At 64.9% G+C, this 56,269-nt stretch carries 55 protein-coding genes and 1 tRNA gene (2 of these 56 only partly in view); 31 read left to right on the top strand and 25 right to left on the bottom strand.

Annotated features, from left to right (window positions below; all coding sequences use genetic code 11):
• From B5D62_RS07825 to B5D62_RS07815, 3 genes are all read left to right on the top strand, one after another.
• On the top strand, positions 1-990 hold the 3' portion of the coding sequence (locus tag B5D62_RS07825) for an alkaline phosphatase family protein (protein WP_085933190.1). 276 nt of this gene lie to the left of the window's left edge; 990 of the gene's 1,266 nt are visible here — the last part of the coding sequence; its start codon lies beyond the left edge, outside the window; the stop codon is at positions 988-990.
• Positions 991-1,046: 56 nt separating this feature from the next.
• Positions 1,047-1,123 (top strand) — tRNA-Met (locus tag B5D62_RS07820).
• Between the two features lie 85 nt (positions 1,124-1,208).
• A complete protein-coding gene (locus tag B5D62_RS07815) occupies positions 1,209-2,216 on the top strand; it encodes an NAD(P)/FAD-dependent oxidoreductase (RefSeq protein WP_231714738.1) in 1,008 nt (335 codons plus the stop codon).
• Here the strand turns inward: B5D62_RS07815 and B5D62_RS07810 are convergent, their stop codons facing one another.
• The 6 genes from B5D62_RS07810 to B5D62_RS07785 all read right to left on the bottom strand — a co-directional run bounded on the left by B5D62_RS07810 (position 2,217) and on the right by B5D62_RS07785 (position 9,325).
• Positions 2,217-3,281: an ABC transporter ATP-binding protein gene (locus B5D62_RS07810; RefSeq protein ID WP_085933189.1), complete on the bottom strand. Its 1,065-nt coding sequence runs from the start codon at positions 3,279-3,281 to the stop codon at positions 2,217-2,219.
• Positions 3,278-4,279 carry an ABC transporter ATP-binding protein gene (locus B5D62_RS07805; protein ID WP_085933188.1) on the bottom strand — a complete coding sequence of 334 codons (1,002 nt, stop codon included), beginning with the start codon at positions 4,277-4,279 and terminating at the stop codon, positions 3,278-3,280. The genes B5D62_RS07810 and B5D62_RS07805 overlap by 4 nt, the downstream gene beginning before the upstream one ends.
• A gap of 67 nt (positions 4,280-4,346) precedes the next feature.
• Entirely contained in the window at positions 4,347-5,810 is a 1,464-nt protein-coding gene (locus B5D62_RS07800) for an amidohydrolase family protein (protein WP_085933187.1), read from the bottom strand.
• A 73-nt stretch (positions 5,811-5,883) separates the two neighbouring features.
• Positions 5,884-7,464 (bottom strand): ABC transporter substrate-binding protein, encoded by a 1,581-nt coding sequence (locus B5D62_RS07795; RefSeq protein ID WP_231714737.1) that lies wholly within the window; start codon positions 7,462-7,464, stop codon positions 5,884-5,886.
• 9 nt (positions 7,465-7,473) lie between these two features.
• Positions 7,474-8,379 (bottom strand): ABC transporter permease, encoded by a 906-nt coding sequence (locus B5D62_RS07790; protein WP_085933185.1) that lies wholly within the window; start codon positions 8,377-8,379, stop codon positions 7,474-7,476.
• Between the two features lie 7 nt (positions 8,380-8,386).
• The gene (locus B5D62_RS07785) at positions 8,387-9,325 is read right to left on the bottom strand and encodes an ABC transporter permease (protein ID WP_085933184.1); all 939 of its coding nucleotides are present in this window, start codon (positions 9,323-9,325) and stop codon (positions 8,387-8,389) included.
• Positions 9,326-9,437: 112 nt separating this feature from the next.
• Here B5D62_RS07785 and B5D62_RS07780 point away from each other — a divergent pair, with 112 nt between their 5' ends.
• The 4 genes from B5D62_RS07780 (at position 9,438) to B5D62_RS07765 (ending at position 13,541) form a co-directional block, all read left to right on the top strand.
• Positions 9,438-10,397: a dihydrodipicolinate synthase family protein gene (locus B5D62_RS07780; protein WP_085933183.1), complete on the top strand. Its 960-nt coding sequence runs from the start codon at positions 9,438-9,440 to the stop codon at positions 10,395-10,397.
• Between the two features lie 18 nt (positions 10,398-10,415).
• Positions 10,416-11,885 (top strand): dihydropyrimidinase, encoded by a 1,470-nt coding sequence (hydA, locus tag B5D62_RS07775; protein WP_085933182.1) that lies wholly within the window; start codon positions 10,416-10,418, stop codon positions 11,883-11,885.
• A gap of 69 nt (positions 11,886-11,954) precedes the next feature.
• Positions 11,955-12,905, top strand: a complete 951-nt coding sequence (locus B5D62_RS07770; protein WP_085933181.1) for an N-carbamoyl-D-amino-acid hydrolase — start codon at positions 11,955-11,957, stop codon at positions 12,903-12,905.
• 9 nt (positions 12,906-12,914) lie between these two features.
• Positions 12,915-13,541: a flavin reductase family protein gene (locus tag B5D62_RS07765; protein ID WP_085933180.1), complete on the top strand. Its 627-nt coding sequence runs from the start codon at positions 12,915-12,917 to the stop codon at positions 13,539-13,541.
• Here B5D62_RS07765 and B5D62_RS07760 read toward each other — a convergent pair whose 3' ends face one another.
• Entirely contained in the window at positions 13,542-14,213 is a 672-nt protein-coding gene (locus B5D62_RS07760; protein ID WP_085933573.1) for an aspartate/glutamate racemase family protein, read from the bottom strand.
• 84 nt (positions 14,214-14,297) lie between these two features.
• Between B5D62_RS07760 and B5D62_RS07755 the strand changes: the two genes are divergently transcribed.
• The 7 genes from B5D62_RS07755 to B5D62_RS07725 all read left to right on the top strand — a co-directional run bounded on the left by B5D62_RS07755 (position 14,298) and on the right by B5D62_RS07725 (position 20,228).
• The gene (locus tag B5D62_RS07755) at positions 14,298-15,158 is read left to right on the top strand and encodes a transporter substrate-binding domain-containing protein (RefSeq protein WP_085933179.1); all 861 of its coding nucleotides are present in this window, start codon (positions 14,298-14,300) and stop codon (positions 15,156-15,158) included.
• A 96-nt stretch (positions 15,159-15,254) separates the two neighbouring features.
• Positions 15,255-15,995 carry an amino acid ABC transporter ATP-binding protein gene (locus B5D62_RS07750; RefSeq protein WP_085933178.1) on the top strand — a complete coding sequence of 247 codons (741 nt, stop codon included), beginning with the start codon at positions 15,255-15,257 and terminating at the stop codon, positions 15,993-15,995.
• A gap of 152 nt (positions 15,996-16,147) precedes the next feature.
• Positions 16,148-16,828, top strand: a complete 681-nt coding sequence (locus B5D62_RS07745) for an amino acid ABC transporter permease (protein ID WP_218190973.1) — start codon at positions 16,148-16,150, stop codon at positions 16,826-16,828.
• A complete protein-coding gene (locus B5D62_RS07740; RefSeq protein WP_085933177.1) occupies positions 16,816-17,490 on the top strand; it encodes an amino acid ABC transporter permease in 675 nt (224 codons plus the stop codon). The genes B5D62_RS07745 and B5D62_RS07740 overlap by 13 nt, the downstream gene beginning before the upstream one ends.
• Before the next feature lie 168 nt (positions 17,491-17,658).
• On the top strand, positions 17,659-18,078 hold the full coding sequence (locus B5D62_RS07735) for a response regulator (protein WP_170920820.1): 420 nt from the start codon (positions 17,659-17,661) through the stop codon (positions 18,076-18,078).
• Positions 18,079-18,271: 193 nt separating this feature from the next.
• The gene (locus B5D62_RS07730; RefSeq protein WP_085933175.1) at positions 18,272-18,484 is read left to right on the top strand and encodes a cold-shock protein; all 213 of its coding nucleotides are present in this window, start codon (positions 18,272-18,274) and stop codon (positions 18,482-18,484) included.
• A 193-nt stretch (positions 18,485-18,677) separates the two neighbouring features.
• Positions 18,678-20,228 carry an AMP-binding protein gene (locus B5D62_RS07725; RefSeq protein WP_085933174.1) on the top strand — a complete coding sequence of 517 codons (1,551 nt, stop codon included), beginning with the start codon at positions 18,678-18,680 and terminating at the stop codon, positions 20,226-20,228.
• A 25-nt stretch (positions 20,229-20,253) separates the two neighbouring features.
• Here the strand turns inward: B5D62_RS07725 and B5D62_RS07720 are convergent, their stop codons facing one another.
• Together B5D62_RS07720 and B5D62_RS07715 are read right to left on the bottom strand one after the other, a co-directional pair.
• Positions 20,254-21,861, bottom strand: coding sequence for a phosphoenolpyruvate carboxykinase (locus tag B5D62_RS07720; protein ID WP_085933571.1), 1,608 nt, complete (start codon positions 21,859-21,861; stop codon positions 20,254-20,256).
• Between the two features lie 482 nt (positions 21,862-22,343).
• On the bottom strand, positions 22,344-23,144 hold the full coding sequence (locus B5D62_RS07715; RefSeq protein WP_085933173.1) for a bestrophin-like domain: 801 nt from the start codon (positions 23,142-23,144) through the stop codon (positions 22,344-22,346).
• A gap of 304 nt (positions 23,145-23,448) precedes the next feature.
• Here B5D62_RS07715 and B5D62_RS07710 point away from each other — a divergent pair, with 304 nt between their 5' ends.
• Together B5D62_RS07710 and B5D62_RS07705 are read left to right on the top strand one after the other, a co-directional pair.
• Positions 23,449-24,048 carry a hypothetical protein gene (locus B5D62_RS07710; protein ID WP_085933172.1) on the top strand — a complete coding sequence of 200 codons (600 nt, stop codon included), beginning with the start codon at positions 23,449-23,451 and terminating at the stop codon, positions 24,046-24,048.
• A 121-nt stretch (positions 24,049-24,169) separates the two neighbouring features.
• Complete coding sequence (locus tag B5D62_RS07705) at positions 24,170-24,769, top strand: hypothetical protein (protein WP_085933171.1); 600 nt, start codon at positions 24,170-24,172, stop codon at positions 24,767-24,769.
• A 37-nt stretch (positions 24,770-24,806) separates the two neighbouring features.
• Here the strand turns inward: B5D62_RS07705 and B5D62_RS07700 are convergent, their stop codons facing one another.
• The 3 genes from B5D62_RS07700 to B5D62_RS07690 form a co-directional block, all read right to left on the bottom strand.
• Positions 24,807-25,133, bottom strand: a complete 327-nt coding sequence (locus tag B5D62_RS07700; protein WP_085933170.1) for an antibiotic biosynthesis monooxygenase family protein — start codon at positions 25,131-25,133, stop codon at positions 24,807-24,809.
• Between the two features lie 75 nt (positions 25,134-25,208).
• Entirely contained in the window at positions 25,209-26,792 is a 1,584-nt protein-coding gene (locus tag B5D62_RS07695) for a DHA2 family efflux MFS transporter permease subunit (protein ID WP_085933169.1), read from the bottom strand.
• 13 nt (positions 26,793-26,805) lie between these two features.
• A complete protein-coding gene (locus tag B5D62_RS07690) occupies positions 26,806-28,062 on the bottom strand; it encodes an HlyD family secretion protein (RefSeq protein ID WP_085933168.1) in 1,257 nt (418 codons plus the stop codon).
• A 242-nt stretch (positions 28,063-28,304) separates the two neighbouring features.
• Between B5D62_RS07690 and B5D62_RS07685 the strand changes: the two genes are divergently transcribed.
• From B5D62_RS07685 to B5D62_RS07665, 5 genes are all read left to right on the top strand, one after another.
• The gene (locus B5D62_RS07685) at positions 28,305-29,120 is read left to right on the top strand and encodes a TIGR03084 family metal-binding protein (RefSeq protein ID WP_170920819.1); all 816 of its coding nucleotides are present in this window, start codon (positions 28,305-28,307) and stop codon (positions 29,118-29,120) included.
• Positions 29,121-29,244: 124 nt separating this feature from the next.
• Positions 29,245-30,342, top strand: coding sequence for an LLM class flavin-dependent oxidoreductase (locus B5D62_RS07680; protein ID WP_085933166.1), 1,098 nt, complete (start codon positions 29,245-29,247; stop codon positions 30,340-30,342).
• A 113-nt stretch (positions 30,343-30,455) separates the two neighbouring features.
• A complete protein-coding gene (locus B5D62_RS07675) occupies positions 30,456-31,742 on the top strand; it encodes an alpha/beta fold hydrolase (protein WP_218190972.1) in 1,287 nt (428 codons plus the stop codon).
• A 393-nt stretch (positions 31,743-32,135) separates the two neighbouring features.
• A complete protein-coding gene (locus B5D62_RS07670; RefSeq protein WP_336470152.1) occupies positions 32,136-32,840 on the top strand; it encodes a dienelactone hydrolase family protein in 705 nt (234 codons plus the stop codon).
• Positions 32,837-33,400 carry an HPF/RaiA family ribosome-associated protein gene (locus tag B5D62_RS07665; RefSeq protein WP_085933165.1) on the top strand — a complete coding sequence of 188 codons (564 nt, stop codon included), beginning with the start codon at positions 32,837-32,839 and terminating at the stop codon, positions 33,398-33,400. The genes B5D62_RS07670 and B5D62_RS07665 overlap by 4 nt, the downstream gene beginning before the upstream one ends.
• A 24-nt stretch (positions 33,401-33,424) precedes the next feature.
• On the opposite strand, the gene B5D62_RS07660 is transcribed toward B5D62_RS07665, so the two are convergent.
• The 5 genes from B5D62_RS07660 to B5D62_RS07640 are packed head-to-tail and all read right to left on the bottom strand — an operon-like array spanning position 33,425 to position 38,851.
• Entirely contained in the window at positions 33,425-34,693 is a 1,269-nt protein-coding gene (locus B5D62_RS07660) for a DUF445 domain-containing protein (protein WP_085933164.1), read from the bottom strand.
• Positions 34,690-35,514, bottom strand: coding sequence for an EcsC family protein (locus B5D62_RS07655; protein ID WP_139373755.1), 825 nt, complete (start codon positions 35,512-35,514; stop codon positions 34,690-34,692). The genes B5D62_RS07660 and B5D62_RS07655 overlap by 4 nt, the downstream gene beginning before the upstream one ends.
• A gap of 14 nt (positions 35,515-35,528) precedes the next feature.
• The gene (locus B5D62_RS07650) at positions 35,529-37,718 is read right to left on the bottom strand and encodes a heavy metal translocating P-type ATPase (protein WP_085933163.1); all 2,190 of its coding nucleotides are present in this window, start codon (positions 37,716-37,718) and stop codon (positions 35,529-35,531) included.
• A gap of 23 nt (positions 37,719-37,741) precedes the next feature.
• Positions 37,742-38,374: an HMA2 domain-containing protein gene (locus tag B5D62_RS07645; protein WP_085933162.1), complete on the bottom strand. Its 633-nt coding sequence runs from the start codon at positions 38,372-38,374 to the stop codon at positions 37,742-37,744.
• Between the two features lie 15 nt (positions 38,375-38,389).
• The gene (locus B5D62_RS07640; RefSeq protein ID WP_139373754.1) at positions 38,390-38,851 is read right to left on the bottom strand and encodes a DUF5132 domain-containing protein; all 462 of its coding nucleotides are present in this window, start codon (positions 38,849-38,851) and stop codon (positions 38,390-38,392) included.
• Positions 38,852-39,129: 278 nt separating this feature from the next.
• On the opposite strand from B5D62_RS07640, the gene B5D62_RS07635 reads away from it, so the two are divergent.
• Positions 39,130-39,603 (top strand): hypothetical protein, encoded by a 474-nt coding sequence (locus tag B5D62_RS07635; RefSeq protein WP_085933160.1) that lies wholly within the window; start codon positions 39,130-39,132, stop codon positions 39,601-39,603.
• 329 nt (positions 39,604-39,932) lie between these two features.
• On the top strand, positions 39,933-41,582 hold the full coding sequence (locus tag B5D62_RS07630; protein ID WP_218190971.1) for a phospholipase D-like domain-containing protein: 1,650 nt from the start codon (positions 39,933-39,935) through the stop codon (positions 41,580-41,582).
• Positions 41,583-41,609: 27 nt separating this feature from the next.
• Here B5D62_RS07630 and B5D62_RS07625 read toward each other — a convergent pair whose 3' ends face one another.
• Positions 41,610-42,176, bottom strand: a complete 567-nt coding sequence (locus B5D62_RS07625) for an NnrU family protein (RefSeq protein WP_170920818.1) — start codon at positions 42,174-42,176, stop codon at positions 41,610-41,612.
• A gap of 283 nt (positions 42,177-42,459) precedes the next feature.
• Here B5D62_RS07625 and B5D62_RS33295 point away from each other — a divergent pair, with 283 nt between their 5' ends.
• Positions 42,460-42,849 (top strand): MORN repeat-containing protein, encoded by a 390-nt coding sequence (locus B5D62_RS33295; RefSeq protein WP_170920817.1) that lies wholly within the window; start codon positions 42,460-42,462, stop codon positions 42,847-42,849.
• A gap of 33 nt (positions 42,850-42,882) precedes the next feature.
• Here the strand turns inward: B5D62_RS33295 and bamE are convergent, their stop codons facing one another.
• Positions 42,883-43,170, bottom strand: coding sequence for an outer membrane protein assembly factor BamE domain-containing protein (bamE, locus tag B5D62_RS07615; RefSeq protein ID WP_085933156.1), 288 nt, complete (start codon positions 43,168-43,170; stop codon positions 42,883-42,885).
• A 111-nt stretch (positions 43,171-43,281) separates the two neighbouring features.
• On the opposite strand from bamE, the gene B5D62_RS07610 reads away from it, so the two are divergent.
• From B5D62_RS07610 to B5D62_RS07600, 3 genes are all read left to right on the top strand, one after another.
• The gene (locus B5D62_RS07610; RefSeq protein ID WP_085933155.1) at positions 43,282-44,493 is read left to right on the top strand and encodes a pyridoxal phosphate-dependent aminotransferase; all 1,212 of its coding nucleotides are present in this window, start codon (positions 43,282-43,284) and stop codon (positions 44,491-44,493) included.
• Positions 44,494-44,605: 112 nt separating this feature from the next.
• Positions 44,606-45,379: an ABC transporter ATP-binding protein gene (locus B5D62_RS07605; protein WP_085933154.1), complete on the top strand. Its 774-nt coding sequence runs from the start codon at positions 44,606-44,608 to the stop codon at positions 45,377-45,379.
• Positions 45,376-46,173, top strand: a complete 798-nt coding sequence (locus tag B5D62_RS07600) for an ABC transporter permease (RefSeq protein WP_085933153.1) — start codon at positions 45,376-45,378, stop codon at positions 46,171-46,173. Before B5D62_RS07605 ends, B5D62_RS07600 begins: the two co-directional genes overlap by 4 nt.
• Positions 46,174-46,181: 8 nt before the next feature.
• On the opposite strand, the gene mepA is transcribed toward B5D62_RS07600, so the two are convergent.
• A complete protein-coding gene (gene mepA / locus B5D62_RS07595) occupies positions 46,182-47,039 on the bottom strand; it encodes a penicillin-insensitive murein endopeptidase (RefSeq protein ID WP_085933152.1) in 858 nt (285 codons plus the stop codon).
• Between mepA and B5D62_RS07590 the strand changes: the two genes are divergently transcribed.
• Positions 47,038-47,853 (top strand): enoyl-CoA hydratase/isomerase family protein, encoded by an 816-nt coding sequence (locus B5D62_RS07590; RefSeq protein WP_085933151.1) that lies wholly within the window; start codon positions 47,038-47,040, stop codon positions 47,851-47,853. The two genes, mepA and B5D62_RS07590, sit on opposite strands and share 2 nt — an antisense overlap.
• A gap of 4 nt (positions 47,854-47,857) precedes the next feature.
• Positions 47,858-48,694, top strand: a complete 837-nt coding sequence (locus B5D62_RS07585) for a TauD/TfdA dioxygenase family protein (RefSeq protein WP_085933150.1) — start codon at positions 47,858-47,860, stop codon at positions 48,692-48,694.
• A 26-nt stretch (positions 48,695-48,720) separates the two neighbouring features.
• On the opposite strand, the gene B5D62_RS07580 is transcribed toward B5D62_RS07585, so the two are convergent.
• From B5D62_RS07580 to B5D62_RS07570, 3 genes are read right to left on the bottom strand one after another with little or no spacing between them, the layout of a single operon-like run.
• Positions 48,721-51,183 (bottom strand): penicillin acylase family protein, encoded by a 2,463-nt coding sequence (locus tag B5D62_RS07580; protein WP_170920816.1) that lies wholly within the window; start codon positions 51,181-51,183, stop codon positions 48,721-48,723.
• Positions 51,184-51,185: 2 nt separating this feature from the next.
• Positions 51,186-52,343: a CaiB/BaiF CoA transferase family protein gene (locus B5D62_RS07575; protein ID WP_085933148.1), complete on the bottom strand. Its 1,158-nt coding sequence runs from the start codon at positions 52,341-52,343 to the stop codon at positions 51,186-51,188.
• Between the two features lie 9 nt (positions 52,344-52,352).
• A complete protein-coding gene (locus B5D62_RS07570) occupies positions 52,353-53,243 on the bottom strand; it encodes a DMT family transporter (protein ID WP_085933147.1) in 891 nt (296 codons plus the stop codon).
• Positions 53,244-53,419: 176 nt separating this feature from the next.
• Between B5D62_RS07570 and B5D62_RS07565 the strand changes: the two genes are divergently transcribed.
• A complete protein-coding gene (locus B5D62_RS07565; protein ID WP_085933146.1) occupies positions 53,420-54,280 on the top strand; it encodes a YheT family hydrolase in 861 nt (286 codons plus the stop codon).
• Positions 54,277-55,242: a YheT family hydrolase gene (locus B5D62_RS07560; RefSeq protein WP_139373752.1), complete on the top strand. Its 966-nt coding sequence runs from the start codon at positions 54,277-54,279 to the stop codon at positions 55,240-55,242. Before B5D62_RS07565 ends, B5D62_RS07560 begins: the two co-directional genes overlap by 4 nt.
• Here the strand turns inward: B5D62_RS07560 and B5D62_RS07555 are convergent.
• Positions 55,239-55,727 carry an NUDIX hydrolase gene (locus tag B5D62_RS07555; RefSeq protein WP_139373751.1) on the bottom strand — a complete coding sequence of 163 codons (489 nt, stop codon included), beginning with the start codon at positions 55,725-55,727 and terminating at the stop codon, positions 55,239-55,241. The two genes, B5D62_RS07560 and B5D62_RS07555, sit on opposite strands and share 4 nt — an antisense overlap.
• Before the next feature lie 8 nt (positions 55,728-55,735).
• Positions 55,736-56,269, bottom strand: the 3' portion of a protein-coding gene (hemB, locus tag B5D62_RS07550) for a porphobilinogen synthase (RefSeq protein ID WP_085933144.1). Its footprint extends 477 nt past the window's final position; 534 of the gene's 1,011 nt are visible here — the last part of the coding sequence; its start codon lies off the right edge, out of view; it ends in the stop codon at positions 55,736-55,738.

Genomic DNA, 56,269 nt, shown 5'->3' with positions numbered 1-56,269 from the left:
CGCCAGACCCTGCGGCGAGTCACGGGACAGACGTTACGAATGCCAACGCTGGCTGAACGGCTTGCCCCCGTCGGTGGCCAGATCGCCTACTCGAACGTATCGCCGGGGGCAGCCTATTTTCTCGATCCCGACCATTTCGGGATTGTGCGCCACCGCGCCGGATCGTTCGGACCCGGTGGCGTGCCGTTGAATGGGGAAGGCCATCTCGACGTCAGCCACGACCTCGACGGCGACATGGTGACCGCGCAACGGTTTTGCCGGGAGTTGGTGCCCGCGGACGGCGTCAAGCTGGGCATTCTGTGGCTGGCGAACCCCGACCTGACCCTCCACCACGACGCCCTGGGTTCGCCGCAGCATCTGCATGCATTGAAGGTGACGGACGAACTGGTGACCATGGTCGTCGAGGCGATAAGGGCGCACGAGGATCGTTTCGACACACTTCTGCTCATCGGCTCCGATCACGGCCACGAGACCATTGGCCGATCCATCCATGTCGGGAACTGGCTTAGCGCCAACGGCCTCGAAGTCGAGGTGCGGCAGGGCCGCGTCGGGGTCGCCTCCCAGGGGACCTCCGCGCTCCTTTACGCGACGGCGGACGCCCGTCCGGCATTGCAGAGTCTTTTGCCGAGGCTGGAGCGCGAACCCTGGGCTGGCGCGATCCTGACGGGAGAGGCGCTGGCACAGACAGGCTTGTTCGCCGACACCCTCGTTGCCGCCGTCGACACGGCGCGGCACGAAGAGGTCAATCCCTATGGCGTGACCGGTACACGGTGGCTGATCGAAGACGGCGAGGGGACGCCCGAGATCGGGTGCGGCCATCACGGTGGCCTGGGGCCTGGAGAGACCCGCCCGTTCCTGACTGTAGTCCATCCCGACTTCGGGGCCGGCTTGGTCGAACGTCCCACCAGCCTGGTGGATATCGCGCCGACGATCCTGCATTTTCTCGGGCTGCCGGCCGACGGGATGGACGGCAGACCTATCGTGCCGTGAAGGCATTCGGCTTCCTTGACAGGCTGCCGCGTCGCCGCTTAATACCGCCCACCCATGGCTGGGTAGCTCAGCTGGTTAGAGCACGGCACTCATAATGCCGGGGTCGGCGGTTCAAGTCCGCCCCCAGCTACCATTTTTCAGGCCTCGGTCGGACTCCCGGCCGGGGCCTTTCCATTGTGGGGCGGATCGGCCAGCTTATGGGCATGAACAACGGGCATATGCATCAGACCGACGTCGTGATCGTGGGCGCAGGGCCGGTCGGCCTGTTTGCGGTGTTCGAGTGCGGCATGGTTCGGCTCCGCTGCCATGTGGTCGATGTGCTGGAAGACGTCGGCGGCCAATGCACCGCGCTCTATCCCGAAAAGCCGATCTACGACATTCCGGGCTTTCCGCGCGTCGAGGCGGCCGAGCTCATCGTCCGGCTGAAGGCCCAGGCAGCGCCATTCCAGCCGGTCTATCATCTTGGCCAACAGGTTCAGTCGCTCGAGCCGGCCACCGGTGGCTTCTGGCAGCTCACCACATCCAAAGGAACGGTGATCCAGGCTCGCGCCGTGATCGTCGCGGCCGGCGTTGGCGCCTTCGGGCCGAACCGACCGCCGCTCGACGGCATCGAAGCGTTCGAAGGCAAAAGCGTCTTCTACTACGTCACGCAGCGTGAGAGCTTCCGCGGCAAGCGAGTCGTCATCGCCGGTGGCGGCGACACGGCGGTGGATTGGGCCTTGTCGCTCGCCGAGGTCGCGGCCCGGGTCTCGGTGGTGCATCGCCGCGATCGGTTCCGCGCCGCGCCGGAGAGCGAGTCTCGGCTCAAGGCGCTGGTTGCAGCCGGCAAGATCGACCTCGTGGTTCCCTATCAGCTCCAGAGCCTCGATGGCGTCGACGGGCGGCTCATGGCGGTGAATGTCGCAACCCTGGACGGCGTGGAGAAGAAGATCCCGGCCGATATCCTGCTGCCGTTCTTCGGCCTGTCGATGTCCTTGGGGCCGATCGCCGAGTGGGGCCTGGCGCTGGAGCGCAATCAGATCTCGATCGACCCCGCCACGGCGGCGACCAACCGGCCGGGACTGTTCGCGGTCGGCGATGTCGTGACCTATCCCGGCAAACTGAAGTTGATCCTCACCGGCTTCGCCGAGGCCGCCGTTGCTGCGCGCTCTGCCTATGGCCTGATCCATCCCGAGCAGCCGCTGCACTTCGAATACTCGACGACTTCGGGCGTGCCCGCCGCCTGATCACGCCGTTGCTGGCCGGAATTTGCGCAAGGCCGCTAGCCGGGCGGCGTAAGGCGGTTCGTTCTCCGGTACCAGCGTCGGCGGGACAATGGTCTCGGCAAAATGGCAGGCGACCTTTTCTCCCTCCTGGCCGATTGGCCGTAGTGCTGGCTCTTCGACCTTGCACCGATCCTTGGCGTAGGCGCAGCGCGTGTGGAAGCGGCAGCCTGACGGCGGATTGAGCGGGCTCGGGATGTCGCCGGTGAGGCGGATGCGCGCCCGCTGGGCACTCGGGTCGGGCACCGGCACGGCCGAGAGCAGGGCCTGGGTATAGGGATGACGCGGCATGGCGAACAGCTGCCGCTTCGGCGACAGCTCGACGATCTTGCCGAGATACATCACGGCGACGCGATCGCTGATATGGCGCACCACGGCGAGATCGTGGGCAATGAAGATGTAGGAGAGGCCGCGCTTCTCCTTGAGGTCCTGCAGCAGGTTGATCACCTGCGCCTGGATCGACACGTCCAGCGCCGAGACGGGCTCGTCGCAGACGATGAGCTTGGGCTCGGAGGCAAGCGCGCGGGCGATGCCGATCCGCTGACGCTGGCCACCCGAAAATTCGTGCGGATAGCGCAGCGCATGCCACGGCGAGAGCCCGACCTCGGCCAGCAGGCTATCGATGCGCTGGCGCAGCTTCGGCCCGGAGGCCAAGCCGTGCAGCCGCAGCGGCTCGGCCAGGGTCTCGCCGACGGTGAGGCGGGGGTTCAGCGAAGCGTAGGGGTCCTGGAAGATGATCTGAATGTCGCGCCGGAGGTCTCGCAAGGCGCGACGGTCGAGCGAACGCACGTCCTTGCCGGCAAAGCGGATGCTGCCGGCACTGGCCTCCATCAGGCGCAGGATCATGCGGCCCGTCGTGGACTTGCCACACCCGGATTCCCCGACGAGCGCCAAAGTCTCGCCCTCGGCGACCTCGAAGGAAAGACCGTCGACGGCGCGCACGCTGCCGATCTTGTTTTGGAACAGGACGCCACGATGCACTGCGAAGTGCTTGGCCAGGCCATCGACGGACAGGAGGGGTTCGCTCATGCCGCGGCGGCTCCTGCCAGGGTCTGGTCGAGTGGTGCCTTCCAGCATGCCGTACGGTGTCCCTTGCCGATCTCTTGCAGCGGTGGCGCCTCGCTGCGGCAGCGGCTGTCGGCCAGCGGGCAGCGTGGACTGAAGCGACATCCCGCAGGAAGGGCGAAGGGATTGGGAACGGTGCCTTCGATCGCCGTCAGCCGTTCGTCGCCATCGCTGCCGAGCCGCGGGATGGAGCCCAGAAGGCCCAGCGTATAGGGATGCTGCGGATCGGCGAACAGCAGGTCGACCGGCGCCTCTTCGACGATCCGCCCCGAATACATGACGATGACGCGGTGCGCCAGCTCGGCCACGACGCCGAGATCGTGGGTGATCAGCATGATGGCGGTGCCGGTCCGTTCCCGCAGGTCGCGCAGTAGATCGAGGATCTGCGCTTGGATGGTGACATCGAGCGCCGTCGTCGGCTCGTCGGCGATCAACACCTTCGGATCGCAAGCCAGCGCCATGGCGATCATGACTCGCTGGCGCATGCCGCCGGAAAGCTGGTGCGGATATTCGTCGAGACGCGTCTCGGGCGAGGGGATGCGCACGAGCTGAAGCATCTCCAGCGCGCGCGCCCGTGCTTCCGCCGGCCCGACCGCGCGATGCAGCAGAATGCCTTCGATGATCTGCGCGCCGATCGTCTGCACGGGATTGAGGCTGGTCATCGGCTCCTGGAAGATCATCGAGATCGCGCCGCCCCGCAGAGTGCGCATCTCCGCTTCGGGCAGATTGAGCAGGTTGCGGCCCTGGAACCGAACGGCGCCACCTGTGATGTGGCCCGGCGGGTTGGGCACAAGTCGCATGATGGACAGCGAGGTCACGGACTTGCCGCAGCCGGACTCCCCGACGATGCCAAGCGTCTCGCCTGGTGCCAGCGTGAAGCTGACGCCATCCACGGCTGCAAAGGTGTTGCCGCCCGACCGGAACTCGGTCCTGAGGGAATCGACTTCGAGAAGCGGGGTCATTGGACCGCGAGCTTGCCGCTCGCCCGATCATCAGTGGCCTGGAAGGCCGCGGTCCAGACGGCTGTCGTCATGTTACCGGCCTCGATTGCGGCAGCCGATCCTTGGTCAGGTAAACCGGCGGTGAAAGCGCATCCGCATCCCGACAGGCCCAATCCCGCTCGCTGACGGTCTTCAAGCGCCGCCGCTGGCCTTCGATCAAGCCCGCAGTCGCGGCTTCGACATCGATCGTCAGCACCTTGCCGTCGCGCACGACCTGCGCACCGTCGACATAGACGTGGCGGATGGCACGCTCGCTTGCCGAATAGATCAGGCTGCGCACCGGCTCGTGGCTCGGCTGCATGTAGGGATGGTTCATGTCGACGAGCGAGAAGTCTGCCTTGCAGCCGGGCGCCAGGCGACCGAGATCGGGCCGGCGCAGCATCTTGGCACCGCCGATCGTGGCGGCCTCGAAGGCATGCCGAGTGGTGCCCATCTTGTAGTTGCCGGTGAAGGCGCGCGCGACGTAGCAGGCGAGCCGGATCTCGTCGACCATGTTGTGGGGAAAGGTATCCGTTCCGATGCCGACGGTGATGCCGGCATTCATGTAGCGGCCGAGCGAATTCATCACCATGGCACGGCGCACGAACACGGTTGGGCAATGGGCCACGGACGCGCCCGAATCGCGCAGTCGCTCGAAGTCGTTGCCGTGTGGATAGTGGATCTGCGGATGGTCGTTGAGGAAGATGCCGTGACCGATGATCAAGTCTGGCCCCAGAACGCCGATCGCGCCCAGCCACTCGATGGGCGTCTTGCCATGGCGATGCATCATCTCGTGGAACTCGACCACCGCCTGGCAGGCATGGGTCTGCATCGGTATGCCGCGCTTCTTCGCCTCCTGGAGCGATTCGCGGAAGAAGCCCTCGTGGCAGGTATCGATCTGCGCCGGCCCGGCCATGGCACCGATGCGGCCGCTCGGATGCCGGATCGCCTCATCGATGGTCTTCATCGACGCTTCGAAGGCTTTCTCGCCGGCCTTCTCGTCCCAGGCATATTCGACCGTGTAGCCGTTCTTGGTGTACCAGGCGCCCTGGCGCATCATTGGACAGACGACGGCGCGAATGCCGGTCTTGGCGAGATCGTCGACCCAGCCGTCGCGCGCCATCGACAGATCGGTGATGGTCGTGACGCCGCTCTTCAGAAGCTCCGACATCGCCACCTGCGTCGAGGGGCCGGCGTCCTCCGGCGCCAGCCCGAATACGGTGAGATATTCGTAGAGCGAGCTCTGGCCCAGCTTGTCGCTGCCATACTCCTCCGTCAGCCCCTTGTTGGCCGGTTCCGAGAAGGGATGGCTGTGAACGTTGACGAAGCCCGGGATTGCCATGAAGCCCTTGCCGTCGATGGTCGTGTCGACGGGACCGCCATAGCCCGGTCCGACATGCACGATCTCGTTGCCCTTGAACACGAGATCGGCACTGTCGAGATAGACATGCCGCTGTTCCGCATCGTCCCAGGCGACGACATGGTCGAGGCCGGCGATCTTGGTCGTCTTCATGATTGCTCCATTCCTCCATCCATTCGGCGTATCGCCTTCCTCCTCCGACAGGAGGAGGAAGGCGTCAGGACCATTATTTGAAGGCGATGCCCAGCCCCTTGTAGAAGCCGCAGCCGTAGTTGCCGTGTGCCTTGATCGGCTTGAGGTTGGAGCCGGCGACGATGAACAGCGGTTCGTGGAATAGAGGGATCCACACGAAGGCGTCGTGGACCTTCTTCTGGACCGCTTCGTAGGCAGCGGCGCGGGTCGCGTCGTCCGTGGCCGTCATGCCCTTGTCGAGCAGATCGTCCGTCTCCTTGTCCTTCCAGTTCATGCGGTTGGGCGTGGGGACGTTGGCCGACCGGAAGTAGAGGTTCAGGGCGTCGCCGGCGCTGACATAGGGGAAGCTCATGCCGAAGGCATCGAACTCCTGCGTGGCGAGCTTGCCCCAGGCGACGGTCGCATCGAACAGCTGTATCTGGAGATCGACACCGACCTTGCGCAGATCTCCCTGGACCGCCTCGGCGATCTCCTTGAAGGCGCCCGAGATGCCGTACAGGACCGGGGCCAGCTTCTTGCCGTCCTTGTAGCGGAAGCCATCCGGGCCTTTCTTCCAGCCCGCCTCGTCCAGCAGAGCTTCAGCCTTCTTGACGTTCTCGCCGTACAGGGTCTTGTCGAGCTTGCCGTTGTAATCGAGCACGCCGGGCTCGAGCATCGTGTCGGCTGGCTCGGCGAAGCCGAAGGTGACCGCGTCCGTGATGGCCTTCTGATCGACGGCCAGGTTGAGCGCTTCGCGTACGCGAATATCGCTGACCAACGCGTGATCGACCTTGAAGCCGATGAAGTAGGTCCAGAAGTAGTTCTCGGCCTTGGTGACCGAGAGCTTCTTGTCGGCCATGAGATCCTTGAGCGCCCAGTAGGGAACGTACTGGCTGGCGTCGGACGGGTCGGTCTGGAGCGCGGTTACGCGCGTATTCTCTTCAGGCATGATCTTCCAGACCACCTTGTCGACCTGCGCTTCGGTGTACGGGTAGATCGGCGGGCCCCACTTGTAGCCGGCATGCTTGGTCAGCACGGTCGAATCGCGCGGGGTCCAGCTTTCGAAGCAGTAGGGACCGGTTCCGTCGAAGCCCTTCACTCCGAAATCCGCCCCGAGCTGCTTCGCCTGCTCGACATTGATGATGGTGTGGAAGTACTGCGTCATCTGGTAGAGCAGTTCGGAGAACGGCTTCTTGAGCTTGTATTCGACGGTGTAATCGTCAGGCGCCGAGACCTTGTCGACATCGCCCATGCGCCATTTCACCAGGCCCTTGGTCTCCGGGTCGAGCCAGCGCTCATAGGTCGCCACCACATCCTTGGCCGTCAACTTCTTGCCGCTGCAGAAGGAGACGTCGTCGCGCAGCTTGAAGGTATAGGTGAGACCGTCCGGCGACACCGACCAGCTCTTGGCGAGGCCGGGCTTCAGTGTCTTCATGTCGAAGTCGAGATTCACCAGCGTGTCGCCCATCATGTAGATGACTTCCGCACCCGACCGTGAGGTCGACTTATGCGGATCATACCGGTCGGTGTCGATCTCCCGCAGGATGGTCACGGTCCTCTGCGCGAAAGCCGGTGTTGCCGCCGTCACGGCGGTCGCCATCGCGGCGAGCGTTGCCCACATGAAACGCTTACTCATATTGCCCTCCTATTGCCTGAGCTTGGGATCGAGAGCGTCGCGCAAGGCGTCGCCGAGAATGTTGAAGGCGAGAACGACCAGGAAGATCACCGCGCACGGCAATGTCGACACGTGCGGCGCGATGGTCAGGAACTTGCGGCCGTCGGCGGCCATGCTGCCCAGTTCGGCGACCGGTGGCTGGGCGCCAAGGCCCAGGAAGGACAGGGCGGCGCCTAGCAAGATCGCCTGCCCGAGCTGCAGCGTCATGTAGATCAGGATCGTCGGCCAACAGTTGATGGCGAGATAGCGCCAGATCAGGGCACCGTCCCCCAATCCGACGGCACGGCCAGCTTCCATATATTCCTGCTGCATCACCGACGCCGCAGCACCTCGGGCGATGCGTGCGATCGTGGGGATGGAGGTGACGCACAGCGCCAGCACCAGGCCGGGAAGGCCGGCCCCGACGACGGCTGCAATGGCAAGGCCGAACAGGATTGGCGGGAAGGAGAGCAAGACGTCGACCAGACGCATCAAGGGCGTGTCGAGGCGACGATAATAGGCGGCCAGCAATCCGATCGACGTGCCGATGCCGCCGCCGACCATGACGGCGATCACGCCGATGGCGAGGGTGGAGCGCAAGCCGAACAGAAGCCGGCTCACCATGTCGCGCCCGGTCTGGTCGGCACCGAGCAGGAACTGGGCACAGCGCGCTGAGCCAATGCCGCAGAGGCGATAGCGCATGTTGCTGGCATAGGGATCGAACGGAGCGATCCAGGGCGCCAGCAGCGCAGCCGCCACGAGTAGGAAGAGGAAGAAGGCAGCGATCGCGGCGGGTGGATCCCGCAGAATCCGGCGCCACACCGCGTTCTTGCGGCGGAGAATGGCGATTGCGCGCTGATCGGCGTCACTCTGGAGCGGCAAGGCGGCATCGGTCATGGGATGCTCAAGTTCTGGCTATCCGAGGATCGAGATAGGCGTAGAGCACGTCGACCAGCAGGTTCACGACCATATAGCCGATCGCGAGGATCAGGATAGAACCTTGAGCCAGTGGAAAATCGCTCGAGGTAATGGCGCCCACCGCCATGCGTCCCACGCCCGGCCAGGAGAACATGGTCTCGGTGACCACCGAGCCGCCCAGCAGGAAGCCGATCTGCAAGCCGATCAGGGTGACGACGGGGATCAACGCATTGCGCAAGGCATGGCGTATCGTAACCCGCCAGTCGGAGGCGCCCTTCGCCCGCGCGGTACGCACGTAATCGGCGTTCAGCGTCTCGAGGAGGGAGGTGCGCGTCATGCGCGCCACCGGACCCACGAAGATGGCGCCGAGGGTCACTGCGGGCAGGATGATGCTCTTGAGGCCGGTCGGGGTCCAAATCGGTCCGTCGCGACCCTGGAACGGCAACCATCCGGCACCGCCGACATGCTGGATCAGCAGCAGCCCGACCCAGAATACCGGCACGGACACGCCCATCACCGACAGGGCCATGATGGCGCGATCTATCAAGGTCCCGCGCTTTCGCGCAGCGAGGGTACCCAGTACGATTCCAAGCGGCGCCGCCCAGATCAGGCTCGCCAACATCAGCTCGATCGTCGGCCACAAGGTATTGCCGATTTCCTCGGCGACCGTGCGATTGGAAATCATCGAGCGGCCGAGATCGAGCTGCAGCACTCGAACGAGATACTTGCCGAATTGCACATAGAGCGGTTTGTCGAGGCCCATCTCCTGGCGGATCGCCTCGATGTCGGCCTTTGTGGCGCTAGGACCGGCAGAAACGGTTGCCGGATCGGTAGGCACGACCTGCAGCAATAGAAAGCCGATCAGCAATACTCCGAGCAAGACAGGAAGAGAAATCACCAGCCGATGAGCGATATGCCGCGCCATTTCGTTCGAAACCTGCCCCTTTCCCCGCTAAGACAGTGGCCGAGACCGTCTCGCTCGACAAGCGTGGGACGGCTGGCACAATCGCTGCAAGAAACGCGCCGGGAAAATTGTCATGTCTTCAGGAAAACTCACAGAGCAGGCCAAAGGCGTCTTCATCATCGCCGCCACGCCGTTCACGGACGACGGCGCGCTTGATCTGCAGAGCGTCGACACGCTGACCGATTTTTATTTGGGCTGCGGCGTACATGGATTCACGCTGCTCGGCATGATGGGCGAGGCGCATAAGCTGACGGGCGAGGAATCGATCGACGTCGTGAAGCGCGTGATCGGCCGTGTCGGCAGTCGCCAGGTCATCGTCGGCGTAAGCCATGCCGGCCTCGAGAATGTCCGACGCCTGGCGCACGAGGTGATGATCGCTGGGGCCGCCGGCGTCATGGTGGCGCCACCTCCGGGTCTGAAGGGCGATGACGGCATCTACAATTACTATGCGCAGGTCTTCCAGGCGCTGGGGCCCGACATCCCCGTCGTCTATCAGGATTATCCGCAGGCTACGGGAGTCTATCTGCCGCCGACCGTCTTCGAGCGGCTGGTCGACGACTTCAAGCAGCTCGTGATGCTGAAGCACGAGGATGCGCCCGGCCTCGCCAAGCTCACTCGCGTGCGCGAGAGCGAAAAGAAGCCCGGCCGTCGTCGCGTCTCGATCCTGGTCGGCAACGGCGGTCTCTACTATCCGCAGGAGCTGCGACGCGGTGCCGACGGTGCCATGACGGGATTTGCCTGGCCGGAGATGCTGGTCAAGGTCTATGACCTGTTCGCTTCCGGCAAGGCCGAGGAGGCTGAGGACCTGTTCGATATCTATCTGCCGCTGGTGCGGCACGAAGTGCAGCCGGCGATCGGCTTGGCCTTGCGCAAGGAAGTGCTGTTCCGGCGCGGTGCGATCAAGAGTCCAAAGCAAAGGGCGCCGGGATCGTCGCTGACGGCGACGGACAAGGCCGAGCTCGAGAACATGATCGAGCGACTGGAACGCCGTCTGGCGGACGCGGGACGCGGCTCGAAGATGGCGGCGGAGTAGGGGGCAGAGTAGAGAGATATGGCTGATTACGACCTGATCGTTCGCAACGCGAAGATCGTCAACGACGACCGCCAGATCGAAGGTGACATCGCCGTCAAGGATGGCGTGATCGCTGCCATCGAGCCCGGCATCAAGGGCAAGGGCAGGCGCGAGATCGATGCAGCCGGCAAATTCGTCCTGCCGGGCGGCATCGACAGCCACGCCCATATCGAGCAGAAGTCCGGCTTCGGCATCATGTGCGCCGATGACTTCTATTCGGGCACGGTGTCGGCTGCATTCGGCGGCACGACGACGGTGATCCCGTTCGCCGCCCAGCATCGCGGCATGTCGCTGCGTCAGGTTGTGAAGGACTATCACGAGGCGGCGACGCCCAAGGCGGTGATCGATTACGCCTTCCACCTGATCGTGACCGATCCGACGCCGCAGGCACTGGGCCAGGACCTGCCGGCGCTGATCCGCGACGGCTACACCTCGTTCAAGATCTACATGACCTACGACGCCATGAAGGTGAGCGACTATCAGATGCTCGACATCCTGGCGCTCGCCCGCAAGGAAGGCGCGCTGGTCATGGTGCATGCCGAGAACCACGACATGATCCAGTGGCTGGCGCATCACTTGATCGAGCAGGGCCATGGGGCGCCGAAGTTCCATGCGATCGCCCATGCCCGTGTGGCGGAGGCCGAGGCGACGAACCGCGCCATCTCACTGGCCCGCCTGGTCGACGCGCCGATGCTGATCGTCCACGTATCAGAGATCGAGGCGATCGAGACGATCCGCCAGGCACAGAAGAAGGGGCTGAAGATCTACGGTGAGACCTGCCCACAATATATCGCGCTGACCGCCGACGATATGGACAAGCCCGGCGTCCAGGGCGCGATGTGGTGCTGCAGCCCGCCGCCGCGCGACAGTGCTGCGCAGGAAGCCGTGTGGGAGGGGCTGAAGGACGGCACCTTCCAGACCTTCTCGTCGGATCATGCGCCCTATCAGTTCAACGAGGGCGGCAAGATCCCGAAGGGCGACAAGACCACCTTCAAGGAGATGGCCAACGGCGTGCCGGGTATCGAGATCCGCCTGCCCATGCTGTTCAGCGAAGGCGTGCAAAAGGGCCGCATCACGATGCAGCAGTTTGTGGCGCTCACCTCCACGAACCATGCCCGCCTCTATGGCCTCTATCCGCGCAAGGGCACGATCGCGGTCGGCTCCGACGCCGACCTCGCGATCTGGGATGCCGACAAGGACGTGACGATCCGCTGGAAGGACCTGCACGACAATGTCGGTTACACGCCCTACGAGGGCCGCGAGATCAAGGGCTGGCCGACGGTCGTCGTCAGCCGTGGCCGCATCGTTGTCGAGGACGGGAAGCTGAACGCGGAGCGCGGCTCCGGCCAGTTCCTGCCGTGCGCTTCACCGGACTCCTCGAAGCCGCTCGGGCAGGCGGCGCCGGAGTTGCAGGCGATGAGCCGTTTTGGCGCCAAGCCGCTGTTCTAACCGGATTGCCTTTGCGGCTCGGACGCGCAAGCGGGTCGGGCCGCGATCCAATGTAGAGGTGAAAGCAAGATGTCTCGTCGTCTGAAAGTTTCCTCCGCCCAACTTGGGCCTATCAATCTCGCCGACAGCCGCGCCAGCGTGGTGAAGCGGATGATCGAGATGCTGAAGGAAGCCGATTCCCGCGGCTCGAAGTTCGTGGTGTTTCCCGAACTCGCGCTCACGACTTTCTTCCCGCGCTACTGGTACGACGATCCGAACGAAGTCGAGAAGTACTTCGAGAACCAGATGCCGAGCCCGGAGACGCAGCCGCTGTTCGAACTGGCGCGCTCCAAGGGCATCGGCTTCTATCTCGGCTATGCCGAGCGCTCCGAGGAGGGCGGCAAGGCACATCATTTCAACACCTCGATCCTGGTCGGACCCGACGGGCGTCTGGTCGGCAAGTATCGCAAGGTCCATCTGCCGGGCCATGACGACCATCGTCCGAACGTGCCGTACCAGCATCTCGAGAAGAAGTACTTCGAGGTCGGCAATCTTGGCTTCAACGTGTGGAAGATGTTCAAGGACGATGTCCGCATCGGCCAGTGCATCTGCAACGACCGTCGCTGGCCCGAGACTTTCCGTGTCATGGGCCTGAAGGGCGCCGAGATGGTGGTGCTGGGCTACAACACGCCGAGCGACAACGTCTATGCGCCGCATGAGCCGCCGTACCTGCGGGTGTTCCACCATATGCTGTCGCTGCAGGCAGCCGCCTATCAGAACGGCATCTGGGTCATTGCCACGGCCAAGGCCGGCAAGGAAGACGGCTTCTGGCTGCATGGCGGCTCGGCAATCGTCGCGCCGACCGGCGAGGTCGTCGCCAAGGGCACGACCGAGCAGGACGAGGTGATCTCCTACGACTGTGACCTCGCGCTTGGTGAATACATCCGCAACACCACCTTCAACTTCGCCAAGCACCGTCGTCCAGAGCACTACAAGCTGATCTCCGAGCGCACCGGCGTCGAGATCGATCTGGCGAACTAGGAGTCATCGATGCAATACGCCGCGTCCGACGTTAATTCGCACGACCGCTACAAGATCCTGACGGCGTTCGTGCTGCCGCGGCCGATCGCCTGGGTGACGACGCTGGGGCCGACGGGCGTGGTCAATGCCGCGCCCTTCAGCTTCTTCAACGTCTTCGCCGAAGATCCGCCGCTTTGCATGTTTGCCATCAACAAGAGGCCGGATGGGCGGATCAAGGACACCTGGAGCAACATCGAGCGCACCGGCGAGTTCGTGGTCAATCTGGCCGACGAGCCGCTGGCGCTGAAGATGCACGAATCGAGCGGTGACTTCCCGCCCGATATCGGCGAGGCGGATTATCTGGGATTGAGGCTCGCGCCGTCGGTTGACGTGAAGCCGCCAAGACTGGCTGATGCGCCGTGGGCGATGGAGTGCAAGGTCTGGCAGACGATCAACGTGAAGGACGACCGCCAGCTCGTGATCGGCGAGGGCCTGCGTTTCCACATTCGCGACGAGTTGTGGGATCCCAAGGCCATGCGCGTTCACATGGATAAATATCATCCGGTCGGCCGCATGTTCGCGGACCGCTACTGCCGTACCAACGACCGCATGGAGTTTCCGCCCGCGCCGGTCGTGAAGGCGAAGGCGGCGGAGTAGCTAGCTTCCCCAGGCGAGACGGGATCGGCCGATGGCCATGGAGACGGCGGCCTGGCTCGGTTCGACCACGGGAAGCCCGACATGACGCTGCAGCCGGTCGCGATAGCGGGCCATGCCGGCGCAGCCCATGACCAGGACATCGGCGCCATCTTCATCGCGCAGTTCGGCGGCGACCTCCGCCATGCGACTGAAGGTTCGGGCCTCGTCCGCCAACTCGACGACTCCGAGGCCGATGGCGCGATCGCCCGCCATGCGATCGTTCAGCCCCATCTGCCCAACATAGCGCAGATGGCGTGGAATGGATTTCCGCAGGATGGAGATCACGCCAAAACGCTGGCCAAGGGTGAGGGCTGTCAGGATGCCGCACTCAGCAATGCCCAGCACCGGCTTGGTGGTCACTTCGCGCGCGGCATGCAGGCCGGGATCCGAGTAGCAGGCGATGACGAAGGCCGAACAGTCGTTGTCACGGCTTCTCACCATGGCACTGATGGGAGCGACGACGCTCTCGACGTGCGCCTGTGTCTCAATGCCGGGAGGGCCGTCCTTCAATGTCACGCATTCGATGGCTGGTCCGCCGGTCATGCGCAACGGCTCCATGGCCTTGTCGATGCCGGCGGTGACGGCTTGGGTGGAATTGGGGTTGATGACGAGGATACGGTCGGGCTGGGACATGGCCTGAATCATGGCCTCCAAATTGCTATTCAACAACGTCTGTTCTAACGTCTGGTCTTGGGGATTTCGAGGGAGGGCGATCGAATGTTGAACCGCAAACTGGCCGCTGCGGCGGCCATTCTGCTTTTGGGGATGGGGGCCGCGGTGGCGCCGGCTCAGGCGCAAGACAAGCAGCCGCCGTTGAAGACGGGCGTCGACGGAACCTTCGCGCCGCACGCTTTTCCGAAGCTCGGCGGCGGCACGCAAGGCTTCAACGTCGATCTGTTCACGGAAGTCGCCAAGCGGATGCATCGCGACATTGTCATCGATTCCGTGAGCTTCTCGACTCTGATCCCCGGCATGGAGTCGGGACGCTACGATTTCATTGCAGCGCCGGTAACGGTGACGAAGGAGCGGGCCGAGAACATGCTGTTCACGGCGGGCTATCTGTGGACGTCGTTCCAGTTCGGAATCAAGAAGGGCAGCGCTCCGATCAAGAGTTGGGCTGATCTGAAGGGCAAGGCGGTCGCCGTGAACAAGGGCACGCCGTACGAGACGCTGAGCAAGAAGATGGGGCAGGAGATCGGCTTCGAGGTGCAGGCTTACGATACCCAGCCCGATGCGATCCAGGCGGTGTTGTCGGGCCGGGCCTATGCGACGATTGCCGGCAATACGATCATCCTCTACACGGCCTCGAAGAACCCGCAATTCGTTGCCGACCTCGAGCTGACCGACACGCGCGCCCACTGGGCCGCGCCGGTGCCGAAGAGCAATCCGAAACTTCGGGCCCAGCTGCAGGACACGCTCGACTGCATGAAGAAGGATGGATCGCTGGTGAAGCTGTCGGAGAAGTGGTTCGGCCGCACGCCTCCTGCGGACGCCCTCGAGCGGACCGTCACGCCGGGCTACGGCGTGCCAGGCATGCCGGGTTACGATCCGACGCCGCACGAACTGCATTGCGGCTGATCTCGTAAATCCGGGAAGTATTGTCATCCCGAGCGCGGCCGGCCCTGAGGCAGAGTCCTTTGGTGTCGTCGGTCCGCTCGGGACGATGGGAGTTTCATGACAGCGCCGATCGTCGCCGCTCACGGCATTCACAAGCATTTTGGTCAGGTTCACGTCCTGAAGGGCGTCGACCTCGACGTAGCTGAGCGCGAGCTCGTCTTCGTGATCGGCCCGTCGGGCTCGGGCAAGTCGACGTTGCTACGTTGTCTCAATCGGCTGGAAGAGCCGAGCTCGGGCAGCATCACGGTCGCGGGGATCGACATGCTGAGCCCCAAGACCGACATCAACCATGCACGCCAGCACATCGGCATGGTGTTCCAGTCCTTCAACCTTTATCCGCACATGACCGCGCTCGGCAACGTGATGCTCGCCCTGCGCAAGGTGGCCGGGAAGAGCCGCGCCGAGGCGGAGACCATTGCCCGCGCCGCGCTCGAGCGCGTGGGGCTTGCCGAGCGGGCCCACCATCGCCCGGCCGAACTGTCGGGCGGCCAACAGCAGCGCGTGGCGATCGCGCGCGCCATTGCCCTTGAGCCGCGGGTGATGCTGTTCGACGAACCGACCAGCGCACTCGATCCCGAGCTGGTCGGATCAGTGCTTGCGGTGATGCGGTCCCTGCGGGAGTCCGGCATGACCATGATCGTGGTCAGCCACGAGATGGGATTCGCGCGGGCCGCCGCCGATCGGGTCGTGTTCATGGATCACGGCCTGATCGTGGAGCAGGGGCCGCCGGCGCAGATTTTCGAGAACCCGGCACATGAGCGGACGCGTGCCTTCATCGGCCAGATCCGGCAGCATTGAACGGGCCGGAACGTGACAGCATCGATCGGTCGTTCTGGACTGAGTGAACAGCTCCGCCGGCGCTTCATCGCCGAGTGCGTCGACATGTGCCGTGGCCGACAGATCTGCTGCGAGCAGGGCATCGCCGATACCGGCTCGGGGAGATTCCGCCCGTGAGTGCCTGGGATCGGTTTGTCGAGACCTTCTTCAACGCGAAGGTCATGGCGAAATACCTGCCGGACATCCTGTACGGCACGGTGGTGACGATCGAGCTCGCCGTGGCGATCGTGTTGAGTGGACTGGCGGCTGGCCTCCTCCTTGCCCTGGTGAGAAGCGCGGGCATCCGGCCGCTCAACTGGCTGATCATCTTCGTCGTCGATCTGTTCCGGTCGCTGCCACCGTTGGTTATCATCGTACTGCTCTATTTCGGTCTGCCCTCGGCTGGTTGGTCGCCCTCGAGCTTCGTCTCCACGTGGCTGGCCTTGGCCCTGGTGCTGATGGCCTTCGCCGAGGAGATCTTCTGGGCCGGCATCACGTCGGTGGCGCGCGGGCAGTGGGAGGCCGCGCGTTCGACCGGACTATCGTTCGCTCAGACCCTGCTCTATGTCGTGCTGCCGCAGGCGCTTCGGCTGACGATCGCCCCGCTGACCAATCGCACCATCGCAATCACCAAGGGCACGGCCCTGGGCACGGTGGTGGCGCTGCACGAGATCCTCGGCATGGCCAGTTCGGCCGTGTCCAATTCCTACAATCCGTCGCCGCTGATGATGGGCGCTGGCGCCTATCTCGTGCTGTTCCTGCCGGTGGTCGTGGCGGCGCGCTGGATCGAAACGAAGTTCGCATGGAAGAGATAGTCCAGTCCTTCTTCAATGCGGAGATCGCCGAGGCGGCGCTGCCGATCGTGCTGGCCGGTCTCCTGAACACGATCCTGCTGTCCTTGCTGGTGGTGCCGCTCGGTTTCATTGGCGGGCTGGTGCTCGCCCTGCTGGCCCAGGCGAGGAGCCGCGCTGTGCGCTGGCCGCTGATGGCCTGGGTCGACTTCTTCCGCGCCTTCCCGCCACTGGTCCTGCTGGTGCTGCTGTTCGCCGGCCTGCCTTTCGCCGGTCTGGAACTCGGCGGCTTCGCCTGCGTGGCCATCGCCTTCTTCCTCAATACCGGCTCGTACTACGGTGAGATCCTGCGCGCAGGCATCGAATCGATCCCGCGTGGCCAGGTCGAAGCGGCACGGTCGACGGGGCTGTCCGGCCTGCAGACGATGACCTACGTCGTCCTGCCCCAGGCCGTGCGCAACGTGCTGCCAGATCTGCTCTCCAATACCCTGGAGGTTGTAAAGCTCACCTCGCTGGGCAGCGTCGTTGCGGTGCCGGAACTGCTGTTCCAGGCGCGCCAGGCGCAGAGCGTCACCTACAACCCCACGCCGATCGTGATGGCGGCGGTGATCTACTTCCTCATCCTGTGGCCGGTCGTGCGGCTGTTGAGCCGGCTTGAGAACCGGGCCTTGGTGGGCAGGGGATAGCTTCTGGCGGCACGGCGATTGCCGCGTCGGAGAACCACATCCTGTGGCATCGGCGGCAACTCTGCCGCAAGGCCATGATCGAATAGGTTGCGGAGCCCCAGTTTGGTCACAGGGCGTGCGCGCGACACTGGACTATGGTGACTGCCCATAGAAGAAGGCAGGTACCCCGTGTTCGAGGGATCGAAGATCCTCGTTGTCGAGGACAACTATCTCCTGGCCGAAGTCGTCTGCGAGTTCGTCCTCGATTGCGGCATGGAACCGATTGGACCGGCCTCGGGCGTGGAGACCGGACTGGTCTATGCCCGCCAGGCGCCTCTCGACGGGGCGCTTCTGGACATCAACCTCGACGACCGCTTCTGCTTCCCCATCTGCGCCATGCTGGCCCAGCGCAGCATCCCCTTCGCCTTCCTGACCGGCTACAGCCACCTTTCGCTCATCCCGCAGGCCTATCGGCATGTGCCGCTAGTTGCCAAGCCGTTCGACCCGGATGAATTGAAGGGCGTGATCCACAACATGCTCGATGGCCGTCGGGACGGCCCCTTGGTGCGCGCCGCCTCGTCGATTGCCCGATTGGCGGCGGTTTCCTGAAGTAACCAATCCGCAGGCTTGAAAGGGAGCAAAACATCGCCCATATGAAAACTTGTCGATACACGGACTTTTTTTGGCCTTGCGGCACCAGCGCCAGGCCATCGACTGATCCCGAACAGTAAATGCGCATTCGACGGCCCGTCTCCGCAAGGGAAGGGTCAGCATATCTACGTCTTGAAAGGCTATACTTCGTATGACTACGGGAACCGTTAAGTGGTTCAATGCCACCAAGGGCTTCGGCTTCATCCAACCGGACAATGGTGGCGCCGACGCTTTCGTCCATATCAGCGCCGTCCAGCGCGCCGGCCTTGATGGCCTCGCCGAGGGCCAGAAGGTCGAATACGAGCTCGTCGCCGACCGCCGCAGCGGCAAGTTGGCGGCCGACAATCTGCGGACCGTCGGCTGAGCCCTTTCCGGATCAGGGATTGCCGCTACCAATAGCGGCAGCCTCTGAAGAGGAGCTTGAACCCCGCCACCAGCTGGCGGGGTTTTTTGCTGCCCGAATTGCGGCAAGTCGCGTCCGCCGCTGCCGTGCTTGATTTGCCCGTCCCCGCCGGGCCAACGTTGACCCCAAGAAACGTCGGATCTGGAGGGAGCGCATGTATTCGAGGCAGCACGCGGCCACGCGGGCAGAACAGCCGGCCGTCATCATGGCGGGCAGCGGCGAGACCATCACCTACGGCGAGCTCGAGGCTCGGAGCAACCGGCTGGCTCACCTGCTGCGGCGGCAGGGGCTGAAGCGGCTCGATCACTACTCGATCTACATGGAGAACAACGCCCGCTACGTCGAATGCTGCGGCGCCGGCGAGCGGGCGGGGCTCTATTACACCTGCGTCAACTCGTTCCTCACGGTCGAGGAGCTGGCCTACATCCTCAACAACAGCGAATCGCGGGTGCTCATCACCTCGCAGGCCAAGCGCGACGTTGCCTTGGCGGCGCTGCCGCTGGCACCCCGGATCGAGCTGTGCCTGATCGTCGACGGGCCGGGTGACGGCGACCGCGTGCGCAACCTCGACGAGGCGACGGCGGGGCTGCCGGGTACGCCGATCGCCGACGAATCGCTGGGCACGGCGATGCTCTATTCCTCCGGCACCACCGGCCGGCCGAAAGGCATCGTGCGGCCGATCCCCGAACAGCCGCCGTCGCAGCACTTGCCGATCTTCGCCTTCCTCGACAAGCTCTGGCGTTATCGCGACGGCATGATCTACCTGTCGCCGGCGCCGCTCTACCACTCGGCGCCGCAGGCGGCGGTCAACCTGACCATCCGCAACGGCGGCACCGTCGTGATCATGGAGCGCTTCGACGCCGAGCATTACCTGCAGCTGGTCGAGACGTACCGAATCACCCACAGCCAGCTCGTGCCGACCATGTTCTCGCGCCTGCTCAAGCTACCGGAGGCGGTGCGCAAGCGCCACGACCTGTCGTCGCTCGAGATCGCCATCCATGCCGCGGCGCCGTGCCCGGTGCAGGTGAAGGAGCAGATGATCGAGTGGTGGGGGCCGATCATCCACGAGTATTACGGCGCCACCGAGGGGCTGGGCTTCACGGCCTGTGACTCGGAGGAGTGGCTGGCCCATCGCGGTACCGTGGGCCGCGTGCTGCTGGGCGAACTGCATGTGCTCGACGACGAGATGAAGGAGGTCCCGCCCGGCACCGCCGGTACGCTGTGGTTCAAGACCGCGACGCCGTTCGAGTACTTCAACGACCCCGCCAAGACCCGCGAGGCGCGCTCGTCCGACGGCAGCATGAGCACGGTCGGCGATGTCGGCTATGTCGATAGCGACGGCTATCTCTACCTCACCGATCGCGCCACCTTCATGATCATCTCAGGCGGCGTGAACATCTATCCGCAGGAATGCGAGAACCTGCTGATCACCCATCCCAAGGTCGCTGATGCAGCCGTGTTCGGCGTGCCCAACCCCGACCTCGGCGAGGAGGTGAAGGCGGTGGTGCAGCTCATGCCCGAGCAGCATCCGAGCCCCGCCATCGCCGAGGAGCTGATCGCCTTCTGCGGCCAGCATCTCGCCCGCCAGAAGGTGCCGCGCTCGATCGACTTCGAGCCCGAGCTGCCGCGCCTGCCGACCGGCAAGCTCTACAAGCGCCTGCTGCGGGATCGCTATTGGGGGAACCGCACCAGCCGCATCGTCTGAGGCGGCTGGTCGGTATCCGGAAGGCTCAAGCCGCCGCGCGGATGGCGACCTGCATCACCTTGTTGTCGACGTGGCTGGCGAACTGCTCGAAGTTCTTCTCGAAGCGGTGCGCCACGTCGCGGGCGGCCCGGTCGTAGGCCTTCTTGTCGCGCCAGGTGTTCTTGGGATTCAACACATCGCCCGGCACGTCGGGGCAGGCGGTCGGCACATGCATGCCGAAATGCGGATCGGGCGCCGAGGCGGCGCTCGCCAGCGTGCCGTCGAGCGCGGCCCGCACCATGGCGCGGGTATGGCGGATCGACATGCGATGGCCGACGCCGAAGCCGCCGCCCGACCAGCCGGTATTGACCAGCCAGCATTTGACGTTCTGGCGCGCCATCTTCTCGCCCAGCATCTTGGCATAGACGGTGGGATGGCGCGGCATGAAGGGAGCGCCGAAGCAGGTCGAGAAGGTGGCCTGCGGCTCGGTCACGCCCTTCTCGGTGCCGGCGACGCGCGCCGTGTAACCCGAGAGGAAGTGATACATCGCCTGCTCGGGGGTCAACCGCGAGATCGGCGGCAGCACGCCGAAGGCGTCGGCCGTCAGCATGATGATGTTCTCGGGCGTGCCGGCCGTGCCCGACAGGCTGGCATTGGGGATGAAGTCGAGCGGGTAGCAGGCGCGCGTGTTCTCGGTGAAGCGGCCGTCGTCGAGATCGAGCGCCCGGCTCTCGGGATCGAACACCACGTTCTCCAGCACCGTGCCGAAACGCTCGGTGGTGGCGTAGATCTCCGGCTCGGCGTCGCGGCTGAGCTTGATCACCTTGGCGTAGCAGCCGCCCTCGAAGTTGAACAGGCTGGTCTCGCCCCAGCCATGCTCGTCGTCGCCCAGCAGCGTGCGCGACGGATCGGCGGAGAGGGTGGTCTTGCCGGTGCCGCTCAGCCCGAAGAAGATCGCCACGTCGCCGGCCGGCCCGACATTGGCCGAGGCATGCATGGGAAGGATGCCCTTGTCGGGCAGCAGGTAGTTCAGGATCGTGAACACCGACTTCTTGATCTCGCCGGCATACCAGGTGCCGCAGATCGCCACGACACGGTCGGTGAAGTTGACCAGCACGGCGCAGTCGGAGGCGGTACCGTCGAGCGCCGGATCGGCCTGGAAGCCGGGCAGGTTGAGGATCGTGAAGTCGGGCGCGAAGTCCTGCAGCTCCTCGTGGTTGGGACGCAGGAACATGTTGCGGGCGAACAGATTGTGCCACGCCGTCTCGGTGATCACGCGCACGCCGATGCGGTGCTCGGGATCGGCGCCGGCCCAGCAGTCGCGCACGAACAGGTCGCGGCGCTGTGCATAGCCGATCATGCGGTTGTACAGCGCGCGATAGCGATCGGGCGCCATCGGCTTGTTGGTCTTGCCCCAGTCGATGCGATCGCGGCTCTCCGAATCCTCGACGAAGAACTTGTCGTTGGGCGAGCGACCGGTATGGACGCCGGTCCGCACCACGAACGCGCCGCCATCGGCGATCGATCCTTCGCCCCGCCGCACGGCCTGCTCGTAGAGCGCTGGCACGGTCAGGTTCCAGTAGACATTGCCCAGATTTTTCAACCCAAGAGATCCGAGGCCGGTCTTGGGGATGACAAGGCCTGTCTGGTGCACGTTCAGCTCCCTGCTGTCTTCGTTGTCGCGTTGCAATGGTGCTAGCGCCCGCGTGCTGGACTGGCAAGAGCGAGTGATAAGCACGGCTCGTTCTCCATCAATGTGATTTCGCCATCCGGCCGCAGCCTGTGCCGGTGGATGGGGAGGATTGTGGTGAAGCGTGTGCATCTGCAGCAAGACGGCATGCGGTGATCAATCTGGGGCGGCCTGCCGTTAAACAAACGGAAAATAAACGGGAACTCGGTGCTGGCGGGGGCAGGCCGCTTCGCCCTGCACAATAAAAATTTTCCTCGCGAGGATTGGCCGAAAAGCGTGGCCCGGCTGCATCGAAGGCGATTCCTCGCGAGGCTCGCGAGCGGCGGCGGCAGGAAGAGAGGCGGTCGTCATGGTGCCGGCATGATAGCGCTGGTAGCCGGCGTGACCGATTCTGGTCGCCAACGGCCGTCACCCGGAGGGGCGGCGATCGCCACGGTCGGACGCCCTTAGTGCGCCGGCGCCTTCAGGGCGTCGGCGATGATCGACGGATCGATGCTGGTCACGCCGCGGAACGGATTGTCGACGATCACGATCAGCGCGATCACCATGCCGATCGCTGCCATGTGGACGACGATCAGATGCATGCCGAAGCGATGCAGGTTGTTGCGTCCGTTCATGAAGCTCGCCGCCGACACGAACAGGATGATGATGATCCAGAAGATCGAGGGAATGCTCTTGGTCGCCTGGGCCAGGCGTTCGGCGCGGGCCCGCTCGATGGTGCCGAGATAGCGGTCCAGGGCATCGCGAATATGCTCGGGCACCAGCTGCGCGTCGCCCTGCAGGCGCCGGGTCTCGGCCCAGAGCCTGGTGATGTCCTGCGACACGATCGGCGACAGCGTCGGCTGCACCTTGGCGAGCCGCGGCCATTCGTCGGCGGCGACGTCGCGCGCATAATCCGCCAGCGCCTGACGGGCCGTCGTGGCCTGGTTACCCAGGGCGCCGAGCTCGCGATCGAGGCTGGCGATGTCGCCGGCTTCCAGGTATGCGGCCTCCCCGACCTGCGACAGGTTCGACAGGACGTTGGTGACGGCGAGCGCGAGCACGAAGGCGGAGAAGCCCAGCAGGCTGGTCTGGACGGTATCGGCGACCTTCTTGTCTTCCTCGCCGCGCACCGGCCAGCGGTTGAACCAGACGTGGTGCGCGACATAGGAGAGGAAGACGCCGCCGGCTCCGAATACCATCGCCGCGATCGCCAGGATGGCGAAGTCGTTGAGGTGCTGCGCCAGGGCGGCGATCAGATAGGCCAAGCAGACCGTCCGGCGCCGGTCGGCACCTCTCCAGCATGGCGCATCCGCCTAATGGCGACGCCGGACAAACTTCCCGGAAACACCGACTCCGCTCCCCCCGAATATGGCACACTAGCTTATACGGTCACATCGGCACCGGTGAAGTCCATTGGTCGGGCTGGCATCGACCAGAGATAGCGGCCAGTGTGGATCCAACATCTTCTTCCGTGCGCGATGACGGGACCGTCGAAACAGTTGTAGACCGTTACCGCTCTCAACCGATATGAAACAGTCGCGATTGCGTTGACGGGGGGAGCCGGGATCGATGGTTGCGTTTGGTCGCTTCGCCGCACGGGCGGCGGAGCCTGTGCGCGTGGGTGCGTTTGTCGGCGTTCTGTTGGTCCTGCTCTCCGCCTGCTCGAACATAAAATCCTCTCACAGCGAACTTCTGGTGAAGCCTCCGGCACGGATCCAGGTCATGAGCGTGGTCGTGGATCCCAACCACGCCGTGCCCACCAAGGTGTCGACGGTCGTTCCGAGATACGCCAATACCGCCGCGGAGCAGGGATCGAGTTCGTACACGGCGCAGATCAAATTGCAGGAGATCGCGCGGCTGCTGGTCACCGGCTTCCGAACCCGCTTCCCGGTTTTGGCGGTTCCCTACGGCGTGCGCATCGCGCCGACAGCCGACAACGTGCTGCATGTGCGGATCGAAAGCAGCGAGACGAACTGCGGAGCCGGCAAATGCACGACCACCGTCACCATTGAGGCGAAGCTGCTCGACGCGGGCGGACAGACCTTGTGGCGGTCCTCGATCGAGTTCGGCCAGGCAAGCTCCACGGTCGAAATCAACGACGTCCTGTTCGACGCCGTCGCCGTTCAGCTGCTCGACGGCATGAAGAAGGACGGTGTGATCGGCGGCTAGACGGGATCATAGAGCCGGCGAGGCGATGCTCCTCGGCTTGCGGCAGACCGTTGTCGCTCCGCGACGGCTGCCTCCATGTGGAGGAAGCGGAGCGTGTGTGCGTTCGAGGGAGAGCGGGGGAATGATGTCTTTCAACATGTCGGCCAAGCGGCTGACGACATGGATGTCGGCGGCCGTACGCTGTGTCGCGATCGGCGGTCTCGTGGCGGCGCTGGCGGGTTGCGGCACGGTCAGATCGTCCGACAGCAAGATCGTCGAGCGGCCGGCGCAGAAGATCGAGGCTGTCCGCATCGACATGATGCCCAACAACGCCGTGAGGCTCGAGGTCCAGACGACATCCTATGGGGCAGTGCTGCCAGCGCAACAGGAGGCCAACAGGGTCAAGGGACATGAAAGGCTGCAGGAGTTCGCGAAGCTGATCAGCCGTGACTTTCGTGACCGCTTCCCAGCCCTCGCCGCACCGTATGGATTGACGGTTTCTCCGACTGCCCCCGCCATACTGTTCGCCCAGATCACGTCGGCCAAGATCGCCTGCTATGCCGACTGTGTGATGACCGTGACTTTGAGCGTCCTCCTGCACGACGGAAAGAAGACGCTCTGGCAATTCAAGGTGAATTTCGGACAGAAGAACATCTGGGCCGACATCGACGACCAGATGTTCGACCTCGCCGCCACCGAGATGCTCGAGGCGATGAAGAAGGATGGAATGATCGGCAAGTAGGGCTGGCGCCGTCCAGGCGGGAGCGGCGATGCCGCTCCTACCGCTTGCCGTCCAGGATCTCGCACACCTCGTACAGATGCGGATCGATGTCGTCGGTCATGCGATCGAACCGGTCCCATTCCTTGCGGAACTGCGGCGCCTTGTGCGCGGCTTCGAGCTGCTCGCGGCTGCTCCACTGGATGTAGTTGACGATCCGCCGGCCATCGAGGCTGCGATGCAGGCTGATGGAGACGAAGCCGGGCTGCCGGGCCATGAAGCGGGCGCGCTCGGTCATCAGCGACAGCGCTTCCGCCTGCTTGTCCGGCTCGGCCTCGACGATGGTGATCTGGGTGACGGGTTGGTTGGCGGTCTGGATCTGGGGCATGGAACCTCCTCGGCGACGGGAATGCCATCCCAGCAACTTATCGAGGCGGGGTCAGGTTCCCAGTCTCCGCCCGTGTCAGTGACCTCCGCCGCCCGGAGCGGCGCCGGCGGCTGGCCGCCGCAGCAGCAGCGTCAGGCCCGCCAGGGCCACGAAGATCAGGGTCAGCAGCAGGAACACGTCGGCGAAGGCCATCACCACGCCTTGCTGATGAGTGATCTGCGTCAGCAGCTTCAGCGCCATGGTGGCGGCGTCGGGATAATCCTGCAGGCGCTGGGTGAGCTGGTCGAGCCGCTCGAGGGCCGGCGGATGCGCCCAGGTGAGCCGCTCGTGCAGCCGTGCCAGATGCAGGTCGGTGCGGTCGTTGAGCACGGTGTTGATGCCGGCGAGCCCGATGGCGCCGCCGAGGTTGCGCATCAGGTTGAACAGGCCGGCGGCGTTCTTGACGCGGTCGAGCGGCAGCGTGCCGAGCGCGACGTTCTGGATTGGGATCATCGTCGTCATCAGGCCAACGCCGCGGAAGATCTGCGGCCACAGCAGCTCGCCGAAATCCCAGTCGCTGGTGATGGTGCTGGTCTGCCAGGTGCCGACGGCGAAGATCAGGCTGCCGGCCATGATCATGAGGCGGGGATCGACCTTGGACATCAGCCGCCCGATGATCGGTGCCGTCAGGAACATGGCCACGCCCGAGACGAACACCGTCTCGCCGATCATAAGCGCGTTGTAGCCGCGAATGCGGCCGAGATAGAGCGGATAGATCAGCGTCATGCCGTAGAGGCCGACTCCCACCAGGGCGGCCAGCAGGGCGCCGATCGCGAAGTTGCGGTTGCCGAAGGTCCGCAAGTCGACGATCGGCTGGCGCACCGTGAAGGCGCGCACGAAGAACACGACCGCCGACAGGACCATCACCCAGCCCAGCGTCAGCACCGTCTCGTCCTCGAACCAGCCGTAGCGTGGCCCGTCCTCGAGCACGTATTCCAGAGAGCCCAGGAAGCCTGCCATGGCCGCCAGCCCCAGCCAGTCGAAATCGTCGAACAGCGCCCAGTGCGGTTCGTCAAAATCGATCAGGGCAAGGGCCGCAGTCGTGACGCAGAGGCCCGGCACGATGTTGATGAAGAACAGCCAGCGCCACGACAGCAGGTCGGTCAGGTAGCCGCCGACGGTCGGGCCGATCGTCGGCGCCAGCGTCGCCACCAGGCCGATCACCGGCGTGACGACCGCGAACTTCGAGCGCGGGAACACCATATAGGCGGTCGCGAACACGGTCGGGATCATGCCGCCGCCGATGAAGCCCTGTACGGCACGCCACAGGATCATCTCCTCCATCGAGGTCGACAGTCCGCAAGCCAGGCTCGACAGTGTGAAGCCGCCGGCGGAGAGGGCGAACAGGATGCGTGTGCCCATCGCCCGCGACAGCAGGCCCGAGAGCGGAATCATCACCACCTCGGCGACCAGATAGGCCGTCTGCACCCACGGGATCTCGTCGGCACTCGCCGACAGTCCAGCCTGGATCTCGCTGAGGGAGGCAGAGACGATCTGGATGTCGAGGATCGCCATGAACATGCCGAACACCATGGCGATGAACGCCGCCAGGTGTTGCGGCTCGATGCGGTCGTTGTCCGCCGCAGCGGAAGGCGCGGCAGGAGAGCCAGGGCTGGCCATTGCCGCGCTCCGCTTACCGGGGGGCTGTCGGTGTGGCCGTGATCGAAACCGGCGGCGCGCCCATGGCGCCGGTGCGCGTATCGACGCCGGCGGCCACCGACATGCCAGGCCGCAGCGCGCCCTGTTCCGCCACTTCGGGGGCGACGCGAATGCGCACCGGCAGGCGCTGCACGATCTTGGTGAAGTTGCCCGTGGCGTTGTCGGGCGGCAGCAGCGAGAACACCGAGCCCGAAGCGGGAGCGATGCTCTCGACCGTGCCGTCGAGCACGACATCCGGCAGGGCATCGACCAGGATCGAGACATGCGCCCCTGGCCTGATGCGGGCGAGCTGCGTCTCCTTGAAGTTGGCGTCGATATAGACGTCGTCGAGCGGCACCACGCTTACGAGACGCGTGCCCGCCTGCACGTAGCCGCCGGCCTGGATGGCACGGTTGCCGACCACGCCGTCGAACGGCGCGCGGATCACCGTGAAGGAGAGATCGCGCTCGGCGCGCGCGGCCGCCATCTCCAGTTCCGATACTGTCTGGCGCGCCTCCTCCTGCTGGCTCCGGGCCACCGCGACATTGGCCTCGGCCGCATCGACGGCAGCCTTGGCGTTGAGGACCGCGGCATCGCCCTGGTCGCGGTTGGTATAGGCCTGTTCGAAAACCTGCTTGCTGGCGCCGCCGATGAGGGTGAGCGACTGCTGGCGGTCGAATTCGAGCTTGGCGCGGGCGGCACCGGCCTGGGCCGACACGAGCTGCGCCTTGGCCTGTTCTACGGCGGCCTCCAGCGCCTTGATTTGGCGACCGATCCGCTCGACCGTGGCCTGCTGGGTCCGGGTCCGGGCGCGCGCCGATTCGAGCGCCAGCTTGTAGTCACCGTCGTCGATGATGGCGATGACGTCGCCGCCGTGGACGAACGCGTTGTCCTCGACATTGAGCGACGAGATGTAGCCCGGCACTTTTGCCGCCAGGATCACGGTCTTGGCTCCGACATAGGCGTCGTCGGTCCACACCATGAAGCGTCCATCGGTCCACCAGCGATAGCCGTACCAGCCGCCGAAGCCGGCCACTGCCAGCAGCATAATGGCAAGCACGCCGCGGCGGCGCCCGCCGCGTCGCCTTGCCGGGGTCGATGCCGGCTGGACGGGCGACTGGACTGGCGGTCGGGGGACTTGTGTCGGCGCGGCGGTGCGGTCCGTGACCCGGTCGGAGGTCTCTGCCTCGGAGCCGACCCGCGGCAACGGCTCGATGCGGCCAGAAAGGCGGCCGGACCCTGGAACTGACATGGGCGTACTCTGTCCTGTCTAGGCGCCAAACTACCGGGAACCAGCCGCGTCCGGAAGGCAGTATGGTGCGCCGGGGGATGCGCGACGCCGTGATCCTAGCCATGGCCATTCAGACCAATGACACCGTGGACAATGGAAGGTCCCGCATTCCGGGACGGGCACTAGTCACCCGTAGGAAACGACGGAGCAGGGACAGCGGCGCCGTGCCTCCGCTATCGTCGCCCCGAAGGGAGCCGACGCCCATGACAAGCCTGCAACAAGTCTCCGACCTTGCCGCCGAGGCGGATGAATTCGATCGCCTGCTGGCCCGCCTCCAACCCGGCGACTGGGCGAGGCCGACGCAGTTCAAGCACTGGACCGTCAACGACATCGTCCAGCACCTGCACTGGGGAGACCGGCTGGCGCTGGCCTCGGCGACCGATGAGTCAGCCTTCGCCGCGCTGATGGCCGATATCCAGGCCCGGCGCGCCACCGGCCTGAGCCGTGTGGAGGAGACGCGGCTCAGGCTGGGCGATCTCACCGGCGCGGCGCTGCGCGAGCGCTGGCGCACCACGCTGCGCAAGCTCTGCGATGCGCTCGCGGCCAAGCCTGCGGACGCCCGCCTCAAATGGGCTGGGCCCGACATGGGCGTGCGCATGTTCACGACCGCCCGCCAGATGGAGGTATGGTCGCATGCGCAGGCGATCTACGACCTGCTGGGCCTGGATCGCCCGCCGCCATCACCGCGGCTGAAGAACATCGCCGAGATCGGCGTCCGCACCTTCGGCTGGTCCTTCCGCGTCCATGGCCGCCCCGTGCCGGAGACGGTGCCGCAAGTGCGCCTCGACGGTCCGAACGGCGAAAGCTGGAACTGGAACGAGGCGACCATGACCGACCGCATCGCCGGTGACGCCGTTGCCTTCTGCCAAGTGGTGACGCAGACCCGCAACATCGCCGACACGACGCTCACCGTGGAGGGCGCGGTGGCAAAAGAATGGATGAGCATCGCACAGTGTTTCGCCGGACCGCCGGAGACACCGCCGGCGAAAGGCACGAGGTTCCGGATGAAGACGTCATAGGAGCGCGCCACTCCAGTGGCGCTCATGAGCGTCTCATGGAACTAGGCCGCACACCGTCGCTTGCGACCGACGATCGTCCGTGAAACCATCCTCTCAATCAAAGAACCAAAGAGGAGGACCCGCCATGGACGTCGGCATGATGATGCTGTTCACCAACTACGGTTGGGACAACTGCACGGACGACCGCGTGTGGGACGAGGAGATCCGGCTGGCGCGGCTGGCGGCCGATCTTGGTTTCGATTGCCTGTGGTCGGCCGAGCATCATTTCAACGACTACTCCTTCGTGCCCGACAACCTGGCGCTGATGATGCATCTCGCCGCGTTGTGTCCGAACATCGATATCGGCACCGCAGCGGTGATCCTGCCGTGGCACGATCCGCTCCGCGTGGCGGAGAACGCCCTCGTGCTCGATCTGGTCAGCAAGGGCCGGCTGCGCTTCGGCATGGGACGCGGGCTGGCGCGGCGCGAGTTCACCGCCTTTCGCGTGCCCATGGACGAATCGCGCGAGCGCTTCGACGAGGCCGCGCCCCTGATCATCGAGGCGCTACGCACCGGCGTCATGGAAGGCAACGGCAAACACTACAAGCAGCCGCGCATCGAGCTGCGGCCGCGGCCGACATATTCGTTCGACGGCCGTATCTACGCCGTGGCGTCGAGCGAGGACTCGGTCGACTCGGCGGCGAAGCTCGGCGCGCACATGGTGATGTTCGCCGACCGGCCGTGGGAGATGCGCCTGCCGGTGATCGAGCGCGGCCGCGCGCTGCATCGGCAGTATCACGGCACCGAGGCGCCGCGTGTCATGCTGACGGAGTTCTGCGTCTGCGGGCCGAACGCCGCCACCATCGAGGACGAGGCACGCCGTTACCAGGGCAAATTCGTGGAGAGCAACTTCTTCCACTACGAGTTCCTGGGCGAGCACTTCAAGACGGTGAAGGGCTACGACGCCTACCAGCAGAAGGCCGACCTGGCGCGCAAGGGTGGTGGGCTCGAAGGGGCCGTGACAGGCTTCATGCAGGCGGCCTCGTGGGGCACGCCGGACAAGATCCTGCGCGGGCTGGAGGAGCGGCGGCGACTCCTGGGCGATTTCGAGATGAACGTCGCCTTCCGCTTCGGCGGCACGCCCTACGAGGTCTCCGAACGCGGGCTCAAGCTGTTCGCCAAGGAAGTGCTGCCAGTGGTGAAGAAATGGCAGGCGCCCGCGGCGGCCCAGGCGGCAGAGTAAAGCTGGGGGCGCGCGACTCCAGTCGCGCGTTCATGGGATGCACGTCACAGGAACAAGACGCGCCACTGGAGTGGCGCGCCCCCAGCACGCAAATAATCGATTGGAGGAAAGCGGTGAAACGGTTCAAGGCGCTGGCAGGCGCGGAGCGCGGCAATGAATTCCTGCGCGGGCAGGCGGCGCGCGTGCCGCTCTGCTTCTCGATCGCGAGTGGCGGCGATGTGTCGACGGCCACGGCATCGGCGGCGGGCATCGTGGTGGCGCCGGGCAAGTCGGCCGAGGCGGCCTTCACGCTGAGCGCGGCGCGCGAGACCTGGGACGCCTTCGCCCAGCCGGTGCCGCCGGTTGGCTACCAGAGCCTGGTCGCCATGGTTCGCATGGGCCATCTCTATGTCGAGGGCGACATGCTGGAATTCGGGCGGCGATTGCTGTTCCTGGAGCAGTTGTTCGAGGCGGTGCGGTCTCCGGGATCGGGCTCGGACGGACCGCGCGCTTCCAGTGCGGTCAAGAGTGGACTGGAAGCCCCCGGTCCGCAGGGCGCCTTCATCGAGCCCGTCGTCGGCCGGTATCTGCGGCTCGATCTCAACGGCAGGGCGCATCGGCTCTACTTCGAGGAAGCGGGGCAGGGGATTCCGCTGGTCTGCCTGCACACGGCCGGCGCCGACGGGCGGCAATATCGGGCCCTCCTGAACGATCCCGAGATCACGGCGCGGTTTCGCGTCCTGGCCTTCGATCTGCCGTGGCACGGCAAGTCCTCGCCGCCGCCGGGCTTCGAGCGCGAGACCTATCGCCTGACGACCGATCTCTATGTCGAGACCGTCATGGCCTTCTGCCGCGCGCTGAAGCTGGAACGGCCGGTGGTGATGGGCTGCTCGATCGGCGGGCGCGCCGTGCTGCATCTGGCGCTGCGCCACGGCGACTATTTCCGGGCGGCGATCGGACTGCAGTCGGCGACGCATGCCGAGGCCGGCGCCGACACGCGGCTGCGCGATCTTGGCGTGCTGCATCGGCCCGACGTGCACGGGCAGGAAGCGGCGGCCGGCTCCGTCGCCTGCCTGGTGGCGCCGACGGCGCCGTCGGCCGAGAAATGGGAGACGCTGTGGCACTACCTGCAGGGCGGACCCGGCATCTTCCTCGGCGATTTGCATTACTACTTCGCCGAGGGCGATCTGCGGAACGGGCTGCTGGACGGACTCGATACAAAACGCTGTCCGCTGCATCTGCTGACGGGCGAGTACGACATCTCCGCCACGCCGGAACTGACCGCCGAACTGGCCAGGCTGGTGAAGGCGACCTCGTTCCAGGTGATGATGGGCATGGGCCATTTCCCCATGAGCGAGGACCCGGCGCGCTTCCGAGGCTATCTGTTGCCAGTCCTCGAGCAGGTGGCTGCCGCCTCGTAAGCGCCGCCTTTGGGGCGCATCGTGTCTCACCCCCTCACCCCACCTCTCCCCCTCATGGGGGAGAGGAGTCCGAAGCGCGAACTCCTGATCTTCAGACGTCTCTTCCCCTTTCGTGGGAGAGGAGTCTGAAGCGGGAACTCTTCTCCTTCAGGTTCCTCTCCGCCTATCGGGGCAGAGGAGGCCGCGAACTCTTTCTCCTCAGGTTCGTCTCGCTCGTCAGGGGGAGAGGGGGCTGAAGCGCGAGAGTCTGCGAACTCTTTCCTTCAAACTCCTCTCCCCCTTCAGGGGAGAGGAGTTTGACCGCGAATTTTCTCTTCAGATTCCTCCCCCCCCCTTCAGGGGGAGAGGCGAGGTAAGGGGCGGCGGGGCCAGAACAAGCAGGGCAGAGATGGATTGACCTCGATCAAGGGGCACGCCGTCGACGCAGGCCATCATGCCGGCATGACGGTCATGGCCGAGCTGCTGATCAAGGAGGTCCGCATCCCACCGCTCAAGCTGCCCGGCACGCTGCGGCTGCCGGCGGGGGCGCGGGTGCTGGTGGTGTTTGCGCATGGCAGCGGTTCGAGCCGGCTCAGCCCGCGCAATATCGCTGTCGCCGAGGCGCTGGCGCAGCAGGGGATGGCGACATTGCTGTTCGACCTGCTGACGCCGGAAGAGGAATCCGACCGCGCCAACGTGTTCGACATCGCCCTGCTGGCGAAGCGCGTGGTCGATGCCGTGCGCTGGCTGGAAGCGAACGACCTGACGCGCACGCTGCGCTTCGGCCTGTTCGGCGCCAGCACCGGCGCGGCGGCGGCGCTGGTGGCCGCCGCCAAGCTCGGCCCGCGCGTGAAAGCCGTGGTCTCGCGCGGCGGGCGGCCCGATCTCGCCGGCGACGCGTTGGAGCAGGTCATGGCGCCGACGTTGCTGATCGTGGGCGGAGCCGACGATGTCGTGCTGGTGCTCAACCGCCGCGCCCTGGCGCGGCTGAAGGGTGAAAAGGCCCTGGAGATCGTGCCGGGCGCGACCCATCTCTTTCCCGAGAAGGGTGCGCTCGAGGCGGTGATCGGCCATGCCGCCCGCTGGTTCCGGCATCATGTCGTGGAGGACAAGCAATGACCAACTGGCTGCAGATCACCTTTCGCAACATGGATGCGTCCGAGGCGGTCGAGGCGCGGATCCGCGAACGGGCGGCGGAACTCGAACAGTTCTACGACCGCATCGTGAGCTGCCGCGTCGTGATCGAGGCGCCGCATCGCCGTCACGAACAGGGCAAGCTGTTCCATATCCGCGTCGACCTCAAGGTCCCGGGCAGGGAGATCGTGGTGAAGCGCGATCCCGAGCAGCATCATGCGCACGAGGATATCCATGTCGCGGTGCGCGACTGCTTCGATGCGGTCCGCCGCCAGCTCGAGGACCACGTTCGCCGCCAGCGCGGCGACGTCAAGGGGCACGAAGTGCCGGGCCACGGCCGCATCCGCGACCTGATCGCCGAGAAGGATTTCGGCTTCATCGAGGCCAGCGACGGGACCGAGGTCTATTTCCATCGCAACGCCGTCGCCAACCGCGGCTTCGACAAGCTCAAGGTCGGCGAGCAGGTCCGCTTCTCCCTGCATCCCGGCGAGAAGGGGCCACAGGCCAGCAGCGTGACGCCGATGGGCAAGCATCACCTGGTGTAAGGAGTCGGTGGCGAGCCGCTCGGCTCAGCCGGGCAGAAGCCACCGGGACGTGGTGTAGATGACCAGCCCGACCAGGCCGCCGACCAACGTGCCGTTGATGCGGATGTATTGAAGGTCCATCCCGACCAGCAGCTCGATGCGGGTGACGAGCGTGTCGCTTTCCCAGTTCTCGACCACGCGCCGGACGAAGCCGCCGATCTCCTCGCGCTGCAGGGCCACGGTCCGCTTGATCAGGTGCCGGGCACAGAGATCGAAGCGCGTGCGCAGGACGGGGTCGTCCTGCAGCCAGCGGCCCAACGCCAGCAGGCCTCTCTCCAACAGATGCGCGGCGTGGCCGGCATAGATCGTGGCATCCGTCGGCAGGCGGCCCTCGATCTCGCTCCACAGCGCCTCGAGCTGGGCGTGGAACAGCGGATCGTTGATCATGGCCGCCTTGGCCTCGTCGATGCGGGCCGCCAGCTCCGGGTCCGATTGCAGGCGCTCGACCAGCGTCTCGACCGCCTGCCGGAGCTCGAGTCGCCAGGGATGGGCCGGGTCGCGCATCTCGCCCAGGGTCCTGGTCACGGCGGCCATGACCTTGGCTGCCACCATGCCATCGACCCAGCGTGGCACCCAGCGCGACGAGCCCGCCTCGATCTTGCCGCGGATCTCGTCTTTGTGCTGGCGCACCGACTCCTCGAGCAGTTCGAGGCTACGCTCGACCAGCTTTTGGGTCTGGCCCTGGGCCCAGACGATGGCCAGGAGATTGGCCGCGACCGGCGCACCGGGCAGGGCCTTGAGGCCGCGTTCGAGCCAGTCCTTAGCGGTGTCGGTGATCTGCTGGCGCGGCAGGGTGCGCAGGATGTCGGGCAGGGCGGCGGCGACCAGGCGCGACAGGCGGCGGGCATTGTCCGGGTTGGCCAGCCAGGCCGCGATCCAGGGCGAGAGCTCGAGCTCCGCCAGCCGCGCCTTCAGCACTTGCGGCGTGAAGAAATGGTCGGTCAGGAAACGCCCCAGCGCGCCGCCGATCCGCTGCTTGTTGCGCGGCACGATGGCGGTGTGGGGAATGGGCACGCCGAGTGGATGGCGGAACAGCGCCACCACGGCGAACCAGTCGGCGCAGGCGCCGACCATGGCCGCTTCCGCAAAGGCCCGCACGTAGCCGAGCCAGGGATAGCTGATCTGGCCGTAGGAGGTCGCGACGAAGACACCGGCCATCGCCACCAGCAGCAGCAGCGCCAGCAGGCGCATGCGGCGCAGCCCGGCGGCGCGCGCTTCGTCGGTCGCGTCGAGGGGGATCGGCGTGGCGGTCATCTGCGCCGCTGCTGCAGGCGGGCGGCGATATCGGCGTAACGGCGGCGCACGGGCTCGACGCCATAGCGCCGCTCCAAGCGCCGCACGGTGAAGTGCCCTTTGGCGATCTCCTGGAAGTGATTCATGAAGATGACGTTCACCGTCGCGCCGCCGACGGCGCCGATCACCGGCGCAGCGCCGGCGACGATGCGGTCCGACACGACCACGCTGAAGCGCGTGACGATCTCGGTGAGGAAGCTGTGCACCGCCCGTCCGGACAGTTCCGCGGCACCGCGCTCGACCAGATAGGCGGCGGCATCGCTGGTGACGCGGGACAGCAGCGCGCGTGCGGCGAGGTAGCCGACATCCTGGCGCTCGGCGGTGCTGCGGGCGCCCAGGGCGAAGACCTGCAGGCAGGCCAGCCGCGGCTCGACCTGCGACAGGTCCTCGCCATTGTGGCGGGCGATATCGGCGATCGCCCGCAGCATCAGCGTCGTGGTTACGGGCAGCTCGACCGGCAGGGCGGCAATGCCGACGAAGCCGCCGACGCCGCCCGTGACACCGGCCGCCATCGACGACAGGAACGTTGCCGGCCGGCGCCGCTGGCCGGTGAGGTCGAGCGTGCGGATCGCCGTCTTGAGCGAGCGCAGCATGGCCAGCTCGACGACCCTGGTGACGCCGGCGTCGGCCACCCGCGGCAGCAGGCTGAGCACACGGGTCAGGGGCGCGCCGGCGTAATCGGCGATGCGCGCCGCCAGGTTGGGGTTCTCGAGCGCCTGGACCGCCGCGACCAGGGCGTCGTGATAGTCGGCCGGCGGCGGGGAGATGTTCGGGTCCTGCACCGGCTCCCGCGTCCTTACTGATAGCGCAGGATCGGGCGCATGCCGTTCAGGGTCGCGGCGATCGCCGAGCCGTTGCTGAGGAGTGCCGTGGTCGTCGGGCTGATCAACCCGCCCGGCAAGGCCAAGCCGAGGGCGAGCGTGTTCAGGGCGGCGACGATGGCATAGTTCTGCCGGATCAGGCTCACGGCATTGCGCGAGATCTCGACTGCCTTCACCAGCTTCCACAGCGAGTCTTCCATCAGCACCACATGCGCCGACTCGTGTGCGATCTCGGCGCCGTGCTTCATGGCGATGCCGATATCGGCGAAGCTGAGCGCGGGTGAGTCGTTGATGCCGTCGCCGACCATGGCGACGACATGGCCGTTGCGTTGCAGCTCCTGGATCACCCCGGCCTTGTCGGCCGGCATCATGTCGGCGATCACCCGCGTCAGCCCGAGCCGCCCGCCGACGGCACGCGCCACGACGGCGTTGTCGCCTGTCAGCATGACGGTGTTTCGGATGCCCATGTCATGAAGGCGCGCCACCACCTCCCGACTTTCGGGGCGGATCTTGTCGGCATAGGAGACGAGACCGCCCAGCTTGCCGTCGACGGCGACATAGAGTGCCGATTGGCCGTTGTGGTCGAGAGTCGCGCGGGCCGCCAGGGCGGGGCCGACATCGATGCCGCTGTGGCGCATGAAGCGCTCGCTGCCGACATGCATGTAGTAGCCATTGACCTGGCCCTCGACGCCGAGGCCGACACGGTACTCCGTCTCGTCGCACTCGGGAATATTGACCGCAAGCTCCCGGGCGCGGCTGCGCAGCGCTTCGGCGACGGGGTGGTGCAGCCGCGTCTCGGCGGCAGCGGCCAGACCGAGGAGATGGTTCGGCGTGATGTGATCGATGAACGGCACGACATCGGTGACGGCCGGAACGCCATGGGTGAGGGTGCCGGTCTTGTCGAAGACGATCGTGTCGATCTTGGACAGGCGTTCCATATGGGCGCCGCTCTTGATGATGATGCCGGCGCGCGCCGCATGCGTCATCGAGGACAAGGCCGAGGTCGGGGCGGCGACGCGGATGCCGGTGCCGTAATCGACGATCACCAGGGACAGGAAGCGGCTGAAGTCGGCCGTGACCACCGCCGTGCCCGTGGCCAGCGCAAGGGTCGGCATGACGAGCCGATCGGCCAGCAGTTCGGCATGGTTCTGCATCCGCGTATCGCCGAGTGGCGCCGATTCGACCAGATGGGCGATCTGGCCAGCGGTGGTATCGGTGCCGACGCGCACGGCGCGGATCGTGATCTGACCCTCGCGGATCACCGTTGCGGCGTAGGCCGTATCGCTCGTGCGCCGGCTGACCGGCAGGCCCTCGCCAGTGATGGTCTTCTGGTCGATGGTGGCCGTGCCCTCGACGATCTCGCCGTCGACGGGGATGATCTCGCCGGGATAGACCACGACGAGATCGTCGACGGCGAGTTCCACCGCGGGCACCGCGACGATCCGGCCGTCGCGCTTGACCCAGGCCTTCTTGGACTGGAATTCGAGGAGATCGGCGATGGCGCGGCGCGAACCGGCGGCGGTGAGATCGCGGATCCAGTCACCGAGCTTGATGAGCCAGGTGATGATGGAGCCGGCCACTGCGTTGCCCTGCGCCACCGAGGCGATGATGGCCAGCGTGTCGAGCGTATCGACGTTGAGTCGCGATTCGCGCTGCCAGACATGCAGCGCCCGACGCGCGATCGGCAGGCCATTCCACAGCATCAACGGAATGTTGAGCGCGACCACGAAGGGATTGCTCGAGAAGGCCATCGCCAAGGATAGCGTCGGCAATGCGAGCGGCGACTGCGAGGAGAAGAGGCCGGGCACCTCCGATCGAGTCGGCGGCACGTTCGAGTTCTTGGTGTCGGATTGTTTGGCGGGCGAGGCGACGGCGCTGGCCGGCGAACGCGCCTTTTCGGGCGCATCGCCGACACCGACGACAGAAGCGATGTCGGTCACGCTGGCCACGGTGAGTTGCGTGAGGATGTGCCGGAAGAACGTCTCGCGGTCGCGCTCGTATTCGACCACCAGGCAGGCGCAATCGTAGTTCACGCGCGCGCCTTTGATGCCCTCCTGCCGGTTCAGCCAGTCAACGGTGCTGTCGGCGAGGCTCGGTCGTCGGCAGAGTTCCGGGACGTGAAGGCGCACCCGTCCCGGGATGTAGTGACGTATTGCGAGATCCATGACCTGTCTCGACTGTCTTGAGGTCAGGCCTTGACCGGGACGGGTTGCATCGCGGCGCCCTGCGCTTCTCTCTGTTCGGCCTGCATCTCGATGAAATGGTTCAAGCCGAACAATGCCAAAGTCACCCAGACCGGCGTGGCTGCCGTCGCCCCCACCTCGAAGACCGTGATCCCGACGACGCCGATCGCCAGCATCATCTTGAGATCCAGCATGTTGTTGGTCGCGGTGCGGATCTGCCGGTCGGTCTGCTTGCAGATATCCACGACCGAACGCGCCAGCTCGGAATGCTCGGCGAGATACTCCGCCTCCTGTTCGATCTTGCTGGCGAGGATCTCGAGATCGTTGCTGGGCGGGCGCCGCCGCGTGTTCTCCGGCTCCGGCTTGTTGAGCTGGGCATTGAAGCCGGCCTGGAAATCCGCCTGCCGATCGGGATCGTACTTGAGCACGATACTGCCGGTCTCGGGGCTGACATCGATCTGCTCGATGCCCGGGATCATGCTGAAAGCCTGCTTATAGACTTCCAGCAACTCCGGCCGGCCTTTGGCCGCCCGGATCTTCATTCTGATGCGGCCCGGGATCTGATGCGCGATCTTGAGGCCGGGCTTCATGGTTTTCGGCGGCTTTGGGCCGGCCTTCTCGGTCTTGGGCTGCTTCACGCGAAAACCCGAAGGCTAGGCGCGGGTTGATTCGGGCCGAGGAGCGGCGGGCTCGGCAGCCGGGGTGGCCGGCGCCGCCGATGCCGTCGCGGCCTTGGGCGCTTCGTCTTCCTCGGCCTGAACCTCGGCCACGATATCGTTCACCTGCTCCTTGGCTTCGGCCACCACTTCGCGCGTCTTCTGCCCGAACTTGTAGACGCCGCGCACGGACGACCGGAAAACAGGCGCCAGGGCCGAACCCATCTTGGGGACGTATTTGGGCGCGAGCATCGCGGCGACACCGAGCGCGATGCCCGGCAGCAGGGCGACTTCCACCAAGGCGGCTCCCACCGCCACGGCGCCGACGGTGGCGACCGCCGTCACCGCGTCGTTGACGTCGTCCTTCACTTCGACATTGTCGCTGCCGATGCCGCCGGTCGCTTCCGCCGAGGCTCCGATATCCTGCTCGGCATGCCCATTGAATGCGGAACTTGTCATCTGATGCTCCCCCAATTCGAGATTGCTCTCGCGGAGGTGGTAGCAGTCGACAATGACAATCAGGCGACGCAATTCGCGTTACGGCCGAAATATCAAGGCATACGATCCGAAGCCGGTAGCAATACTTCATCTTAGGACTGCAAGTTTTCCCAGGTAGGGCACGAGCAATATGCTTGCGGTCCCATGGCGCGCTATGTCCCCGGAGAGCGCCAGGGAAGCTTCCGGCCCGCACGGACGAAACCATGGACGCTTTTGCCAGTTGGGGGGATAAAGGCCATATGGCTACGCTGTTCTCACCATCTGCCTTCACTCCCGCCGAGCGGGAGCGCCTGCGCGGCCGTTTCTTCAGCCTGATCTGGGATCAGCTACGGCCCTGGGCCTACATGGACACGGACGGACTGGAGATTCGCCGTTTCGACGGAACGACCATCGCCTTCGAGCCGTGCATGTTCGACGGCGCGCCACGTCAGGCTCTTTGGGACAGCAACTACATCGAGCCATTCCTGGAGGAAATCTGCCGCGACGAGGCCGCCCGTGCGCGGGCCTTCTCAAGGGCGGACCGCACATCCCTGCGCGAGGTCCTGCTGGCGGGTATCAAGCGGGTCTATCTCACGATGCAGGAGATCGACTGGCACATGCAGGGCGACGGCGTGGCCGAGCATTACGACAAGCACGATGTCGAGCCTGGCATTGCCTATATGACAGCCTATCTCGATCATTGCCTGGCGGGCACGGTCGCCTCCGCAGCCTGACGGCGAGCGGCGCTGCCGCTGTAATCAATGCTTAATCGTCGTTGAGATACAATAAGCTCGTCGGTCACTGTCAATCAGATGCAGGCGGCGACAAGCTGCGCCACCGTCGAGTAATGAAAGCGGATTTGCCGTCCGCTCAAGCGTCGATCTCGTGTGTACGCGCTCAGAGAATACTGAAGCATATCGGCTGCCCGTTGACGGGGCGAAGAGGCTTCGACCGGGAGTGGGAGGCGAAATTGGTGAGACCACGAGCACCGCATCCGACCCGGCGCCGCCAAGGCACATCGAGCGCGGGGGCACGCGCAGTCGAGCGTGAAACAGACGGCTCCGTGAAGGTCCGCTCTTACCAGTCTCCCACACTCGTCTTGCTCGCCTATGATTGGCCACAGGGAGACGATCGCGAGGATTTTCTCGGATTTGCGATCGAACGCACACCCGGGTTCGACGGAGCGCCTAAAAGCTGGCTTCCCAATCGCATCGGCTTCGAGGGGCCGAAGCCGGACCAGGGTGATTTCCCGAGCAACGAAGCGCCGATCCAGAAATTCTATTGGTGGGACGCGCGAATCGACACCAGGGACCGCGGCTCGCATTTCTCTTACCGCGTCGTACCGGTCACGGGGAAACCCGGCGCGCTCAAGCTCATGGACAACCGGGCCGGCACAATTGCCGTCCAGGTTCCGGAAGTCGAGGAGCATGGCATCACCTCGCACTTCAATCGTGCCGTCGTGAGTTCCCAGGCCTTCTCTAAGCGGTTCCCGGATATCAAGAGCGCCTCGCAGCAAAAGGCAGCGCGCGCGTGGTTGGCCAACGGCATGGAACAGGCTGTGCCTCAATTCCTGGATCGCGCCGCAGGCAAGGACGTCGAGGGAGCGATCTACCACCTCACCGATGATATCTGGATCATTCCGGCGTTCCGACACTATGGCGGTGCGCTATCGCTCGCCTACAATCATACGGGCAAGGACCACGCCTCCGACGCTGCGATCCGGACGCTGGAGACCGCGGGCCGCCCTGAAAACGCTTTCGCTCCCAGAACCCACGCCAGCATCATGCACGACAAGTTTCTGGTTCGGGTCGGTGCCGCAGACCATCCGGAAGCGGTGCTCGCCGGGTCCGCCAACTTTACCAGCGAAGGCCTCTCTGCCCAGGCCAACGTCCTGCACGCGTTCGAATCGCCGGCGTTGGCCAAGCTCTATCTGGATCGCAAGCGCCTGCTCGATCGCGATCCAGGCCTGTCGCAGACCCAACACGCGCAGACCGGCTGGTCCGATGCGATCACGGTCGGCGACGCCTCGATCCGTGTCTTCTTTCCGCCCGAGCCCAACGGCGAGCGCATGTCCATCGATACGATCGTTCAGGCCGTGAACGCCGCGCAGCATTCGGTCCTGTTGTGCGCCTTCGATCCAACCGACAAGGCCTTGCTGGATGCCGTATTCGCGGCATCGGATGCCGGACGGATGATGCTTGCGCTCGTGAATCGCGTTCCCGATAAAATGCCGAGCGGCGATCCGTCGCGAGCCGATGTGGCGGCGAAGATCGAGATCCTCAATCGTGCGGCGACGGACCACGATATCGTCGGATTCGGATCCTTCAGCGGATCGGATACGCCGACAGACTTTGCCCCCGAGCGTGTCCTGTGGCCGGGGGAAAACCCCAAGATCATGGTTCGCGTCCATCATAAGTTCGTGGTGATCGACGCCGAAGGGGAGCGCCCCGTCGTCTATACTGGCTCGGCGAATTTCAGCGGCAACTCACTGCACCACAACGACGAGAATCTGCTCGAGATCACGAACTGTCCGCGGATCGCGGGAATGTACATGGCCGAGTTTCTCCGGCTTTACGAGCACTACCGCGCTCGCATCAAGTCCGGGAACCCGAAGACCTTCAGGCTGACGCCGGACCATCGGTGGAGTCGCAAATACTTCGCGCCTGATACACCGGAGGCGAAAGCGCGCCGTGCGATGGCTGGAACGGCCTGAACACGGATCCCGTCAAACAGGGCTCCGTCAGATGACGGAGACACCGATCAGTACGGGATGCAGCCAGATCATGGCGACATAGGCGACGGTTCCCACAACGATCGCGATGCCGTCGCCGAGCGTGAAGCCGCTGCGAGGCGCGCCTTCGTCGCCGCGTTGCTTCACGGCGATCCGGTCGTAGCCCGCCCACAGAAGGAACGCACCGAACAGGATCATCCCCCCAAGATCGCCATTCACCAGAAGGTGCCCGAGCGCCCAGGCCTTGACGCCCACCAGCATAGGGTGCCGCAGCCATCCCTTGATCTTGCCCGCCGGGCTATAGGCAGCGGCGAGGGACACGAACGCGATCCAGACCAGCAGCATGGTCAGATGCCGCAACGCCAAGGGCGGGTTCCAGACCGCGATGAGACCTTCGGCCCGATAGCGGCCGAACCCCCAGATGATCAATGCCAGTCCGATCGCGGCCATCAGTGAATAGAGGCCTTTGTAGCCGTTCTCTCCCAGCCGGCCGATGAGAGCCGCTCGCGGTCCGCGCAAGGTAGTGAGAGTGTGAATCCCCAAGAAAATGACAAGTCCGAGAATTAGAATCGCCATGAGCACTCCCCCTGTGAGGCGCAGTCTATCACAGGGCAACTTTCAAAAGGTCATCGCGTTGGAACGACGTCCGGAGCATCCGGACGGGGGGCTTATGCGTTTGGCAATCTACATTACGTTTCTGTTGCTGACGGCACTGCCGCCAACCGGCCTGCCTGCGCAACAGCTTGCGGCGGCCTCCGATACGGAGTGTCCTTGGCCGGATCCCGACTCTGTGCAAATCAGTTGGACGGCGCCGTGCGAGGAGGGGACTTGGCTCCTCGACACGGAAGTTGGCTGCCGGATGTGGGATTGGCATCCCGATCCTGGCGACAAGGCGGTGTGGAGCGGCGCTTGCATCCACGGCCAACTGGAAGGCTATGGCGTCCTGCAATGGTACGAGCACGGCCAGCCGATCGATCGGTTCGAAGGCACTTATCTGCACAATCGACGCGAAGGGTTCGGCCGCTATCGATGGAACGACCATGATCGCTACGAAGGTCTCTATGCGGCGGACGTGTCCCAAGGGACCGGCACGGCTGTCATTGACGGCGAGACGTTTCGCGGCAACTGGCAACGAGGGTGCTTCGTGAAGGATGGCCGCGTCGTTGCTATCGGGACACCTCGATCTTCCTGTGACGCGGTTGGCCTCTCAGCTCCCGATCGACGCCGACACGGGACACCGTCGTTCTGATCGTCCCGGCGTCGATCGGAGGCCGCCGACTGCTCAATCCGGATGGGCGACGGTGGCCCGCCCGAAGGCGTCAACCTTCCCGTCCGTGTAGCAGACGTAGTAGGGGTCGGACATATCCCACGGCACCCGGCTCCAGAAATCCTTGAGCACCGTGTAGCGGGCACATTCGCGGCCCGCTGTGCTGGTGGTGAGGTCGGGCTGTCCGATCAGGGCCGAAACCTGGTCACGGGTCATGCCGGCATGCACCTGCTCCATGCTCGAGCCATGAATGCAGCCGGTAGCGAGCAGGGGGATCAGTAGAGCGACAAGTGAGCGCTTCATCGGTCTAACTCCCGGATGTGGTGTCAACGATAGCCAGACTTGGCCTCCCCGCCAAGAATAGTCGGGGTAGCAGAGGGTGGCGTCTTTGCATCCAATGGGTTACGTCAAGACATGCAAAGTGATTCCCGATTTTTGCCGCCCGGACTGCAGGCCGGACTGAGCGGGGCCATTGCCGGCCTTCCCGAAACGCCAATCGCCGAGGTTTCGATGTCGGTGTTCGGCGATCCCGATGTCGTGCCGCTGTGGTTCGGCGAAAGTGATATGGTCACGCCGGACTTCATTCGCGAGGCGGCGGCATCGGGATTGGGAGCCGGAGAGACGTTCTACACCTGGCAGCGAGGCCTGCCCGAGTTGAGGGCCGCGCTCTCCGCCTACACCGAGCGCCTGTACAATATAAAATGCCCGGTCGACCGGATCAGTGCGACCACCGGCGGCATGCAGGCCATTCTTCTGGTGTGCCAGCTGTTGCTCGATCCCGGTGACAATGTGCTCATCGTTTCGCCCATCTGGCCGAACATCACCTCCGCTGTGAAGCTGGTTCATGGTCAGCCCAGGTATGTGGCGCTGGATCGTACGCCGGCGGGTGGCTGGAAGCTCGACCTGCAGCGCCTGTTCGATGCGGTGGATGAACGGACCCGCGCCATCTTCATCAACTCGCCGGGGAATCCGACCGGCTGGACGATGAGCGCCGAGGAGCAGCAGGCGGTCCTGGATTTTGCCAGGAAGCGCGGACTCTGGATCATGGCCGACGAGGTCTATGCGCGGCTTACCTATGGACAGCGACCGGATGGACGCCAGGTTGCTCCATCTTTCCTCGAGATCGCCGGCCCGGACGATCCGCTGATTGTGCTCAACAGCTTCTCGAAGCCCTGGGCGATGACCGGTTGGCGCATCGGCTGGCTCACCCATCCGGCGGCATTGGGAGACCAGTTCGCCAAACTGGTGCAGATCAACACGTCGGGCTTGCCCGCCTTCCTTCAGCGCGGGGCCGTTGCGGCACTCGAGAAGGGCGATGCCTTCATCGCCGAAATGATCGAGCGTTGCCGTGCCGGCCGTGAACTGGTGTTCCAGCGCCTCTCGGGCTTGCCGCGGATCACGGTCTCGCGGCCGGAAGCAGCCTTCTACGCCTTCTTCAGCGTCGAGGGCGTCAGCGATACGCTCGCCTTCTGCAAAAAGCTGGCGAAGGAATACAAGGTCGGCCTTGCGCCCGGCGAGGCATTCGGTCCGGGTGGCCAAGGCAACATCCGACTTTGCTTCGCCTCCAGCACGGAGCGTGTCAGCCTCGGCCTTGACCGCATCGAGGCGGCGGTCAAGACGTTATAGACTCCCGGAGCGAACGGAGTAACGTCCGCGGCTCTGACGACAGTCTCTTTCGCTTGGTTCAAGACAGGTTCCTTCCGCTCCGCTCTGCTGCGGTGGGGACGACGGAAGTTGGATGCTCGCAGTTCCTTCCATCGACGTCCGGCATCTGCGCAAGGTGTATGGTGAGGTCGTCGCCGTCGACGATCTGACCTTCGCTGTCCAGCACGGCGCGGTGCTGGGGCTGCTGGGCGGCAACGGCGCCGGCAAGACCACGACCATCTCCATGCTGCTCGGGCTTCTGGAGCCCACGGCGGGCGAGATTCATGTCCTGGGCATCGATATGCGGCGACAGCGCTACGCGGCGTTGCCGCGCATGAATTTCTCCTCGCCATATGTGGATCTGCCGCATCGGCTAACGGTGCGACAGAACCTTCTGTTCTATGGCCGGCTTTACGGCGTCAAGCAGCTGCGCCGGCGGATCGACGAAATCGCCGAGCTCATGCAGGTCGCTGCCTTCCTCGACCGTCAGACGGGCAAACTGTCGGCCGGCCAGAAGACCCGGGTAGCCCTGGCCAAGGCCCTCATCAACAAGCCCGATGTGCTGTTGCTCGACGAGCCCACGGCTTCGCTCGATCCTGACACTGCCGACTGGGTTCGCACCTATCTGAAGGACTACCAGGCCCAGACGCAGGCGACGATCCTGCTGGCATCGCACAACATGTCGGAGGTCGAGCGGCTGTGCGACGACGTGATCCTGCTGCAGTCCGGGCGGGTGTTCGATCGCGGCAGCCCGCGCGAGCTGATCGAGCGCTTCGGCCGGGAGGACATGGAGCAGGTCTTCCTCGACATGGCGCGTGGCCGCGGGCGCGGCCTCGAAGCGCTCAGGCGGAACGAGGCCGCGAAATGAGCGGGTCCGTCGGCCGTATCCATGCGCTGGTGCTGCGCCACATCTATATCTGGCGCAGCTCGGTGATGAGGCTGGTCGACACCATCTATTGGCCGGCGGTGCAGATGGTCATGTGGGGGTTCATGACCCAATACCTGCTGCCACAAGCTTCGTTCGTGGCACAGGCGGGCGGAATCCTGCTTTCAGGTCTGTTGCTCTGGGAAGTCGTGGTGCGTGGCAATCTCTCTCTGTCCATCGCCTTTCTCGAGGAGATGTGGTCGCGCAATCTCGGCCATCTGTTCGTCAGTCCCATCCGGTCATGGGAGATGGCGACCGGCATCATCATTGCGGCTCTGCTGCGCACCTTGTTGGGGTTGATTCCGGTGTCGTTGATGGCGTGGGCCTTCTTCGGATTCTCGATCTACAGTCTCGGCCTGCCACTGCTTGCCTTCTTCGCCATCCTGCAGATGTTCTCCTGGTCGATCGGCCTCGCGATGTCGGGCCTGATCATGCGGGTCGGGCAGAGTGCGGAAACCTTCGCCTGGGCGGCCGTCTTCATCCTGATGCCGATCAGCGGTGTCTACTATCCGATATCGGTTCTGCCGCACTGGCTGCAGGTCCTGTCCTATGGCCTGCCGACATCGTACGTTTTCGAGGGGATGCGGGCGATCCTGCTGCAGCACACCGTGCACTGGCATCTGCTAGGCTTGGCCTTTGCCTTGTCGGTGGCTTACCTCGTAGCGGGCTTCCAGATCTTCCTGTGGTTCTTCCGCGCGTCGCGCCGGGCCGGCAGCCTGCTGAGTCAGGGCGAGTAAGTTACCGATCAGGGCGCCCGTAGCACGGCGTCACAGGCCGACGGAAGCTTGGGCCGATACGGCTTCTTCGGTGGCACGTCCTCGACCGGGAAGACGACGGGCGGCTGCTTCAGCCACCAGTCGAGGGCCGCGCCACAGCCATCGTCCTGAGCATAGTCGGCCTGCGGCTGGCATTGCGGATTGCCCGGCGGACAGTACAGCCGGATATGGAAGTGATCGTCGTGTCCATACCAAGGGACGAGCTTGCGCAGCCAGCTGCGATCGCCGGTGACAGTGTGGCAAAGCCGGGCCTTGATCCAGCGATTGACGAACATGCGATCGAGATTGGGCGTCTCGGCCGTCGCCTTGAGAAGCTGGACATGCTGGGGACCGAAGACGTCATCGTCGATCGACAGATCGTCGCGAACCAGGGAACGCAGGCGGGGATTTTCGCGTGCCGCCGGCGGGACGGCAGGACCGACCTGGCGTTCGAACCAGATGTCGGCGTCGAGGCCATCCTGATGGGAGGCGTGGCCGGTGGGCGAGGGCCCGCCGCGCGGCTGGCCGATATCGCCAATCAGCAACGGCGCCTGACCGGCAGCTTGCATCTTCTTGCCCAGCGTCTGGATGAAGTCGAGCGTGACGGGCTGGCCCCAGTAGCGGTTGCGACTGATTCGAATGGCCTCGTAGCCCGGCCCGTCGAACGGCAGTGCCCTGGCACCCTGAATGCACCCGGCGGAGTAGAAGCCGATCGACTGTGTCGGACCCGAGGTGGGAGTCTTTACGTCCGACCAGTCGAAGGCGGAGCAAAGCAAGGCTGCGATCAGCGAAACGACGGCACGCTTCATCTTGTTGCCAGGATACCCGGCCGCTAAGAGTTTGCCCATGGGCGACTACGACACCATCACCCTGACCCGGGACGGCGCCGTAATGCGGCTGATGCTCAATCGGCCGGAGAGACGCAATGCGCTGACCCAGGCCATGATGCTGGAGCTCGAGGACGCCTTCAATCGCGTTGCGGCCGATAATGAATGTCGCCTTTTGGTGCTGCGCGGGGCTGGAGGCCACTTCTCCGCGGGCGGCGACCTCGCGGCGATGGCGGAGATGCCGCCCGCGCCGGATAAGACCAACGGCAACGGAACGGCGGATCCGCTGGTGGCCAACTATCGCCAGTTCGGACGTGCGCTCGATGCGCTGAACACCGTGCCGCAACCGACGATCGCCGTCGTCGAGGGATCGGCTGTCGGTGGCGGCTTTGGCATGGCCTGCTGCTCGGACGTGGTAATCCTGCACGAAAGCGCGCGGTTCGGGTTGCCCGAGCCGAAGGCCGGATTCATTCCCTCGCAGATCCTGCCTTTCATTGTCCGGCGGATTGGCGAGGGGGCAACGCGCGACCTGGCGCTCACGGCACGCGTGATCGACGCGGCCGAGGCCTACAGGATCGGCGTCGGGCGCCATCTATGCGCGACGACGGCCGATCTGAACCGGACATTGAAGGCGGCGATCGACGATGTCCTGAAGCTCGAGCCGCAGGCGCTCGCGACCGTGAAGCGCCTGACGCTGGCATCGGCCACGGAAGACCAGCACGCCGTTCTCGACGATGCGGCGCACAGCCTTGTCGGCTTGTTGCGTCGCCCTCAGGCCAGCGAAGGCATCGCCGCCTTTCTGAACAAGAAATCTCCCTCCTGGGCGAAGGACTGACATCATGCGCAATTATCAGCATATCGAAGTGAGACCCGTCGCCGGTGCGCTGGGCGCGGAGATCTTCGGCGTCGACATGGCCCGCGACCTCGAGGACGAGGTGGTGGGCGAGGTGCGGCAGGCGTTGCTCGATCATCTCGTGATCTTCCTGCGCGACCAGAAGGTGACGCCGCAACAGCAGCTTGCCTTCGCCAGGCGCTTCGGAGAGCCGGTGGAGTACCCGCAGCTCAAGGGACTGCCGGAGGCGCCGATGATTACACCGGTCGTGAAGCTCGAACATGAGCGTCACAATTTCGGTGGCATCTGGCATGCCGATACGACCTACATGGAGCGCCCACCGATGGGCACCATGCTGTTGGCGCGTGAGGTTCCGCCCTATGGCGGCGACACGATGTTCGCCAATCAGTATCTCGCTTACGAGAGCCTGTCGGACGGCCTGAAGCAGACGCTCGAGGGCCTGATCGGCGTCAGCTCATCGGCGAAGGCAGAGGTGACCAAGACGCGCGAGGATCGCATGAAGGAGGCGGGGGCCGAGCTCAAGGTGCTGACGGCCGAGCACCCGATCGTGCGCACCCATCCCGAGACAGGCCGCAAGGCACTGTTCACCTCGGACGCCCACACCGCCTGCATCAAGGGATGGACCGAGAAGGAGAGCGCGCCGCTGCTCCGGTTCCTGTGGGAGCAGCAGACGAAGCCGGAGTTCACCTGCCGTTTCCGCTGGCAGGTCGGCTCGGTCGCCTTCTGGGACAATCGCTGTACGATGCATAATCCGATCAACGACTATCACGGCTTCCGCCGCGTCATGCATCGGGTGACATTGGCCGGCGACCGCCCAAGCTAGATCGGCCCGAGGCGGCCGAAGCGGGCTCAGGGCGTTGGGGGATTTATGCGGAGGGTGCCGACTCCGGTCCGCTCCAGTTCCGCCGGCGTACCGGCAATCGTGATATAGCTGAAGCTGCGCCAGCCGCTCAGGAAGTTCCGCGACCAGCGAGAGAACATGTTGCCGGATTCGCCCAGAGGTATGGCGAACCGGCTGTTGTCGAGATCGCTGAAATCATAGATCGCCCGATAGGTGGCGCCATGCACCGCCTCGAAGGGACGCGGTCCCCGAAACGCCGGTGTCGCGCGGTTCAATGTCTGCGCGCCGCCGTCGGAGGGGAAGCGGATCGAAGCGAAATCGCGCAACAGGGGGATACTGTCGAACAACGCATGCTTGTGAGCGGCGTCGTGTTCGAGCCCCCATCGCCAGGTGTCGATATTGCCGCCCTGCGAGCGCGAGATCCGGTCCAACGCCCGATCGAGGGAGGCGGCGACGATATCGTCGCAGGACTCGACGGCCGTCGTCTTCCGGTCGTCGCACCATTGCGGTCGGTCCCTCAGGATGCGCAGCAGCAGAGGCACGTTGGGCGCAGCCATGTCGGCGTAAAGATCCTCGCCGACCTCGTCGGCCAGAAGCGCGCGTTGCAGCTCCATCAGCCAGGCCGCGTAGATCAGGGGCTCCGGCCGGTCGGCAAGCATGAAGCGGTTCCAGCGGCTCATCAGGTCCTGGACCTTGGCGGCGCGCGCATTGCGGGGCGGTACCTTCAACAGCACCGGCAGGATCTCGGCCGCATCGGGTGAGAGATTGTCGGCCTGGATGGCGATCATGCCGTAGACGGGATGGCGCTCGACTTCGCGCAGCAGCTGGTTGGCTCGGCGCTGACGATAGGGTTCTGCCCAGTCGCGGCTGATGAAATGACGGTAATCGTCAGGCACGAGGCGTGCATTGGCATTGACGATGATGCCGCTCGGCGGATTGAAGGTGCGGGGCAGTTCGTCGAACGGCACGAAGCTCGCCCAGTCGTAATCACCGGTCCAGCCGGGCGAGGGCAGCGAGCCGTCGCCCTTGCGGCGGATCGGCACCCGCGCCGGCGCCACGAGGCCGATGTTTCCGGCCGTGTCGGCATAGACGATGTTCTGCATCGGCGTGATGATCTTGCGCGTGGCGGCGAGGAAATCGTCCCAGTTCTGTGCCAGTCCGATGCGAATGAATCCTTCGATCGACGTGTCGGCGCCATCGAGCGCCGTCGCCTGCAGCGCCAGCACATGGCCTGGCGGGACGGTCTGGTCGGCGCGGGTCAGGAAATCGTTGATCACGACACCATGGCGGGTGTCGCGAACATGCATCTGGATCGGCTGGCCCCAGAGCACGTTGATGGTCTCGTCGCGCATGCCGAAGGGCCGTGAGCCGTCGGGGGTAAGGTATCGGCTGGGATCGGTCGGATCGATGCGCTCGACGAACAGATCCTGGCTGTCGAGATTGGTGGTCGTGAAGCCCCAGCCGATGCTGGCATTGTGGCCGAGAACGATCCCGGGACCGCCTGGCGCCGAGGCGCCGCGGATATCGAAGCCCGGGCCGACCAGGCGGGCGAGGTACCACAGACCGGGAAAGCCCAGGCCGAGATGCGGATCGTTGGCGAGCAGCGGCTTGCCCGACACCGTGTGCGCTCCCGACAGCACCCATTCGTTGGAGGCTTCGCGTTTGCGCGTGGCGATGTTGTCGGTGCCGCGATAGAGCCACTCGAGGTCGAGTCCCTTCAGCGCCTCGTTCACGAGGCTCAGCGTGGCATCGCGGCTTTCGCCCGCGGGCTCCATGAAGGTCTTGAGCCCATCTTCGCCGATCCGGCGCAGGACCAGCGAGCGGAACAGTTCGGCGCGCCAGTTGCCATCCAGCGTCAGCGCCATCAGCTTCTGCCAGACGATGGAGTCTGCGGGCTGCCATTTCTCCGGCTTATAACGGCCGGCCGAGAGCAGGCGCACGAGCGTGAGTTCCAGGCCGTACTGCCGATCGTCATCGCCGATCCAGGCGTTCACGCCGGCGGCATAGGCATCGAGAATGGTACGAGCGCCTGGCGAAAGAGCGCTAACGCTATCGGACGCGGCGCGATAGAGGCCGAGACCACGCATCGTCCGGTCCGTATCGACGATGCCTTGGCCGATGAGCGCCGGCGGCAGGATCTCCGACAGGCGCCCCTGGGCCAGGCGCCGCATCATCTCCATCTGCCAGAAGCGGTCCTGCGCATGGACATAGCCGAGCCCGAACACGGCGTCCTCGATCGAGCCGGCGATGATGTGCGGCACCGCATTCTTGTCGCGCAGGATCTCTATCGAGGCCTTGGGACCACGCACGTCGATCTGGCCACTGTAGGGCGGAAGGGCGCCACGGACCTGGAAGTAGGTTCCCACCAGAAAGACGACGAACGCCAGTCCGATGCCGGCCGCGAGCTTGGCGAGGCCGATGCCGAGGCGCACAAGGAAAGGTCTGCGCCGTGCCGTGGGGGAAGCCCCCACGACTATTCGCCGATGAAGGAAAGGATTGCCGCGCGATCGCCGTCGAGGTCCGGAGCGGCCGGACGCGTGGGCGGATCGGCAAAGGCCGACATCTTCAACGGGTTGCCGGCGAGCTTCAGCGTACCGCCGCTGCCATCAGGCACCTCGACGAGCATGTTGCGCGCCGCGACCTGCGGATGGGCGAGAGCCTGCTGGACGTTGTTGATGGGACCGCAGGGCAGACCGGCCTTCGACAGCACCGCGATCCAGTGCTCGGTCGTGCCGCCTTGCAGGCGCGCCTCGATTTCGGCCTGCAGCCTGGCGTGATGCTTCTGCCTCAGGGCATTGGTCTTGTATTCGGGATTGCTTGCCATGGCGGGCATCTCGAGCGCCTCGCACATCTTTAAGAACAGCCCATCATTGCCGGCGGCGATGATGATCGAACCGTCGGAGGTCTTGAAAGCCTGGAAGGGGACGATGGTCGGGTGACGGGCGCCGAGCGGTCCTGGAATTTCACCCTCGACGGTGTATCGCATCACAGCATTTTCCAGCAGGGCGATCTGGCAGTCGAACATGCCGATATCGACCTTGGTCGCCTCGCCGGTCTTGAGGCGGTGGACTAGCGCCGCGTTGACGGCCACCGCTGTGTAGAGACCCGCACCGATATCACCGATCGACATACCAACGCGGACCGGCGGGCCGCCTTCCGAACCTGTGATGCTCATGATGCCGCCCTGGCCCTGGACCACCATGTCATAGGCGGGGTCCTTCGAGTTGGGGCCGGTATGGCCGTAACCCGATGCCGATGCATAGATCAGCTGGGGATACTTGGCGTGCAGCGCTTCCCAGCCATAGCCCAGCTTTTCCATCGTGCCAGGGCGGAAGTTCTCGACCAGCACGTCGGCTTTCTTGAGCAGCTTCTCGAAGATCGCGCGGTCGGCCTCGTTCTTGAGGTCGAGCGAGATGCTCTCCTTGCCGCGATTGACCGAGGCGAAGTAGGCCGACTTGCCTTTCACGAAGGGGCCATAGGCCCGCGCATCGTCGCCACCCTTGGGCGCCTCGACCTTGATCACCCGGGCACCCATCTCGGCCATGAGCAGGGTGCAATACGGGCCGGCGAGAATGCGCGACAGATCGACAACGGTGACGCCCGACAGGGGGCCCTTGGTGTTCTGGGTCATGCCCGGTTCTTAACCAGTGGGCCGCCGCGAATCCAGCCAGACATTTGCCGCGGCGGCGGCGATCACGATCGCGCCACCCAGTAGGGTAAAGCTGCCGGGCTGTTCGCCGTCGATCACCCACACCCAGATCGGGCCCAGCACCAGCTCCAGCAGCCCTAGCAGGGCAGCCTGGCCGGCGGGAATCCGCTTGAGGCTCGCGATGTAGAACAGCAGCCCGCCTGCGAGTTGTCCCGGCCCGAGGGCCAGAAGCCACAGGAGCTGCCGGCCGCCCACATCGAGTGGATGCGCGAAGGGTAGGGCGATAATGGCAGAGATGAAGCCCGCCAGCGCGACGGCCGGCGCCATGGCGACGTCGCGTCGGTGCCGGACGATCACGTAATTGGCACTCATGCAGAGGCTGACCATCATGGCGAGTGCCATACCGAATGCCGCTCCGGACTTGAGCGAGCCCGCGACGCTCAAGGCGAGACCGACAACGGCCACCACCATGGCAACAATGGTGTGACGATAAAGTGGCTCATTCAGGAACAGTCGCGCCAGCAACGCCGTGAGGAACGGAACGACGCCGAACACGATCAGCACATTGGCGACGGGCGCATGCTCGAGCGCGAGAATGAAGGAGATGAAACTGCCAGCCAGCGCCAGCGCGCTGAAGACGAGCGACCATCCCGCGCTTCGTATGGCTGCCCAGGAACGCCGCCGATGGACGAGCAGAAGTGGCAAGGCTGTGACAGTCAGCAGGGCCGATCGCCAAAACGACACGTCCCAAGCGGGCAGTTCGATGCGACGAACAATGATGCCAGCCGTGCTGAAGATGGCAGCAGCGGCAATGGCATAGAACGCGCCGAGCGCACGCGATCTGTGCGGTACGGAACTCTGCGGAGGGACCGGCGTTGGCATAGCAACCAACGCTGAAATACGGACCGACCGTGCCCCCGTCCATCGAATCCCTGGATTTGCCGCCGTTCAGGCCGCGCTTTCCATGGTGGGGCCCGGATTTGCAGACCCTGGCGGTTCTTCTCCGTCCCGCAGCCTCCGACCTGTCTCCTCATCGGAGCGAGCGTGTCTGTTTCCCGATGGCGGATCGCACTGGCGACATCCTGCTGGGCATGTTGGATCGCCCGGCGAAACCGGCCGAGGCTCGTCCGCTCGTCGTCTTCATCCATGGCATGACCGGCTGTGAAGACAGCGTTTACGTGCTGAGTGCAGCGCGCCATCTGCTGGGATGCGGCTATACCACGCTACGCATCAATGTGCGGGGTGCAGGACCATCGCGTCCCTATTGCAGTGAGATCTATCATGCCGGTCGCACCGCTGATTTCAGGCGTGTTCTGGAGCAGCTTCCGGAGGATCTGACAGCGCACGGCATCGTCGCCATCGGATACTCGCTGGGAGGCGCGATGCTGCTCAAGTACCTCGGTGAGGAGGGTGCTTTCGCACCCTTGCGGGCAGCGGCCAGCATCTGCGCGCCGATCGATCTGATCGCTACCGCACGCCACATGATGCGGCCGCGCAACCGGCTCTATCACGCCTATCTGCTAAATGGCGTGAAGGCCGAGACGTTGGGCGAGGGAGCACGGCTTACGGCGGAAGAGCGCACGGTGGTGCGTCGGGCGCGAACCGTGCAGGAGTACGACGACACCTTCATTGCCCCACGCTATGGCTATCGTGGCGCACTCGACTATTACGAACTGTGCGCACCCCGCAACTACATGCCGGAGATCCGAGTGCCGACGATGGTGCTGGCGGCGCACGACGATCCCTGGATCCCGATCGCTCACTACAAGGACTTCAAGTGGGGTGATAACCCATGGTTGTTGCCGGTCCTGACGCCAACCGGCGGCCATGTCGGCTTCCATGGCGATGCCAGCAACCGGCCGTGGTGCGATGTCGCGCTGGAGAAATTCCTGGAACGCCTTGATACGATGGCGGGGTGACGCTCGACCTGCCGCCGTTCCGACAGCGCTTCCCTTGGTGGGGGGCGGATCTTCAAACCCTTGCCAGCCGGCTGGGCGCAAGGCGCGCGGCGCTCCAAGCCGTCCAAAGCGAAAGACTTTCCTTCCGCTTGAAGGACGGCGACACCCTGCTCGCCGCGCTCGATCGACCGGCTAGGCGCGGCAAGCGGCCATTGGCGATCCTCGTCCACGGACTGACCGGTTCGGAGGACAGTTCCTACATGATCAGCCAGGCAAGCTTGCTGCTGGCGCGCGGGCACGCGGTTCTAAGGATCAATCTGCGCGGCGCCGGTCCGTCACGCGGCCTATGCTCGGATCAGTACTATGCCGGTCGCAGTCAGGACTTTCGCGAGTTGCTGTCTTTGCTGCCGGCCGCACTCACCAAAGAGGGTCTCGTCGCCATCGGCTATTCCCTCGGTGGTGCCATGCTGTTGAAGTATCTCGGGGAAGAGGGAGCCTCTACGCCGCTAACGGCTGCCGCAAGCGTTTCGGCGCCGATCGATTTGGCGGCGACATGCAGCCATATGATGCGCCGCCGGAACTGGCTCTATCACCGCCATATCCTGGCCGAAATGAAGCGCGAGGCGATGGGTGAGGGTGCCAGCCTGTCGGCAAGCGAACGAGCGGCCATCCGCGTGGCGGAGACGATCTGGCACTATGACGAGATGTTCATTGCCCCGCGTCACGGCTTCTCTGGCGCAGACGACTATTACGAGCGCTGCAAGCCGGTTCGGTTCATGCCCGGCATCAGAATTCCGACCTTGGTGCTGGCATCTCTCGACGATCCGTGGATACCGGGAAAGCTCTACAGCGGCTATCCCTGGAAGGGCAACGACGCCCTGGTTCCGGCCCTGAGCCGGCATGGCGGCCATGTCGGCTTCCATGGCATCGACGACGACGTGCCGTGGAGCGACAGGGTCGTCGCACGCTTTCTGGCCGGTTAAGGCAGAACGAGCGGTTCCGCGGGCGGTCCCTCGCGCAGGAGGGTAGCCAACCGGTCGCCGAGATCCTTCGGCTCGAAGCGCTCCGTCGACTGGGCGATCTCCTGCAGCGGCCACCAGCGATGATCGATCGTCCAGCTTTTTTCCCGTTCGTCGAGGCCGGATGTATCGATGGCGGTCGTTGCTGCCCGTGCCAGGAAGAAACGCTCGCGATGCAGGACCTTGCGCTCGCGCCACTGCATGATGCGCTGCCGGGACCAGACCCAGCGCACGTCGGGATCGACGATGAGACCCGTTTCCTCACGGGCCTCGCGCACCGCCGCCTCGGCGTAATCTTCGCCAGGGTCCACCATGCCACCGATCATGACCCAGAAGGGGTCGTGAAAGGGGTCGGCCGGATCGTAGACGGTCGGATTGTGGACCTTGAAGAGGAACAGGCGGTCCTGCGGATCGAGCAGGATCAGCCGCGCGGAAGGGCGTTCGATCATGAAAGCAATCACAGGCCCTTGAGCAGCCGGGCGGCGTCGACCGCGCCATAGGTCAGGATGCCGTCGCACCCGGCGCGCTTGAAGCCGGTCAAGGTCTCGATCAGGACCCTGTTCCAGTCGAGCCAACCCCGATCGGCGGCGCCCCGCAACATCGCGTACTCACCGCTGACCTGATAGGCGTAGGTCGGGATGCCGAATGTGTCCTTCACGCGCCGCACGATGTCCAGGTAGGGCAGACCCGGCTTCACCATCACCATATCGGCGCCTTCCTCGATGTCGAAGGCGACCTCACGCAGTGCCTCGTCAGAGTTGGCATAGTCCATCTGGTAGGTCTTCTTGTCGCCCTTCAGGGCCCCGGAACTGCCGATGGCATCGCGGAATGGGTTGTAGAAGGCTGACGCGTACTTGGCGGCATAGGACATGATCTGCGTGTGGATGTGGCCCTTGTCGTCGAGCGCCTTGCGGATCGCGCCGATGCGGCCGTCCATCATGTCCGACGGCGCCTGGATGTCGGCGCCGGCCTCGGTCTGCACCAGGGCTTG

The sequence above is a fragment of the Enhydrobacter aerosaccus genome, assembly GCF_900167455.1.
Taxonomy (GTDB): domain Bacteria; phylum Pseudomonadota; class Alphaproteobacteria; order Reyranellales; family Reyranellaceae; genus Reyranella; species Reyranella aerosaccus.
This window is presented reverse-complemented; position numbering and strand designations above follow the sequence as displayed.

Bases quoted from the DNA above. Each gene is read 5' to 3' on its own strand.
- B5D62_RS07590 (WP_085933151.1), top strand. From the start codon at position 47,038: ATGGGCGACTACGACACCATCACCCTGACCCGGGACGGCGCCGTAATG.
- B5D62_RS07770 (WP_085933181.1), top strand. From the start codon at position 11,955: ATGTCTCGTCGTCTGAAAGTTTCCTCCGCCCAACTTGGGCCTATCAAT.
- B5D62_RS07605 (WP_085933154.1), top strand. From the start codon at position 44,606: ATGCTCGCAGTTCCTTCCATCGACGTCCGGCATCTGCGCAAGGTGTAT.
- B5D62_RS33295 (WP_170920817.1), top strand. From the start codon at position 42,460: ATGTGGGATTGGCATCCCGATCCTGGCGACAAGGCGGTGTGGAGCGGC.
- B5D62_RS07565 (WP_085933146.1), top strand. From the start codon at position 53,420: ATGGCGGATCGCACTGGCGACATCCTGCTGGGCATGTTGGATCGCCCG.
- B5D62_RS07555 (WP_139373751.1), bottom strand. From the start codon at position 55,727: ATGATCGAACGCCCTTCCGCGCGGCTGATCCTGCTCGATCCGCAGGAC.
- B5D62_RS07750 (WP_085933178.1), top strand. From the start codon at position 15,255: ATGACAGCGCCGATCGTCGCCGCTCACGGCATTCACAAGCATTTTGGT.
- B5D62_RS07755 (WP_085933179.1), top strand. From the start codon at position 14,298: ATGTTGAACCGCAAACTGGCCGCTGCGGCGGCCATTCTGCTTTTGGGG.
- B5D62_RS07625 (WP_170920818.1), bottom strand. From the start codon at position 42,176: ATGGCGATTCTAATTCTCGGACTTGTCATTTTCTTGGGGATTCACACT.
- B5D62_RS07790 (WP_085933185.1), bottom strand. From the start codon at position 8,379: ATGACCGATGCCGCCTTGCCGCTCCAGAGTGACGCCGATCAGCGCGCA.
- B5D62_RS07650 (WP_085933163.1), bottom strand. From the start codon at position 37,718: ATGGATCTCGCAATACGTCACTACATCCCGGGACGGGTGCGCCTTCAC.
- B5D62_RS07680 (WP_085933166.1), top strand. From the start codon at position 29,245: ATGGACGTCGGCATGATGATGCTGTTCACCAACTACGGTTGGGACAAC.
- mepA (WP_085933152.1), bottom strand. From the start codon at position 47,039: ATGGGCAAACTCTTAGCGGCCGGGTATCCTGGCAACAAGATGAAGCGT.
- B5D62_RS07585 (WP_085933150.1), top strand. From the start codon at position 47,858: ATGCGCAATTATCAGCATATCGAAGTGAGACCCGTCGCCGGTGCGCTG.
- B5D62_RS07570 (WP_085933147.1), bottom strand. From the start codon at position 53,243: ATGCCAACGCCGGTCCCTCCGCAGAGTTCCGTACCGCACAGATCGCGT.
- B5D62_RS07610 (WP_085933155.1), top strand. From the start codon at position 43,282: ATGCAAAGTGATTCCCGATTTTTGCCGCCCGGACTGCAGGCCGGACTG.
- B5D62_RS07725 (WP_085933174.1), top strand. From the start codon at position 18,678: ATGTATTCGAGGCAGCACGCGGCCACGCGGGCAGAACAGCCGGCCGTC.
- B5D62_RS07710 (WP_085933172.1), top strand. From the start codon at position 23,449: ATGGTTGCGTTTGGTCGCTTCGCCGCACGGGCGGCGGAGCCTGTGCGC.
- B5D62_RS07785 (WP_085933184.1), bottom strand. From the start codon at position 9,325: ATGGCGCGGCATATCGCTCATCGGCTGGTGATTTCTCTTCCTGTCTTG.
- B5D62_RS07575 (WP_085933148.1), bottom strand. From the start codon at position 52,343: ATGACCCAGAACACCAAGGGCCCCCTGTCGGGCGTCACCGTTGTCGAT.
- B5D62_RS07780 (WP_085933183.1), top strand. From the start codon at position 9,438: ATGTCTTCAGGAAAACTCACAGAGCAGGCCAAAGGCGTCTTCATCATC.
- bamE (WP_085933156.1), bottom strand. From the start codon at position 43,170: ATGAAGCGCTCACTTGTCGCTCTACTGATCCCCCTGCTCGCTACCGGC.
- B5D62_RS07805 (WP_085933188.1), bottom strand. From the start codon at position 4,279: ATGACCCCGCTTCTCGAAGTCGATTCCCTCAGGACCGAGTTCCGGTCG.
- B5D62_RS07685 (WP_170920819.1), top strand. From the start codon at position 28,305: ATGACAAGCCTGCAACAAGTCTCCGACCTTGCCGCCGAGGCGGATGAA.
- B5D62_RS07800 (WP_085933187.1), bottom strand. From the start codon at position 5,810: ATGAAGACGACCAAGATCGCCGGCCTCGACCATGTCGTCGCCTGGGAC.
- B5D62_RS07695 (WP_085933169.1), bottom strand. From the start codon at position 26,792: ATGGCCAGCCCTGGCTCTCCTGCCGCGCCTTCCGCTGCGGCGGACAAC.
- B5D62_RS07665 (WP_085933165.1), top strand. From the start codon at position 32,837: ATGACCAACTGGCTGCAGATCACCTTTCGCAACATGGATGCGTCCGAG.
- hydA (WP_085933182.1), top strand. From the start codon at position 10,416: ATGGCTGATTACGACCTGATCGTTCGCAACGCGAAGATCGTCAACGAC.
- B5D62_RS07660 (WP_085933164.1), bottom strand. From the start codon at position 34,693: ATGACCGCCACGCCGATCCCCCTCGACGCGACCGACGAAGCGCGCGCC.
- B5D62_RS07705 (WP_085933171.1), top strand. From the start codon at position 24,170: ATGATGTCTTTCAACATGTCGGCCAAGCGGCTGACGACATGGATGTCG.
- B5D62_RS07635 (WP_085933160.1), top strand. From the start codon at position 39,130: ATGGCTACGCTGTTCTCACCATCTGCCTTCACTCCCGCCGAGCGGGAG.
- B5D62_RS07740 (WP_085933177.1), top strand. From the start codon at position 16,816: ATGGAAGAGATAGTCCAGTCCTTCTTCAATGCGGAGATCGCCGAGGCG.
- B5D62_RS07810 (WP_085933189.1), bottom strand. From the start codon at position 3,281: ATGAGCGAACCCCTCCTGTCCGTCGATGGCCTGGCCAAGCACTTCGCA.
- B5D62_RS07795 (WP_231714737.1), bottom strand. From the start codon at position 7,464: ATGAGTAAGCGTTTCATGTGGGCAACGCTCGCCGCGATGGCGACCGCC.
- B5D62_RS07760 (WP_085933573.1), bottom strand. From the start codon at position 14,213: ATGTCCCAGCCCGACCGTATCCTCGTCATCAACCCCAATTCCACCCAA.
- B5D62_RS07640 (WP_139373754.1), bottom strand. From the start codon at position 38,851: ATGACAAGTTCCGCATTCAATGGGCATGCCGAGCAGGATATCGGAGCC.
- B5D62_RS07600 (WP_085933153.1), top strand. From the start codon at position 45,376: ATGAGCGGGTCCGTCGGCCGTATCCATGCGCTGGTGCTGCGCCACATC.
- B5D62_RS07690 (WP_085933168.1), bottom strand. From the start codon at position 28,062: ATGTCAGTTCCAGGGTCCGGCCGCCTTTCTGGCCGCATCGAGCCGTTG.
- B5D62_RS07815 (WP_231714738.1), top strand. From the start codon at position 1,209: ATGCATCAGACCGACGTCGTGATCGTGGGCGCAGGGCCGGTCGGCCTG.
- B5D62_RS07765 (WP_085933180.1), top strand. From the start codon at position 12,915: ATGCAATACGCCGCGTCCGACGTTAATTCGCACGACCGCTACAAGATC.
- B5D62_RS07700 (WP_085933170.1), bottom strand. From the start codon at position 25,133: ATGCCCCAGATCCAGACCGCCAACCAACCCGTCACCCAGATCACCATC.
- B5D62_RS07730 (WP_085933175.1), top strand. From the start codon at position 18,272: ATGACTACGGGAACCGTTAAGTGGTTCAATGCCACCAAGGGCTTCGGC.